The sequence below is a fragment of the Micrococcus sp. MS-ASIII-49 genome (assembly GCF_000946635.1).
GTDB lineage: Bacteria > Actinomycetota > Actinomycetes > Actinomycetales > Micrococcaceae > Micrococcus > Micrococcus luteus.
In genome coordinates this window covers 1-47,600 of the sequence record NZ_JXSP01000062.1, presented here as the reverse complement: position 1 = coordinate 47,600, position 47,600 = coordinate 1, and the positions used below count along the sequence as shown (strand labels likewise).

Sequence of the window (47,600 nt, the reverse complement as noted above, 5' to 3'; positions counted from 1 at the left end):
TCGGGAAACGGCGGCGTGTCGGCCTGCTTTCGTTCGGGAAACGGCGGCGTCTCGGCCCGTTCTCACCGGGGAGACGGGAGGGCGGAACGGACTGGGCTCAGCACGGAACCGCGAGCACGGCGGCCGCCGTTTCCCGAACGAAAATGCTCCGGGGGCCGCCGTTTCCCGAACGAAAGTGCTCCGGGGGCCGCCGTTTCGTCAACGATAGCGTCGGGGGTCAGGCCGCGCGCAGCCGCGGGGCCGCCTCGGCCAGGCGGCGCATCGCCTCGTCGATCGCATCCGGGGACTTGCAGAACGCCAGCCGCAGCCACGACCGCAGGTGGCCTCCGTCCGGGCGGCAGAGCGCGCCCACGGGGATGCCCGTGACGCCGGCCTCACGCGTCCACCGCACCGCGGCCTCGGCCGCGTCCGTCGCACCCCACGGGGCCAGGTCCACGACGACGAAGTAGCCCGCCGCCGGGACGACCGGGTCCAGGCCCGCCTCCCGCAGGCCCGCCACGAGCCGATCCCGGGCGTCGCGGTACCGCTCGCGCTGGCCGGCGAGGTGCCGTTCGGCGTCGTCGGTGGGCAGATAGGCACCCAGCGCGCGCTGGAAGGCGGGGCCGGAGGAGTAGGTGAGGAACTGCTTGACGGCGCGCGCGGCCCCGACGAGCTCGGCCGGGCCGGTCAGCCAGCCGACCTTCCACCCGGTGACGGCGAACGCCTTGCCCGCGCTGGAGACCGTCAGGGCGATGTCCTCGGCGCCCGCGACCGAGCGCAGGCTGACGTGCTCGCCCTCGTAGACGAGGTGGTCGTAGACCTCGTCCGAGAGGATCAGCACGCCCCGGGACCGGCACAGGGCCACGAGCTCCTCGAGCAGCTCCCGCGGATAGACCGCACCCGTGGGGTTGTGCGGCGTGTTCACGATGAGCAGGCGCGTGCGGTCGGTCATCGCCGCGGCCACCCGCGCCGGGTCCGGAAGGAAGTCCGGCGCCTCCACCGGCACGCTCACGTGCCGGGCGCCGGCCAGGGCGATCGTGGCGGCGTGCGAGTCGTAGAACGGCTCGACCGTGACGACCTCGTCGCCCGGGCGCACGAACGCCAGGACCGTCGCGGCGATGCCCTCGGTGGCACCCGTGGTGATCATGACCTGCGTGGCGGGGTCCTCCGTCACGCCCCAGTGGCGCCGGCGGTGCTCTGCAACGGCCCGCCGCAGCGCGGGGTCGCCCGTGCCGGGGGCGTACTGGTTGGGGCCCGCCAGCACGGCGTCGGCCGCCAGCCGCAGCAGCGCGTCGGGGCCGTCGGCGTCGGGGAAGCCCTGGCCGAGGTTCACGGCCCCGTGCTCGACGGCGAGGCCCGTCATCGTCTCGAACACGGTGGGCACGGGGCCGGCGTCACCGAGCAGGCCCGCGGCCGCCGCCGTGCGACGCCACGGCGCGTCCACGTCGACGTCGTGCGGTGCTGCCCCGGGGGTGGGCTGGGTTCCGTCCATGGCCGCACTGTACCCATCGCCGCGGACCGCACACGGCGGCGCACGCCGCGCCCGGCAGGACCGCGACGCGCCGGGGCCGGACCGGACGGGCGTCCGTCGCCGCCCGGCGCGGCCCCCGCTAGGCTGGCACCCATGCGTCGTGCCGTCTGCCCTGGTTCGTTCGATCCCCTCCACAAGGGGCACGTCGAGGTGATCGCGCGAGCCGCGAACCTCTTCGAGGAGGTGGTGGTCGCCGTGTCCTCCAACCCGGCCAAGACGTACCGCTTCAGCGTGGACGAGCGCATCGCCATGATCGAGGCGACGGTGTCCTCCCTCGCCGGTGTCGTGGTCCGGCCCATGGGCCCGGGCCTGCTGGCCGAGTTCTGCCGGCAGATCGGCGCGGACGCGATCGTCAAGGGGCTGCGCGGCGGCGCCGACCTCGAGTTCGAGGCCCCGATGGCCGCGATGAACCGCCACCTCACCGGGGTCGAGACGGTCTACCTCCCGGCCGACACCCGGTACACCCACGTGTCCTCCTCGCTCATCAAGGAGGTCCACGGACTCGGCGGCGACGTCGCCGAGTTCGTCCCGGCCGCGGTCCTGCGCGGCCTCGACGGCGGGGCCTGACCCCGCCCGGCCCACCCGCGGGCCACCCTTCCGCTCGTCCCACCGCATCCACCGCAGGAGAACCGCCGATGACCGTCCCGCCCCCCTCCCGCCCCCGCACCCGCAAGGCCGTCATCCCGGCCGCCGGCCTGGGCACCCGCTTCCTGCCGGCCACCAAGGCCATGCCGAAGGAGATGCTGCCGGTGGTGGACCGGCCGGCCATCGAGTATGTGGTGACGGAGGCCCGGCGTGCGGGCCTCGCCGACGTGCTGATGATCACGGGCCGGAACAAGCGGGCCCTCGAGGACCACTTCGACCGCCATCCCGCGCTGGAGGCCGCGTTGGAGCACAAGGGCGACACCACGCGGCTCGCGCAGATCCACGAGTCGGACCTGGTGGGGGACATCCACTACGTCCGTCAGGGCGAGGCCCTCGGGCTCGGCCACGCGGTGAACTGCGCACGCCGCCACGTCGGCGAGGAGCCGTTCGCGGTCCTGCTGGGCGATGACATCATCGGCGACGGCGAGGCGCTGCTCGAGCGCATGATCGACGTGCAGCAGCGCCTCGGCGGCTCCGTGATCGCCCTCATGGAGGTCCCGGAGGAGGCCGTCTCGGCCTACGGTGTGGCCGCGGTGGAGGCCGTGCCGGGGGAGGGCGACGACGTCGTCCGCGTCACCGACCTCGTGGAGAAGCCGGCCCGCGAGGACGCCCCCTCCACCCTCGCGATCATCGGCCGCTACGTGCTGGTCCCGCAGGTGTTCGACGTGCTGGACGAGACCCCGCCCGGCCGCGGCGGGGAGATCCAGCTCACCGACGCGCTGCAGAGGCTGGCCACGGAGGACGGCGAAGGCCGCGGCGTGCACGCCGTCGTCTTCGACGGCCGCCGCTACGACACGGGGGACAAGCTCGGCTACCTGCAGGCGGTCATCGAGTTCGGGACGCGGCATGAGGACCTCGGGGCCGACCTGCGGGCCTGGCTCCGGGAGTTCACCGCCGGGCTCTGAGCCGGGCCGGCGACGCGCGGGCCGCGGCCGGCTTTGGCCGAGGCGGACCCACCCGGTAGGATGGGCTGTCGGTCCGTCGTGGCTGGACCCGTGTCCAGGCCGCATCGCACCCCCGCAGAGGGCGTGCGGACGGGCCGTGTACCCCCGCCGTCCCACCCGCCGAGAGGAGCGACCATGGACAGCATCCAGCACCACGGCGCCGACTCGCCGTGGGTGATCCCCGTGCGCGATCTGACGCGCGGGGCCGGAGTCCAGCGCGAGCTGACGGCCGAGTGGCCCGCCCCTGCGGGCGTCTCCACGCCGCTGTTGGGGATCCCCGAGGGGGACCCCGTCGAACTGGACCTGCGTCTGGAGTCGGTGCACGAGGGCGTCCTCGTCACCGGCACCGCGGACGCGACCCTGAAGGGCGAGTGCGGCCGTTGCCTGCGCCCGCTGCACGAGGGGATCACCGTGGACCTGCAGGAGCTGTACCTCACCGGCACGTCCGAGGACGACGCCGGCGAGCAGCCGCTCGTGGTGCGCGAGACCGTGGACCTGGAACCCGTGTTCCGGGACGCCGTGGTCATCGCCCTCCCGTTCCAGCCGCTGTGCCGGCCGGACTGCGAGGGCCTGTGCGCCGACTGCGGCATCCGCCTCGAGGACGCGCCCGAGGGGCACGCCCACGAGCGCGTGGACCCGCGCTGGGCCGCCCTGGCCCACCTCGCGGGCACCTCAGAGACCTCCATCACCGAGACAGAAGAGAGATAGTCGTGGCAGTCCCGAAGCGGAAGATGTCCCGTGCCAACACCCGTGCCCGCCGGTCGCAGTGGAAGGCCACCGCGCCCGCCCTGGTGAAGTCCGTCGAGAACGGTCGCGTCTCCTACCGCCTGCCCCACCAGGCCGAGCTGAAGACCGACGCCGCCGGCACCCCCCTGTTCTTCGAGTACAAGGGCCGCAAGGTCGCCGACGCCTGAGATGGCGTCCCCGTCGGCTCGTCGCGGGCCTGAGCCCGCGCCCGAGCCAGAAGAGCTGTTCGAGCGTCTCGGCGTGCACATCACCGCCGGGACGCTCGAACGCGCTCTGACGCACCGCTCGTTCGCCTACGAGCAGGGCGGGCTGCCCACCAACGAGCGCCTCGAGTTCCTCGGGGACTCGGTGCTGGGCTACGTGGTCACCGACCACATCTTCACGGTGTACCCGGACCTGGCCGAGGGCGACCTCGCCCGCCGCCGGGCCGCCGTCGTGTCCACGCGTGCCCTGGCGAAGGTGGCGCGCCGGATCGGCATCGGCCCGTTCGTGCGCCTGGGCACGGGGGAGCGCCGCACCGGCGGGGCGGACAAGGACTCGATCCTCGCCGACACCCTCGAGGCGCTCATCGGCGCCGTCTACGTGGACCACGGGGCCGTGGCCGCGGCCGCACTCGTGCACCGCCACGTGGTGCCGCTGCTGGACGAGCCGGACCTGCTGCGCGAGAGCACCGACTGGAAGACGGTCGTGGCCGAGGCCGCCAGCCGCCACGGTCTCGGCGCCGTCCGCTACGCGATCGAGGGTCAGGGCCCCGCGCACGACCCCCGCTACCGGGCCACCCTCGTCGTCGGCGAGCGCGAGTACGGCTCCGCCGTCGCCAGCTCCAAGAAGCAGGCCGAGCGGGACGCCGCGGCCGCCTCCTGGCCCGCCCTCGAAGCGGGCCTGCCGGCCGCGGGGCGCTGAGCCCGTGCCGGAGCTGCCCGAGGCCGAGGTCGTCCGGCGCGGCCTGGCCCGGTGGGCCACGGACGCCGTCGCCGCGGAGCTCGAGGTCCTCGACCCCCGCTCGCTGCGTCGCAGCCCCGGTGGTGCGGACGCCCTCCGGGAGCGGCTGCGAGGCGCCCGACTGGCCGAGCCGGCTCGCCGCGGCAAGTTCCTCTGGCTGCCCCTGGCCGAGGGCGACGACGCCGTCGTCGTGCACCTGGGGATGAGCGGGCAGATCCTCGTGGACGGACCGGGGGCCGCCGACCAGCGACACCTGCGCCTGCGCCTGCCCGTCACCGCCGCGGACGGGTCCGCCCGCGAGCTGCGGTTCGTGGACCAGCGGATCTTCGGCGGCTGGTGGCTCGACGCGCTGCGGCCCGACGACGCCGCCGGCGGCGAGCGGATCCCCACCACGGCCGCCCACATCGCCCTGGACCCGCTGCACCCGCTGTTCGACCCCGTGGCCGTGCACGCGCGCCTGGCACGGCGCCGCTCCACCCTCAAGCGCGCGCTGCTGGACCAGTCGCTGGTCTCCGGGATCGGCAACATCTACGCGGACGAGGCCCTGTGGGGCGCCCGCCTGCACCCCGAGCGGCCGACCGAGCGCATGCGCCGGGCTGACACGCTGCGCCTCCTGGCGGCCGTCCAGGACGTGATGCGCCGGGCCCTGGAGGTGGGGGGCACGAGCTTCGACGCGCTCTACGTCAACGTGGACGGGCGATCGGGCTACTTCGCCCGCTCCCTGGCGGCCTACGGGCGCACCGGGCAGCCGTGTCGCCGCTGCGCCGCCGAGGGGGTCGACTCCCGCATCGTGCGCGAGCCGTTCATGAACCGTGCGAGCCACCTGTGCCCGCGCTGCCAGCCCAGGCCGCGCCGTCGCCGGGCCGCGGTGGCCGACGCCTGACGGGGCGTCCGTAGACTGGGCTGACCCCCGACCTCGAGCAGGAGACACGAGTGAGCCATCCCCCGGCCGCGTCCTGGACGCCCGAGCCCCTGCCGCGTCCCGAGTCCCCGCGCGACGACGCCTCGTCGGTCGCGCGGCGCCGCCGGCGCTGGCCGTGGGTCGTCGGCGTGCTCGCCGTCCTGCTCGCGGCGCTGCTCGGTCTGGGCGCCTGGTACGCGGGCTCGCTCGGGCGCACCTTCGACGACCACCGGCAGACGGTGGACGTGGGGGCGCTCGAGCAGGCGGCCGGCAACGGCCCGCTGAACGTGCTCGTCCTGGGCTCCGACTCCCGCGAGGGCGAGGGCGAGCAGGACATGGGCCAGCGCTCGGACACCATGATGCTCGTGCACATCCCCGCGGACCGACGCCAGGTCTACGTCATGTCCGTGCTGCGGGATTCGTGGGTCACCGTGCCCGGCCACGGTGAGGCGAAGATCAACTCGGCCTTCGACACGGGCGGCTACGCGCTCGCCGTGGACACGGTGGAGCTGCTGCTGGGAGTGCCGATCCACCACGTCCTCGAGGTCGACTTCCAGGGCTTCCGGGGCGTGACGAATGCGCTGGGCGGCGTCGAGGTCTGCAACCCGCAGGCCTTCTCCTCCGGTCAGGCCAACCCCTCGTACTACCCGCGCGGACACATCCTGCTGCAGGACACCGCCGCCCTGCGCTACGTGCGCGAACGGCACGCCTTCGACGACGGTGACGTCACCCGCGTGAAGAACCAGCAGCGTTACCTGGCCGGGGCGATGGACCGCTTCCTCAGCCCGCAGATCCTGGGCAATCCCGCCCGCACCACCGAGGTCGTCGCCACGTTCTCCGACCACCTCGGTGTGGACGAGGGGCTCACGTCGGGCGTGATCGCCTCGCTCGCGTGGCAGCTGCGCGACGTCCGCGGCGAGGACGTCGAGATGTTCACGGTGCCTCGCAAGGGCTTCGCGGAGGGGCCGAACGGCGACGCCATCGTCGAGCTCGACGAGGACAAGCTGGCGGACCTGCGCTCCGCCCTCGCGGACGACGACGTCCAGCGCTATGTCGACGAGCACGAGCCCCAGAAGGAGAAGAAGGCCCAGGCCGCCGGCGGGCCCGCCCCCGTGCTGACCCTGCTGACCGGCACCACGCCCGCACCCGCCCTCGGGGAGGACCCCTGTGACGACTGAGCCGCGCCGCCCCCGCCTCCTGCTGGTCTCCCACTCCTACCGGCCCGAGCGCACCCCGCCCGCGCGTCGCTGGGGTGCGGTCGTGGCGGCGCTGCGGTCGGCGGGCTGGGACGTCGACGTCGTCGCGCCCGGGGGTGTGCGCCCCTTCGCCGGGCCCGACGGCGAACACGTCCTGCCCACGCCTCGCCTGCCCCTGGGGGAGGCCGGTCGCAACGGTCGCTTCGCCGAGGCGGTGGTGCACGCCCTGCTCGCCATCCCCCGTGGGATGGCCACCCGACGCCCGGACGTGGTGGTGGCCACCGTGCCCGCCCTGCCCGTGGTGGTGCCCGGCGTCGTGCTCTCCCGCCTCTGGCGCCGCCCCCTCGTGCTGGAGATGCGCGACGCCTGGCCGGATCTCGCCCACGAGGCCGGGGTGCACCAGGGCCTGCTGGGCGCCGCGATGGAGCGTGTCGTGACCGGCGGTCAGCGCGCGGCCCGACTCGTGGTGACCGTCACGGACGGCTTCGCGGAGACGCTGCGCGGGCGGGGGGTCGAGCGTGCCGAGACCTTGTGCAACGGCGTCGAACTCGCAGGCCTGGCGTGGGCACCTGCTCGGAGGCGCGAGCCCGGGGACCTGCACGTCCTCTACCTCGGCAACATGGGTGAGAGCCAGGGGCTCGAACGGCTCGTGGAGGCGGCGGCCGAACTCCGCCAGAGCCGGCCAGGGGTGCGGGTCCGGCTCGTCGGCGCCGGCACTCGGCGCGGCGAGCTCGAGGCGCGTAACGCGGAGCTCGGCTCCCCGGCCGAGATCCTTCCTGCCTGCTACGGCGAGGATGCGGCGGCCCAGTACGCCTGGGCGGACACACTCGTCGTGGCGCTGCGGCCCGACTGGCCCAGCTTCCGCCACACGGTGCCGTCGAAGACCTACGAGGTGCTCGCCGTCGGCCGGCACGTCACCGGGATGGTCACCGGCGAGGCGGCCCGCACCCTCGAGGACGCCGGGGGAGCCGACGTCATCGGCCCACGGGTAGCTGACCTCGTCGCGCATCTGACCGCGCTCGCCGACGATCCGGCTCGCACTGACGTGGGGGAGGGCGGCCGCCCGTGGGTCCGACGGCACGCGGACCTGCCGAGCGTCGCCCGGCGTTACGTCCGGCTGCTGGGGCAGCTCGTCCCCGACTACAGGAGACACGCATGACCTCCATCCTCCTCGATTCCGTCCGCGCACTCGGCCACGCGCCACTCGTCCTGCGGACGGTGGTCGACCACCTGCGGGACGACCCGGCGGTCCTGGGCCTGCAGATCAGCCGTCGCCTGCCGCTCGCGGCACGCGTGGGCCTGGGGCGCCTGGCAGAGTCCCTGCCCGCACGCCCCGGCGTGGTCTTAGGCGCCGTGGGTCTCGCGGCCGCCGGCCGGCACGTGGACCTCCTCGAGCACGTCGAGGCGGTCCTGCCGTCCGCCGGCGCGCCAGATCGGGTGCGACTGGCGGACGTGCTCACGGCCGCGCAGGAGCCTGACCGGGCCCAAGCCGTCCTCGACGCCGTGCCCGTCGACACGCCGGGCTTGGCCGCCGCAAGGGCCCGCGTGGCCTGGCACCGCGGTGACGTCGAGGCGGCCATCTCCCTGCTCGGCGGCACCGGCCGGGACGGTGTCGTGCGAGCCCGGCTCGCCTCCGAGGTGCGTGCTCTGCGCGGGGGCGCCCTGCCGTTGCCGCGGGCAGACCGGGACCGGGCCGTTGGATATCGGCCCCGCCCGGGCTCGGCACTGTTCGTCCTGACCAACTCCCTGCCGCACACCGGTTCCGGATACGCGCAACGCAGCCACAGCCTCGCGTGCGCGCTGCGGGACGAGGGCTGGCACGTAGAGGCCGTCACCCGGCTCGGTTGGCCGGTCCAGACCGGCGTGCTCACCGCCGCCCGACGCGACATGGTGGACGGCATCGTGTACCACCGCCTCCTGCCCTCGAGCCTGGCCCGGGGATTCGACGGACGGCTGGCTCAGCACGCGCGGATGCTCCTCGATCTGGTCCTCGAGCGCCGCCCGGCGGTCCTGCACACCACCACCCACTGGGTCAACGCCGTGGTGACCCGCGCGGTTGCGGAGGCCGTGGGCGTCCCGTGGGTGTACGAGGTGCGCGGGCAGCTGGCGGACACCTGGGCCTCGACGCGCGGACCCGAGGCGCTGCGCTCCGACCGCTACGCCCTGTTCACGGCCCGCGAGGAGGACGCCGTGCGTTCTGCCGACGGCGTCGTGACGCTCGGTGAGCAGATGGCCCGCCGCATCGCCGCGGCCGGCATGGACCGGGACGCCATCGTGCTCAGCCCTAACGGGGTGGGGGGCGCCTTCCTGGAGGAGCCCGCCCCACGCGAGGATGCTCGCCGCCGTCTCGGGCTGTCCATGGACGACGAGATCGTCGGCACCGTCTCCTCCGTGGTGCCGTACGAGGGACTCGACGACCTTGTGCGTGCCGTCGCCGCGCTCGTCGACGAGAGGCCGCGCCTGCGGCTGGCCGTGGTGGGGGACGGCGTTGCCCTGCCGGCCCTGCGCCGGCTTGCGGCCGACCTGGGGATCGAGGATCGGCTGCTCGCGCCGGGACGGGTGGACCGTTCCCTGGCTCCCGTGTGGCACCAGGCCCTCGACGTCTTCTGCGTGCCTCGCAAGGACACGGGCGTGACCCGGGCGGTGACGCCCATGAAGCCGCTGGAGGCCATGGCCACGTCCCGGCCCGTCCTCGTCTCGGACCTGCCCGCGCTGAGCGAGATCGTCGAGGACGGCGTGACCGGACGGGTGCTGCCGGCCGAGGAACCGGAGGCGTGGGCCGCCGCCCTGGCGGCGCTACTCGACGACCCCGCCGCGGCCCGCGGCCTCGGAGCCAGGGCGCGGGAGTGGGTGCTCGGGCATCGGACCTGGGCGGCGAACGCCCGGCGCTATGACGCCCTCTACCGGCGCCTGGGCGTGACGGCGCCGTCTGCCTGAACTGATCCCTATACTCGACAGAGCATCACGGGGAGTCCGGCCCGCGCCGGATTCTGCCCTTGCCACCGCTTAGACGAACGAGGACCTCTAGATGACGACGCAGATCAAGGACGTGGCCGTGATCGGCCTGGGCTACATCGGGCTGCCGACAGCTGCCATCCTGGCCGAGAACGGCGTGCGTGTGCACGGCGTGGACGTCAGCCAGCGCACCGTGGACGCGGTCAACGCAGGCACCGTGCCCTTCGTGGAGCCGGACCTGGCGGACTTCGTGGAGCGCAACGTCAAGGCCGGTCGACTGTCCGCGTCCCTCAACACGCCGCAGGCCGACGCGTACATCGTCGCGGTCCCGACGCCCTTCAAGGACGGCCATTCGCCGGACCTCGGCTACATCGAGGCTGCGGCCCGCGGTCTCGCCCCGCAGCTGCGCGGCGGCGAGCTCGTGATCCTGGAGTCCACCTCGCCCCCCGGCGCCACCGAGCACATGGCCGCCGTCATCCGCGAGGCACGGCCGGACCTGGACGGCGTCACCCTGGACTTCGCCCACTGCCCGGAGCGGGTGCTGCCCGGCCGGGTCATGATCGAGCTCGTCACGAACGACCGCATCGTGGGCGGGTCCACGCCGGAGGCCGCGCAGCGCGCCAAGCAGCTGTATGAGGCGTTCTGTCAGGGGGAGATCCTCGTGACGGACTGCGTCACCGCGGAGATGGCCAAGCTGGTCGAGAATTCGTTCCGTGATGTGAACATCGCCTTCGCGAACGAGCTGTCCCTGATCTGCTCCGACCTGGGGATCGACGTGTGGGAGCTCATCGAGCTTGCCAACCACCACCCCCGTGTCAACATCCTCCAGCCGGGCCCCGGCGTGGGCGGCCACTGCATCGCTGTGGACCCGTGGTTCATCGTCGACGCCGCACCGCAGACGGCCCGCATCATCCGTGCGGCCCGCGAGATCAACGACGGCAAGCCGAAGTGGGTCGTGGACCAGGCCAAGGCCGCCGCGTTCGACGTGCAGCAGGCCACCGGCCGTGCCCCCGTGGTGGCCGTCCTCGGTCTGGCATTCAAGCCGAACATCGACGATCTGCGTGAATCGCCTGCCCTGAACATCGCGATCGAGGTGGCGCAGCAGTTCACCGGTTCGCGCATCCTCGTCGTGGAGCCGCACGTGGAGGAGCTGCCCGCTGCGCTGGCCGGCCGTGACAACGTGGAGTTGGTCCCGGCCGAGGACGGCATTCGGGAGGCGGACGTCGTCCTGCTACTGGTGGACCACGATGCGTTCGCCAGCCTCGGTGCCACCACCGAGGGCAAGAAGGTCATCGACACGCGCGGCCAGTGGCGCTGACACGAACTCGGCACCTGTGGCGGGGCGGTCGGTGACGGCTGCCCCGCCCCGTATGTCCCAGACGGGCAGTACCACGACCAAGGAGGACAACATGCGCCTGCTCGTGACCGGCGGCGCCGGATACATCGGGTCTCACTTCGTCTCCGTAGCACGGCAACAGGGCCGGGCCGACATCGTCGTCGTTGACGACTTCTCGACAGGCCTCAGACAGCGCGTTCCGGCCGATGTCCCCGTGTACACGATCGACCTCGCGAGCGACGCGGCCGTAGCTGCGCTGACCACTCTCCTTAAAGAAGAGTCGATTGACGTCGTCGTTCACTTCGCCGCGAAGAAGGTCGTCGCGGACTCCGTCGTGCAGCCGGAGGATTATTTTCGGTCGAACGTCGGTGCAACTGTAAACGTGCTGGCTGCCATGAGAGCTGCGGGAGCCGCGTCGATGATCTTCTCCTCGTCGGCAGCGGTCTATGGTGAGCCGGACTCGTCGATCGTGTTCGAGGACACCCCGACGGTGCCGATCAATCCGTACGGCCAGTCCAAGCTCGTGAGTGAGCTAGCTCTCGCGAACGCTTCCCGCGCCTGGGGTCTCCGGGCGGTGGCATTGCGCTACTTCAATGTCGCCGGCGCGGAAGACGCCATTCTGGCCGATACCACGACGACGAACCTCATGCCGGCGATCCGTGATGTCATCACTCGCGGCCAGCGTCTCTCGGTCTTCGGCGACGATTACCCCACCGTCGACGGCACATGTGTACGCGATTACGTCCACGTCGTCGACCTGGCCGAGGCGCACCTGGCGGCCCTGCCGGCGGTCCAGGGCAGCACCGACCCAGCGACCCGGATCTACAACGTGGGCACCGGAAGCGGAAGCAGCGTTCTCGAAGTCGTAGATGCCTTCCGCCGCCGCCCCGGCGTGGATCTTGATTACGACATCCAGCCCCGCCGCCCGGGTGACCCGGGGGCCTTGACAGCCAACGTCTCGCTCATTGAGAAGGAACTCGGATGGGTAGCACGTTATACGCGCGATGACATTGTCACGTCCGTCATCGACTTCCCGCCCCGGCTCGTCACCTGACTGCTCGTCGCAGAGACGCCAGACCTGCCCCGCCGATTACAGCACCCGAGGAATCGCACCCATGATCCAACTCTTTCTTCGCTTCTCACGACGCCAGCAACTCGTCATGGGGCTTTTTATTCTGCTCGCTGTCGTGGGTTCGGTACTCGCCTTCCTGGTGGACCACGCGATCCTCATCGTCGCGCTGTTCTGGATGTTGTGCGCTGCGGTGTTCGTAATGATCATGTATCACCGCCGTCTCAACGCAAAGATCACCGGCACCGCCCGTGCTGCACGCATGGGGTCTTCCGCTGTGGCGGGCCGCGGGGGTACGCGGCCCGCCACGGGGCGTCGAATATCGACGCAAGAGTCGCTCGACTCGCTCCAGGCCGCTTTCGCCCGCCGGAGGACCGTCGCCGCGGGCCTGCCGCTGGCGCGCAAACTCATCCAGGAACGCGGGGACCTCAGTGGCGCGCGGGAGGTGCTGGATCAGCTTCGTGGAAAGTCGGGCCTGACCGACTCTGAAGAGAACTTCGTTCGTCGCGTCGACTCTCTCAACCGCCTTCTTGAAGCGGACTACCCGCTTCCCGCACGTCACCGCACCTGCAATTACCTCCCCGTGCGAGGCCGGGTGCTCTACGCCGTGGGCATGTCACCCGTGTCTGTGACCAATGGCTACACGTCCCGGACCAAGGGCGTCGCCGCAGGGCTCGTGGCCCAAGGGCTGGACGTGGTCGTAGCGCCCCTGCCAGGCAAGCCTTGGGACAAGAAGTCGGTCGTCCCCGGGCGGCGAGTGCCTGTCAAGCAGCGTCGTGATGTGTCGGAGATCGACGGCGTACGCCACGTGCACAACCCTGGTCTCCCTGCATGGGAGGGCGATCTCGACGTCTTCTTCCAGGTGGCTGCCGATGCGTACGTCCGCGAAGCCATGATCGAGAAGCCCGAGTTCATCCTGGCCGCCTCGAACTATCTGTCCGCTCTGCCCGCCCTGATCGCAGCCCGTCGGCTCGGGGTGCCGTTCGTGTATGAGATGCGCGGATTCTGGGAAGTGTCTGCGGCATCCGTCCGGCCGGGCTGGGAGCAGTCGGACCAGTATCGGCTTGACCGCCGCTATGAAGACCTCGTCGCCCGCGAAGCCGACCGAGTGGTCGTCATCACGGATGAGATGCGTGAAGACCTTGCTGCCCGCGGCATCGATGCGGACAAGGTCACCGTCGCGCCCAACTGCGTTGACCCAGAGGTGTTCGCCCCTCTTGGCAAGGATCACGCGCTCTTGCGCGGCCTGGGATTCACCGATACGGAGGCTCCGGTCGTGGGTTTCGCGGGCAGCGTCATCGATTACGAAGGCCTCGATCTCGTCACCGACGCGCTCGCGACACTCAAGGCAGAGGGAGTCCGGTTCAACTTCCTCATCATCGGCGGGGGCGCATATCTCGATACGTTGAAGGCGAGGATCGCCACACGCGGTCTTGATCCTGAGACGCGGTTCGTCACGAACGTTCCGAACGCAGACATGCCAGCGTACCTCTCGAGCATCGATGTGTTCCCCCTGGCCCGGAAGTCCTTGCCGGTGACCGAGCTCGTTTCGCCATTGAAGCCGCTGGAGGCGATGGCGGTCGGCGGGGCGGTGGTCCTCTCCGATGTCTCGCCGCACAAGGTGTTCTGCGGGCCTGATGGAGACACTGCGGTCAGTTTCCAGAAGGACGACCTGGCGAGCCTCGTCGAGCGTCTGCGCGAAACTCTCGCCGCCCCAGATGCTGCTCGCGCCATGGGGGTTCGTGCTCGACGCTGGGTCAAGGAGAATCGGCGCTGGCCAGTCACGGGCGAGCGCATCGCCGCTTCACTAATGGCCTTGGCCGAGGAGTTCCGGGCCTCACTGGACGACGCAGAACGCCCGCTCACCGATTACACAGTCGCCTTCATCGGCGACGAATTCACGACGGACACCTTCGTCCCCGAGTTGACCGCCTTGCGTGTGCGGCCTGAGGACTGGCGCGAGACCTTCGAAGACCACCGCGTGGATGCGCTGTTCATTGAGTCCGCTTGGCGAGGCAACGACAGCGCCTGGACCGGGATCATTGGGTATTACGATGACGAGACTCACGCGCCGGTGGTCGAGCTGATCGCGCATTGCAGGCTTCACGGAATCCCCGTGATGTTCTGGAACAAGGAGGATCCGGTCCATTTCAACCGGTTCAAGCGCACCGCAGCCCTGTGCGACTACGTGTTCACGACGGACGCGCGCACCATTGTTGATTACAACGCGCTTCCGGACAACCAGATCACGACCGTCGCCTCGGCCCCGTTCGCGGCGCAGCCTCTGTTGCACAACCCGCTACCCAGCACCCGGGCACAAGACGAAGCTATCGCGTATGGCGGGACCTACTACGGGGACAAGTATGCGACCCGTAAACAGGGGCTGGATTTCCTGTTCTATGAGTCTGCCCCACACGGCTTGGCGATCTACGAGCGGGTGCACAACGATCCCAACTCGCCGTACCGCCTGCCGGACCGTTTCCGCCGGTACGCCCGAGGAAGCCTGAGCTATCCCGAGATGTGCCAGGCCTATAAGGCCCACCCGATCCACCTGAACGGCAATTCGGTGGTGGACTCGCCGAGCATGTTCTCTCGCCGGGTCGTGGAGATCACCGCGTCTGGGTCGACGGTACTCAGCTCTGCGGGCCGTGGCGTAGACGAGACGTTGGCGGGCACCGTCCCGACCGTGACCACCCCCGATGAGGCTGCGGCCTATCTGGAGGGCTGGAAGTCGTCTGAGCAGCGTCGGCACGCCGGCCTTTGGGAGGCGTTCCGCCACGTCTACGAGACGCATACGTGTGCTCACCGTTTGGTGTACATGATGCGCGTCGCTGGGTTCCGAGTCCGCAGTCCGCAGGCCGCGCCGATCGCAGTCGAGTGCGCCGCCGCAGACGTACCGTTGTTCGAGGCCCAGACCATGCGTCCTGCCTTGTACCTGGTGACCGACACAACCGAGGGCGTTGATGCCGCCAGTCCCGTCGTCCTCGCCGCTCTTCCGGAGAGGGTGGCAAAGCTGCAAGAGGCCGGCATCCGGAACGTCGTCATCCACCGTGAGGGCGCCCCTGTTCTGGACGAGCACCTCGTGGAGGACTTCTCGCTCGCTCTGCATTTCGGACCTTGGAAGGCCGTGGGCACTCGCACCGTCGAATGGTCGCCGGGCGACGCACACGTGCGAATCGCTGCCCTGACGGCGGACATCGATGAGGGCACTGTACTGGTGGACGCCGACGTCTACGCCGGCTCAGTTCTCGGGGAGCGACCTGCCCTAGCCGATGACGAGGTCTTTGCCTGGCAGCACGTCGTCGAACACGTCGGCAAGGTGACCTACACGGACTCGACGGCTGTCCCGATCGACACCGCGGTCGTCCACGAGGAGGCAGACCCCCTTCCGCCCGTTGCGTCTGGAGAGGCGGGGCCACCCGTAGGGGAGACTCAGACGGTGCCTCTCAACGTCCTCGTCGCTGGCCATGACCTGAAGTTCCTGCCGCAGATCATGGCGCAGCTCGAAGCCGCGGGTCACCGTGTCATCGTCGACCAGTGGGACGGGCACGATATCCACGACGAGGAACGCAGCCTCCGACTCCTCGCCGAAGCGGATGTCATCTTCTGTGAGTGGGCGCTCGGGAACGTGAAGTGGTACAGCCACCACAAGCAGGACGACCAGCGGCTTGTGGTGCGCCTCCACGCCCAGGAACTTCGCACTCGCTACCTCAAGGACGCCGACCTGTCCGCCGTGGACACCTTCGTGTTCGTGTCACCCGTCGGCATGCGGCGGGCGCAGTTGCTCTTCGGAGTGCCGGTGGATCGGTCCGTGGTCATCGGCAACACCTTCGACTTCGAGCGATTTGCGGCGCCTCGGAACGCACCGGATCCGCATGCCCTCGGTCTTGTTGGCTCCGTGCCACATTCGAAGCGTCTGGACCTCGCGCTCGACGTGACCGAACTGCTGGCGTCGCACGACCCGACTTACCGTCTCGACGTCATGGGTAAGGAGTACCACGAGTACGCGTGGCTCATGAAGCGAGCTGCTGAGCGGAGTTATTTTGAGGCGCAGTATTTGCGGATTGAATCGTCTGCGGTGCTCCGCGAAGCCGTCCGGTTCGGCGGACACTCCTATGACATCGCGGAGTGGTACCGCGCCAAGCCAGGCATCATCTTGTCCACGAGCGACCACGAAGGAACGCATCAGGCGATCGCGGAAGGTGGTGCAGCGGGCTGTGTGCCGGTGATCTTCCCGTGGGCGGGGGCTGAGGCCGTTTACGACGATCGATGGGTCGTCGAGGGCGTCCGCGACGCGGCCGACCGGATCCGCAGGTACTCTTCAGACCCGGCCCTCTTCCTCGAGGAGTCTGAGCGGGCCCAAGCATTCATGCGGGAGCGTTTCTCGCCCGAGGAGATCGGTGCCCAGATCCTGGCCGTGGTAGAGGGTCGGCGGTGACGTAGCGCCGGAGAAAGAAGGGGACCGTCTCTCGTGTGAGACGGTCCCCTTCTTTTAATGACCCGTGGTGCCCTTGAGAGCAACGATGCGTTCTGCCTCGGTCGTCTCGTACCGTGCCCGGACTTCGAGCGCTTTCTCTTCCCCGTGCTTGCGTAGGGCGCTCATGAAATAGCTGTAATGCTGCATGACATCGAGGGTGTCTCCGTCTTCGATGATTGCGCCCTCATCCATCCAGACGACGCGGGTGCACATCTCTCGGATCACTCCGGCGGAATGGTTGACGAGGAAGCCTGTGCCAGACCGGGCGATCAGGTCTCGCATTGCTTGATTGGACCGCTCCCGGAAAGCGTCGTCGCCGGTCGCAAGTGCTTCGTCAATCATGATGATGTCGGGTTGCGACGCTACTGAGATCGCGAAGCGCAGGCGGGCCCGCATGCCGGAGGAGTATGTACGCATGGGCATGCGAATGGATTTTCCGATGTCGGCCAACTCAGCGACTTGTGGGATTCGGTCGTGGACCTCGGCTGGGGTCAAGCCCATCGCGAGTAGACCGATACGAATGTTGTCTAGACCGGTGAGGTTGGGCATGAGCGCTGCCCCCACACCCATCAATTGGGGCGCAGAAGCGGCAAAGACCTCCCCAGATGTTGGCGCCTCAACGCCTGCCAGGACGCGGAGCAGGGCACTCTTGCCGGACCCATTGCGTCCGACGAGTCCGATGAATTCGCCCTTCCGTGCGGCCAAGGACACCCCCCTCACAGCATGGACGACGTCCAGTTCACCGCCCCGAGAAAAGAGCCCGCGAGATTTCTCGTCCCGAGCGATCCTCACGGGGTAATCGAGGATGATGTCCGTAGCGAGCAGGTTGAGGCCGCCAGACGAAGCTAGGTGCCCCCCCTCGAACGCTTCCGGCGGCTGCGCATGGTCCTGGTTAGCGGTACTGGTCACGGCCGTACGACTCCTCTCCGAGCCAGAAGACAATGCCGCCGACAATCGTCAGGCACACTGCATACGCGGCGAGCATCGCCCAGCTCGACGCCGGCGGCGTCACCCCCTCGATGATGACCTGACGGTACATCGTGATCAGTACATACAACGGGTTGAGTTGGATGATCGCATGGAGGGCGGGGTGGTTGTCCGTGAAACGCGTTATCGGGAAGATGACTCCGGAGCCGTACATCAGGAGACGGGACACGAACGGCACCATGCGGCTCACATCCGGAAGGAGGGTGCTGAGCCGCGCCAGCAGGAGCATGATGCCGAAGTTTAGGATCACGTGCAGCCCCAGGACACCCGGGAAGACCAGCCAGGACCACTCAGGTGTCTCATGCGGGGGGATCGCTATGACGAGGATGAACATCACTGCGATCGCCGGTAGTCGCTGGAGCACGTCGTACACGAGATCGGCCAAGGGCAGCGCCATGCGTGGGAACCGGAAGGCGCGGGTCAAGGACAGGTTCGACGCGATGGTCCGCGTGCCAGATGTCAATGCGGCGCTGGTCATCTGGAACATGAACACACCCACGATGACGAAGGCGACGAAATTGTCCATTCCGTGGTCGAAACGCAAAAGCAAACCGAAGATCAGCCAGTAGAAGATCGCGTCGAGCATTGGGCGAAGGATGAGCCATACCGACCCGAGACGACTGTCGTCGTTTCCTGTGACGAGCCGTCCTCGGGACTGCCACCAGATGAAGTGTCGGCGTTGCCAGAGCTCCACCAGATAGCGGCGAGGGGCAGGGCGACCTGTGACAGGTGAGAGGTGCGAAGCGTCACCATAAGCCTGGACGGCCGCGGCGCGGAACGCGCTGGCGACGGGTTCGGAGGGTCGTCTTGGTCGCCGTGTGGTCATCGGTTCGCGCCTGCCTTTCTGAGCGTGGGCCACCCGAGTGGGGGACCGGCCGTCGATGCGGGACTTCTCTTGACGGTGCCCCACGACGGCGATGCCGCGCGCGGGAGGCGCGTCGACCGCCTCCTTAGTGTAGGAGACGGCGGCGCGGGAACGCGGCTGCTGAGGGGGTCGGATTGTTGGCTTCGACTATGGTGAAGCCGTCTGGAGGTCCCGCCGCTTGGACTTGATCTCCTCCCCTTTGAGCCGTCGTCGATGCAGCGAGGAACACCGTGAAGAAAATCATGCCCATCTACGGAACCCGCCCGGAGGCGATCAAGGTGGCCCCCATCGTCAAGGCGCTGCAGGCCGACGAGCGGTTCGAGTGCGTGGTGACCGTCACGGGGCAACACCGCGAGATGCTGGACCAGGTCAACGAGCTGTTCGGTATCGTCCCGGACCACGACCTCAACATCATCCAGCCCCGGCAGACCCTCAACGGCGTGTTTGCCCGCACCCTGGACGGGCTCGACGCCGTCCTGGAGCAGGAGCGGCCGGACGCCGTCGTGGTCCAGGGCGACACCACGACCTCGACGGCGGGCGCCGTCGCCGCCTTCAACCGCGGCATCCCCGTGGTCCACGCCGAGGCGGGCCTGCGCAGCTTCGACATCCTCTCCCCGTTCCCGGAGGAGGCCAACCGCAAGATCACCAGCCAGATTTCGGCGCTGCACCTGCCCCCGACCACCGTGAGCCGGGACAACCTGCTGCGTGAGGCCGTGGCCGCGGAGGATATCTACGTCACGGGCAACACCGTGATCGACGCGCTGCTGGAGGCCGTCAGCCACCAGGTGCCGTTCGAGGACGAGCGTCTGGCCGAGCTGGAGGCGTCCGGCCGTCGCGTCGTCCTGGTGACGACCCACCGGCGCGAGAACCAGGGCGACGCGATGCGCGGCGTCGGGCGCGCCCTGGCCCGCCTGGCCGCGGACCACCCGGAGGTCACCTTCGTGCTGCCGGCGCATCGCAACCCGGTGGTTCGCGAAGCGATCCTTCCCGAGATCGAGGGCCGCGAGAACGTGCTCGTGACCGAGCCCCTGGCCTACGGCGAGTTCACCCACCTGCTGTCCGTGGCCACCGTCGTGCTGACGGATTCCGGTGGCGTCCAGGAGGAGGCTCCGTCGCTGGGCAAGCCCGTCCTCGTGATGCGCGAGAACACCGAGCGTCCCGAGGCCGTGACCGCCGGCACCGTGCGCCTGATCGGCACGGACGAGGAGGTCGTGGTCACCGAGGTCACCCGCCTGCTGACGGACGAGGCCGCGTACACTGCGATGTCCCAGGCGGTGAACCCTTATGGCGACGGCCGCGCGGCCGAGCGCACGGTCTCGGCGATCGCCGAGCTGCTCGGCGTGGGCGAGCGGCTGCCGGCCTTCGACGGCGCCTGAGCAGCATCGCACTCCCGGACGGGGACACCCCCGTCCACGCACGAGGCCGCCGTCCCCGCGGGGACGGCGGCCTCGTGCGTGCCCCGACTTCACCCGTCCTCGCGCGGGGCCGGCTGGACGTCCTCGGGACGGGCCAGCGGCAGGGACCCGGTGCGGGGACCGCCGGGCACGATCGGCAGGTTGGTCTCCGGGGCGCGCCACCACGCGAGGGCGCCGAGCAGGATGACGCCGCCGGTGAGCACGAACGCCCACCCGTAGCCGGCGGTGTCCACCACGAGGCCGGCCAGCAGCGGGCCGGAGATGGCGCCCAGGTCGGCGGACATCTGGGCGGTGGACATCACAGCGCCGGAGCGCCGCCCCTGGCCCACGACGTCGGCGATGGCCGCCTGCTGCGGGGCATTGAGGGTGCCCGTGCCGGCACCGGCCAGCAGGCACGCGAGCAGGAAGAGCGCGGGCGAGCTCATCCAGCCGATCACCCCGGTGGTGACGGCCATGACGAGCAGGCCCGTCAGGATCAACGGCCGGCGCCCGTGCACGTCGGACAGCCGCGAGCTGAACGTCACGGCGGTGACGTTGCCGAGCGCGAACACGGACAGGGCCAGGCCCGCCATGAGCGCGCCGTCCACCTGCCAGCCCAGCAGCCCCGTGCCGGCGAACGCGCTCGCCGCGAACAGGGGCATCACCGAGTTGCGCACACCGAACGTCGCCCAGCCGTTGGCGAAGAAGGAGACCAGCGCGGCCCGGTAGGACGGGTTGGCCAGGGCCTCCCGGACCGGCATGGCGGGGCGGACGTCGCGGACGGCGCGGTCCGCGAGCCGGGTGTCCTTGAGCAGGAAGAACACGAGGGCCGCCGCCACCACCAGGGAGCTGCCGTAGATGAGGAACGGGGCCCGGTACCCGAACACGGCCAGGGCGGAGCCCACGATCGGCCCCACGATGTTGCCGATCAGAAAGGCGGACGCGTAGGCGCCTGAGATCCTGCCGCGCATCGTGGGCGGGGACTTCCGGGCCAGGAACGCCATCGCGGACACGGTGAACAGGGTGGAGCCGATGCCGCCGATCGCGCGGAAGAGGATCAGCTGCGGGAAGGTCTGCGCGAAGGCGATCAGGAACATGGACGCGGCCACGATCAGCACGCCCGTCATGTACACGGGCGTCTCGCCGAGCCGGTTCGTCAGCTTGCCGGAGACCGGGGCGAACAGGAGGCGGGTCAGCCCGAACGCGGACACGACGGCGGCCACCCCGACGGCGGACGCGTCGAACGTCGCCGCGTACTGCGGCAGCAGCGGGGCGATGATGCCGAAGCCGATCGCGATGATGAACGCGGCGGCGACGAGGACCTTGATCTCACGGGGCAGGGGGACCCGCGAGGAGCGGGCGGACGACGACGGCATGACGGCCATCTTCGCACGGCGCCCGGTGTGCGACCCGGGGCGGGCGAGGACCCGTGTGACAGACTGGGCCCGTGGAAATCGTGCTCATAGTCTCAGTCGTGGCCGCCCTGCTGCTGGGCGGCGTGCTCGTCGGCCTGCTGGACCGGCGCCCCGCCCCGCCGAAGGGCTCGTACCAGGGAGTGCGGGACGCGGACGACCCGCGCCCGAGTCCGCGGCACGCGGCCCCGTCGGGCTCCACCGCCGTCCTGGAGCGCCCCGAGGTCGACGAGGCACCGGCCGTCGTCGCCGAGCCGGAGCCCGCCGTCGTCGAGGAGGCGGAGACCGCCCCGGCGAAGCCCGAGTACGAGCGGCCCGAGGCCGCCGGCTCGCGCCTGGCCCGCCTGCGGGCTCGCCTGCTCAAGTCCAACAACGTCTTCGGCAAGGGCCTGCTGGCGCTGCTGTCCCAGGACCGCATCGACGACGACGTGTGGGACGAGATCGAGGAGACGCTGCTGATGGCGGACCTCGGCACCGAGCCCACCCTGGAGCTCGTCGACCGCCTCAAGGCCCGCGTCACGGTCGAGGGCACGCGTGACCCCGAGCAGGTGCGCACCCTGCTGCGCGAGGAGCTCGTGGCGATGGTGGACCCCTCGATGGATCGCCGTCTCGCCGCGACCCGCAGGGGCGACCGCCCCGCCGTGACCATGGTCGTGGGCGTCAACGGCGTCGGCAAGACCACCACCGTGGGCAAGCTCGCCCGTGTGCTCGTGGCGGAGGACCGCACCGTCATGCTCGGCGCCGCGGACACCTTCCGCGCCGCCGCCGCCGAGCAGCTCGCCACGTGGGGTGCCCGCGTGGGCGTCGAGACCGTCCGCTCCGAGAAGGAGGGCGCCGACCCGGCGTCCGTCGCCTTCGAGGCCGTGGAGCACGGCATCGCCGAGGGCGTCGACGTCGTGCTCGTGGACACCGCGGGCCGTCTGCAGAACAAGGCCAACCTCATGGACGAGCTCGGCAAGATCAAGCGCGTCATCGAGAAGCAGGCCGAGGTGGACGAGGTCCTGCTCGTCCTCGACGCCACCACCGGCCAGAACGGCCTGACCCAGGCGAAGGTGTTCGCCGAGGTCGTGGACGTCACCGGCATCGTGCTGACCAAGCTGGACGGCACCGCCAAGGGCGGCATCGTGATCGCCATCCAGCGCCAGCTCGGCGTGCCCGTCAAGCTGATCGGCCTCGGCGAGGGCCCCGATGACCTCGCGCCGTTCACCGCCGAGGGCTTCGTGGACGCGCTGCTGGCCGACTGACCCGCCGCGCCGCGCACCGGGCCCCTTCCGACGTCGTCGGGAGGGGCCCGCTGCGTCCCCGGTCACCCCCGGCGGCGCGGCGCGTCACATTGCGTCCGATTCCGTGCGCGCCACCGTGCCGCGCCTCACGCTCCGCTACGCTCCTTGAGCAACGGTCCGATCCTGGACCGGGCGACGACGCCGGACGAACGGCGTCGACGCGGCGGGCGTCCGGCTCAGACCGAGGAGACGCCCATGAACGAGATGACCCTGGACGCCGGAACCGTGTGGATGGTGGTGAGCGCAGGCCTCGTCCTCTTGATGACACCGGGGCTCGCCTTGTTCTACGGCGGGATGACCCGCTCGAAGTCCGCGCTGAACATGATGATGATGTCCTTCGTCTCGATGGGCCTGGTCGGCGTCGTGTGGATCCTCTGGGTCTCCGGCATGACCGGCGGCGAGGGCTGGCTCGGCCTCGTCGGCAGCCCGCTGGCCGACCCCGGCCTCACCACCGCGATGGAGGAGGGCGGTCTGATCGCCGCCGGCTTCGGCGCCACCTTCGCCATCATCACGGTGGCCCTCATCTCGGGCGCGGTCGCGGACCGCGCCCGCTTCCTCACCTGGTGCGTGTTCGTGCCGGTGTGGGTGACCCTGGTCTACGCGCCGCTGGCCTACATGGTGTGGGGCGGCGGCCTGCTCGCCGAGGAGGGCGCCATCGGCTCGCGCCTCGGCGAGGCCCTGGACTTCGCCGGCGGCCTCGTGGTGCACATCAGCGCCGGCGTGGCGGCGCTCGTCCTGGCCCTGATGATGGGCAAGCGCAAGGGCTTCGGCGTGGACCCCGGCCACAAGCCGCACAACGTGCCCTTCACCATGCTGGGCGCCGCCCTGCTGTGGTTCGGCTGGTTCGGCTTCAACGGCGGCGCCGCCGGCGACACGGGCCAGCTCGGCCTGATCTGGATCAACACCCTGGCCGCCGCCGCGGCCGGCATGCTCGGCTGGGTCGTGGTGGAGTGGGTGCGCCGCGGCCGCCCGACCTCGATCGGCACCGCCTCCGGCATCGTGGCCGGCCTCGTCGGCATCACTCCGGCGTGCGCCTTCGTCAGCCCGCTCGGCGCCCTGGTGATCGGCGTGGCCTCCGGCGCGGCCAGCGCCCTGGCCGTGAACCTCAAGTACCGCCTCGGCTTCGACGACTCCCTCGACGTGGTGGGCGTGCACCTGACCGCCGGCATCCTGGGCACCGTGCTCATCGGCTTCTTCGCCCTGCCCTCCGAGGGCCCCGCGGGCCTGTTCTACGGCGGGGACGGCCGTCTGCTGCTGGCCCAGACGGTGGCCGTCGTCGTGGCCGTGGTGTTCACCGCGGTGCTCACCTTCCTCATCGCGCTCGTGCTCAAGGCCACCCTGGGCCTGCGCGTGAGCGAGGAGGACGAGGAGCGCGGCGTGGACCTCACCCTGCACGACGAGTCGGCCTACCACTACGACGTCGGCTTCGGCGGGGTGCCCGTCCCCGCCGAGGCGCGGTGAGCCGCCGCGGACGGGTGAGGCCGGTCGGTTGCTAGGCTTGGCGGGCGCCGCGGTGGATGCCGCGGCGCCCGCGACCGACCGCGTCCGGCTCAGTCGACCCCGCTTCGAAGGATCACACCCGCCGTGTTCAACTCCCTGTCCGACCGCCTCACAGCCACCTTCCGCAGCCTCAAGGGCAAGGGGCGGCTGAGCGAGGCGGACATCGACGCCACCGCACGCGAGATCCGCCGCGCCCTCCTGGACGCCGACGTCGCCGTGCCCGTGGTCCGCCAGTTCATCGCGCAGATCAAGGAGCGCGCCCTCAGCGCCGAGGTGGCCCAGGCCCTGAACCCGGGCCAGCAGGTCGTGAAGATCGTCAACGAGGAGCTCGTGGGCATCCTCGGCGGTGAGACCCGGCGCATCCAGCACGCCAAGACGGGCACCACCGTCATCATGCTCGTGGGCCTGCAGGGCGCCGGCAAGACGACCCTCGCCGGCAAGCTCGCCCACCTGCTCAAGTCCCAGGGCCACACCCCGCTGCTCGTGGCCTGCGACCTCCAGCGCCCGAACGCCGTGAAGCAGCTGCAGGTCGGCGGCGAGCGCGCCGGCGTCCCGGTCTACGCGCCGCACCCCGGCGTCTCCTCCGAGTTCGAGGCCGCCTCCGGCGACCCGGTGCAGGTGGCCCGCGACGGCGTCGCCGAGGCCAACACGAAGTACCACGACGTGGTCATCATCGACACCGCGGGCCGCCTCGGCGTGGACGCCGAGCTCATGCAGCAGGCCGCGGACATCCGCGCCGCCGTGGACCCGGACGAGGTGCTCTTCGTCATCGACGCGATGATCGGCCAGGACGCCGTGGCCACGGCCCAGGCGTTCAACGAGGGCGTCGGCTTCACCGGCGTCGTGCTCACCAAGCTCGACGGCGACGCGCGCGGCGGCGCCGCGCTGTCCGTCCGCCACGTGACCGGCAAGCCGATCATGTTCGCCTCCACGGGCGAGGGCCTGAAGGACTTCGAGGTCTTCCACCCGGACCGCATGGCATCGCGCATCCTCGACATGGGCGATGTGCTCTCCCTGATCGAGCAGGCCGAGCAGAACTGGGACCGCACCGAGGCCGAGAAGATGGCCCGCAAGTTCGCGGACCAGGAGGACTTCACCCTCGACGACTTCCTCGCCCAGATGCAGCAGCTCAAGAAGATGGGCTCGCTGAAGAAGATGCTCATGATGATGCCGGGCGCCCAGGGCATGCGGCAGCAGCTCGAGCAGTTCGACGAGTCGTCGATCGGCCGCGTCGAGGCGATCATCCACTCGATGACCCCGCACGAGCGCGTGGCCCCCAAGATCATCAACGGCTCCCGCCGTGCCCGCATCGCCCGCGGCTCGGGCGTGAGCGTGTCCGAGGTCAACGGCCTGCTCGAGCGCTTCGCCGAGGCACAGAAGATGATGAAGCGCATGGCCGCCGGCGGCGGCATCCCGGGCATGCCCGGCACGCCGGGCGGCGCCTCCCGCAAGGCGAAGGGGAAGGGCAAGAACGCCAAGCGCGATCGCGTGAAGTCCGGCAACCCGGCCAAGGCCGCGGCCGAGCGCAAGGCGATCGAGGAGCGGCGCGCCCGCGCCGCCCAGGCGCAGGCCGGGGCCGTGTTCGGCCGCGACGGCGCGGGCATGGAGGGCTTCGACCCGTCCACCCTCAACCTGCCGGCGGGCTTCGAGAAGTACCTCAAGGACCGCTGAGTCGCCCGCTGCCCGGTCGCGGCGCGCCGGGTGTGCACCGGCCCGCCCGATCTGGCAGAATGGCACGGTACTGAGCGTGAGCCCGGACGACCCTCTATCCTCCGCTGCGCTCCGTTCCGTGTGCCAGGTCGTCGACGCCCGCTGCCCCCACGCGGCGTCGTGCCCCGGCCCCCCAGATCCACTGAAGGAGAACCACACTCGTGGCTGTCAAGATTCGTCTGAAGCGGTTCGGCAAGATCCGCGCCCCGTTCTACCGCGTCGTCGTCATGGACTCGCGCACCCGCCGCGATGGCCGTGCCATCGAGGAGATCGGCAAGTACCACCCCACCGAGGAGCCCTCGTTCATCGAGATCGACTCGGAGCGCGCCCAGTACTGGCTCTCCGTCGGCGCCCAGCCGACCGAGCAGGTCGCCGCGCTGCTGAAGGTCACCGGTGACTGGCAGAAGTTCAAGGGCGAGTCGGGCGCCGAGGGCACCCTGAAGTCCAAGTCCGAGAAGGAGGCCTTCGTGGCCCCCGAGAAGGGCTCGGTCATCCTGCCGGAGGAGCCGAAGCAGGAGGAGGCCCCGGCCGAGTCCGAGCAGGCCGACGAGGCCCCGGCCGAGGAGGCCGCTGAGGCGCCGGCCGAGGACGCCGAGAAGTCCGAGTGACCATGCTGACCGAGGCCCTCGAGCACCTGGTGCGCGGCATCGTGGACACGCCCGAGGCGGTCCGCGTGGACGCCCGCTCCCAGCGGCGCGGCGACATGCTGGAGGTCCGCGTGGCCCCCGAGGACCTGGGTCGCGTGATCGGCCGCCAGGGTCGCACCGCCACCGCGCTGCGCACCGTGCTGGACGGCCTGGCCGGCCACCCCGTCCGCGTGGACGTGGTGGAGACCGACCGCCGCTCCTGACGGCCCGTGACGCACGGCCCGCCCGCCCCTCACCGGGCCGGCGGGCCGTCGTCGTCTGCGGCCCCGCCCCCTCCCGCCACCGACCGTCCCACCCAGGAGAGCCCATGAGTCCCGCAGCCCAGGACGACCTCGTCCGCGTCGCCCGCATCGGCAAGCCGCACGGCATCCGCGGCGAGGTGACCGTGCAGGTCTTCACCGACGACCCGGACGCCCGCTTCGCCCCCGGCGAGCGCCTCGTGGTGCGCGACGGCGCCCCGGGCCTGCCGGCGGAGCTCACCGTCACCCGGGCCCGGTGGAACAAGCAGATCCTCGTGGTCGGCTTCGCCGAGTCGCCGGACCGCAACGTCGCCGAGACCCTGCGCGGCGCCCAGCTGTTCGCCGTTCCCGCCGCGCCCGAGGAGTCCGACGAGTGGTACGAGGAGGACCTCGTGGACCTCGAGGTGCGGGTCGAGGGCGAGCGCGTCGGCGTCGTCACGGCCCTGACCACCGGGGCGGTCCAGGATCTGCTGCACGTCGCGTTGGACGGCGTCGAGGAGGAGGCCCTGGTGCCCTTCGTCGACGAGATCGTCCCGGAGATCGACTCCGAGGCCGGCGTGCTCGTGCTGACCCCGCCGCCGGGGCTGCTCGAGCTCGCCACCGGCGAGGACGAGGACGCCGCGGACGGGCCCGCCGATGCGGATGCGGAGGACTGAGCGGTGCGCTTCGACGTCGTCACGATCTTCCCCGAGTACCTCGCGGTGCTCGACGTCTCGCTGCTGGGCCGTGCCCGCCGCGAGGGCCTCGTGGACGTGCACGTCCACGACCTGCGCGACTTCACCTTCGACCGGCACCGCACCGTGGACGACACCCCCTACGGCGGCGGCGCCGGCATGGTGATGAAACCCGAGCCGTGGGCGCTCGCGCTCGAGCACGTGGCGGCCCAGGGGCCCGCGGCGCCGGCCCCCGCCGATCCGGCCTCGGTCGAGCCGGGGGACCGCCCCGTGCTGCTCGTGCCGACGCCCTCGGGGGAGCGCTTCACCCAGCGGTTCGCCCGGGAACTGGCGGGCCGGGAGCACGTGGCGATCGCGTGCGGCCGCTACGAGGGCATCGACGAGCGCGTCTTCGGCTGGGCCGAGGAGCTCTTCGAGGTGCGGCTGGTCTCACTGGGCGACTACGTGCTCAACGGCGGCGAGGTCGCGGCGCTGGCGATGATCGAGGCCGTCGGCCGCCTCGTGCCGGGCGTCGTGGGCAACCCGGCCTCGCTCGTCGAGGAGTCCCACGAGGACGGCCTGCTGGAGTACCCGGTCTACACCAAGCCCGCGGACTGGCGGGGCCGTGCGGTGCCGCCCGTGCTGCTCTCGGGCGACCACGGCAAGGTCGCGGCCTGGCGTCGGGCCCAGCAGAAGGAGCGCACGCGCGAGCGGCGACCGGACCTGTGGGCGGCGTACGACTCCGAGGCCTGACCCGCCGCGCCCGACGGGCCGGAGGGGCGTCGCGACGTCATCGGCTGTGGCATAATGGATCCTCGCGTCCGCCGGACGCCCGACCTGCCACAGGGGGCGCGCGTCAACGGATCGGACCCCGGGACCGCACCCCACGTGCGGAGCCCGGCCCTCGGCTCGGGACCCGGCCCCCTCGTCATGCGGACGTGGACGGACCGTGCGCCCGCATACCACGCGGTTGACCTGTGGCATCCGCCAGGAGAGACGACATGCACATTCTCGACTCGTTCGACAAGAAGACGCTGCGCGACGACATCCCGGAGTTCGCCCCCGGCGACACCGTCAAGGTGCACGTGAACATCATCGAGGGCAAGACCGCCCGCGTCCAGGTGTTCCAGGGCTACGTCATGGGCCGTCAGGGCTACGGCGTGCGCGAGACCTTCCGCGTCCGCAAGGTGTCCTTCGGCATCGGCGTGGAGCGCGTGTTCCCGGTGCACTCCCCGGTCATCGACAAGATCGAGGTCGTCACCAAGGGCGACGTGCGCCGCGCGAAGCTGTACTACATGCGCGACCGCCACGGCAAGGCCGCCCGCATCCGCGAGAAGCGCGCCGACGCCAAGTGATCATCCCGGTCGGCCCCGCCGACCGGTGATCGACCCATGCGCACCTCGGAGCCCCGTGACCCCCGCCGGTCACGGGGCTCCGTCGCGTCCGGGGCCGGCTCCTCCTCGAGCACGACGGCGGCCCCCGCCTCCGGCACGAGCCGCTGGTGGGCGTGGCTCGGCCTGACCGTGGTGGCCGCCGTCGTGGTGGCCGCGGTGCTGCGAGCCCTCACCGGCCCCGTCTACCTCATCCCCTCCGGGTCGATGGAGCCGACCCTGCAGCCCGGCGACCGCGTGCGGGTGGACGCCGCCGCGGCCGGCGGGCAGGGCCTGCACCACGGCGACGTGGTGGTGTTCGACGGCGCCGGCAGCCTGGCGCCGTACCGTTCGGCCGGATCGCTCGAGCGCGGCCTCGAGGACGTCGCCCGGTGGTGGGGTGTCGGCGCGGCCGAGGACGTCTTCGTCAAGCGCGTGCTGGCCCTGCCGGGGGACCGCCTCGAATGCTGTGCCCCGGACGGCCGGCTGCTGCGCAACGGCGAGCCGCTGAACGAGCCGTATCTCGGCAGGCCCGTGACCGCAGACGAGCCGGCCGCGGCAGGGACCTGGTCCTTCGAGGTGCCCGACGGGCGCATGGTCGTCCTGGGCGACCACCGCGCCGCCTCCCGGGACTCCCGCGCACTGCTGGGCGCCCCCGGCGGCGGGCTCATCCCGCTCGAGCGGGTCGAGGGCCGGGCCGCGGAGATCGTGTGGCCCCTGGCCCGCCGCGGGACCGTGGACGCCCCCTCCGGGGACACGCCGTGACCGGGCGCCGCACCGCGCTGATCGCCGCCGCCGTGACCGTACTCGCCTGCGTGCTGGCGTGGGCCTTCCTGGCGCGCATGTACGCCATCCCGTCCTCGTCCATGGAGCCCGGGCTGCAGGCCGGCGACCGCGTGGTCGCCACGCTGCTCACCCCGGACCCGTTCCCGGTGCGCCGCGGTGACGTGGTGGTGTTCGAAGACACGAAGGGCTGGCTGCCCGGGGGCGGCCACGTGATCAAGCGGGCCGTCGGGCTGCCGGGGGACACCGTCTCCTGGACGCCCGGCGAGGAGACGCTGCGCGTGAACGGGGTGCCCGTGGATGAGCCGTACCTCGCGCCGGGGGAGACGCCCGCGCAGGAGGCGTTCGAGGTGACCGTCCCCGCGGGGCGACTGTGGGTGCTCGGCGACCATCGCTCGGCGTCGGCGGACTCCCGCGCGCACCGCGCCGGGCCCGGGGGCGGGTTCGTGGCCCTCGACGACGTGGTGGGCCGCGCCCGGCTCGTGGTCTGGCCGCTGGACCGGATCGGCGGCGCCGGCGCCGACCCCGACGCGTTCGCCGCCGTGCCGGACGCGCCCGCGCCGGAGGCCCGCACGTGACCGCGAGCCGGGGCGGTGGCCGGCCGACGGTGCGCGCCGGCCTGGACGTCGAGGCGGGGCTGGCCGCGCCGGTCCTCGCCGCGCGGGGAGTGGACCGGGTGCTCGTGGCGGGCATGGACGAGGTGGGCCGTGGCGCGCTGGCCGGGCCCGTCGTCGTCGGGGTGTGCGCCGCGTGGCTGCCCGCCGCCGGGCAGATCCCTCCGGTGCGTGACTCCAAGGCGCTCACGGACCGACGCCGGCGCGCCCTGGTCCCGCAGATCGAGGCCTGGGCGGCCGGGGTGGCGCTGGGCGAGGCCGGCCCCGCGGAGATCGACGCGCTCGGGATCTCGGCGGCCCTCGGCCTCGCCGGGCGCCGGGCGTGGGCGGCGCTGTACGCCGCGGTGGGGCAGGAGCCGGTCGCCCTCGTGCTCGACGGCCGGGACGACTGGCTGAGCCGCTCCGATCCCGACGCCGGCCCCGCGCCCGCGCCGCGCCCGCTGCCGCCCGTGCCCACGATGCTGGTGCGGGCCGAGGACCGGTGCGCGACGGTGGCGGCCGCGTCGATCGCCGCGAAGGTGGCCCGCGACGACGTCATGATCGCCCTCGACGCGGCGCACCCGGGGTACGGGTGGGCCGGGAACAAGGGGTACGGCTCAGCCGCGCACCGGGCCGCCCTGGCCGAGCGCGGGGCGAGCGAGCAGCACCGGCGCAGCTGGAACCTCGGGCTGCCGGACGCGCCCGCGCAGGCGCCGCCCACGCTGTTCGACTGAGCCCCCGGGGCCGGGCGCGGCCGCCCGTTCGACGTGCGACCCCCGGACGGGGGAGGATGGAGGCCGTGCGTGCCCGGACTGTCGCGGGTGCGCGGCGAACACTGAGGAGGCATGTCATGAGCGCAGACGACGTCGAGGACTTCGAGGCCGAGGCCGAGCTGCTGCTCTACCGCGAGTACCGGGACGTGGTGGGCCTGTTCCGCTACGTCGTGGAGACCGAGCGGCGCTTCTACCTCGCCAACGACGTGCAGCTGACGCCCCGCCAGGCGGACGGGGACGTGTTCTTCGAGATCCTGCTCGAGGACGCCTGGGTGTGGGACGTGTACCGCACGCAGCGGTTCATCAAGCGCGTGAAGGTGCTGACCTTCAAGGACGTGAACATCGAGGAGCTGCCCACCGAGGACCTGACGGTCCCGCCGGACGGCCAGCTGCCGAGCTGACCCACGCCTGATCGGCCCCGAGGGCGGGACGCCGACGTCCACTCCTGCACAGGCGTCCGGCCCCGCACAATCCCCGCCGTCGCCGACCCGGCGACCCTGCTCGGGACCACCCTGGTGCCCAGGAGGTGGTCGGGATGACGGGGACCGCGGAACGGATCGGGGCGCAGCCGCCCGGAGACAGGCGCGCCAGCCGCGCGCACACGGCGCTGGGCCGGTTCGGCGAGGACGCCGCCGCACGCTGGCTCGCCGAGCGCGGCTACGTGATCGCCGACCGCAACTGGCGGGGTGAGGCCGGAGAGCTGGACATCGTGGCCCAGCACGCCGGCTGGTGGGTGGGCGTCGAGGTGAAGACCCGCTCGGGCCTGGCCTTCGGCGACCCGTTCGAGTCGATCGACCGGCGCAAGCTCACCCGGCTGCACCGCCTCACCGCGGCATGGGTGCGGACCCACGCCGGAGAGCGCCGGGGAACGCCCTGGCGCGTCGACGCCGTCGCCGTGCTGGTGCCGCGCACGGGCGGGATCCGCTTCGATCTGCTGCAGGACGTGCGGCCGTGAGCGGCATCGGACGCACCCGCTCCATCACGCTGGCGGGTCTGCGCGGGGAGGTCGTGCACGTCGAGGCGGACATCGCCCAGTCCCTGCCCGGGTTCACCCTCCTCGGCCTGCCGGACCAGGCGCTGCAGGAGAGCCGGGACCGCATCCGCTCCGCCGCGCGCAACGCCGGACTGCCCCTGACCCGGCGGCACCTGACCGTGAACCTGCTGCCGGCGGGGGTGCACAAGCGGGGCGCCTGCCACGACCTGGCGATCGTCCTGGCGGCCTACGCCGCGGACGGGCGGGTGCGGAACGTCGAGGGGCCCGTGTTCCTGGCCGAGCTCGGCCTCGACGGCGCCCTGCACCGCTCGCCGGAGACCGTGGCGATGGTGATGGCCGCCGTCGACGCGGGGTGCTCCGAGATCGTCGTCGCCGAGGACGCGGAGGCCGAGGCCCGACTGGTCCCCGGCGCCGAGGTCCGCGGCTTCGCCCATCTGCACGACGTCATCCGCGCCTTCGGCGGGGAACCGGACGGAGAGGCGCCCCGCCGCCCGGCCCGACGGCAGGTGACAGCCCCGGAACCGGAGCCGGCCCGTGCGGTGCCCGACCTCGCCGAGGTCGCCGGGCAGGCCGAGGCCCGGTTCGCCCTCGAGGTCGCAGCCGCCGGCGCCCACCACCTGCTGCTCATGGGCGCCCCGGGGGCGGGCAAGACCATGCTGGCCGAGCGCCTGCCCGGAATCCTGCCGCCCCTGGACCGGCGCACCGCGCTCGAGTGCGCCGCCCTGCGCTCCCTCCGCGGCGGCGCCGCCCGTGTCCGGCGCAGGGGCGGGACGGCCCAGGGGTTCGACGGTGACATCGACCGGACCCCGCCGTTCGAGGCACCCCACCACTCGGCGTCCCGCTCGGCCCTCGTGGGCGGCGGCAGCGGCCTCGCCCGGCCGGGAGCGGCCTCCCTCGCCCACGGCGGCGTGCTGTTCCTGGACGAGGCCCCCGAGTTCGAACGACGCACCCTCGAGGCGCTGCGCCAGCCCCTCGAGTCCGGGGAGGTGCTGCTGCACCGGGCCCTCGGCGCCGTCGTCTACCCGGCCCGGTTCCAGCTCGTGCTGGCCGCCAACCCCTGCCCGTGCGGCAAGGGCGGCGGCACGGGCGTCGAGTGCCGGTGCAGCGTGCCCGAACGCCGCCGCTACGCCCAGCGGCTCTCCGGACCGCTGCTGGACCGTGTCGACCTGCAGGTCACCGTGCGGCCCGTCGACGCGCGGCAGCTCACGGGGGCGCCCGCCTCCGAGACCACCTCGCAGGTGGCCGCCCGGGTCGCCGCGGCCGCCGACCGCCAGGCCCAACGCTGGGCCACCGCCGCAGAGCGCGGGCTCGTCCCGTCCGGGCTGCGCCGCAACGCGCACGTCCCCGCCGCGGTGCTGCGGCACGGCCCGTACGCCGTGCCCCGGGCGGCCCGCCGGCCCGCGGACGACGCCGTCGACCAGGGCCTGCTGAGCGCGCGCGGCCACGCCCGTGTCCTGCGCCTCGCCTGGACCCTGGCGGACCTGCGCGGCGCCGAACGGCCCGCACCCGAGGACACCGACGTGGCACTCACGCTGCGCCACCAGAACGAGGAGGACGCATGACCACCCACGTCACCCCGGCGGCAGACCACGCCCCCGTCGCCGGGCCGCGCCGGCCGGACGCCGCCCGGCTCGCCCGCGCCGCCCTGACCCGGCTGGTCGAGCCCGGGGACGCGCTCGCGGTGCAGACCGTCACGGCGCTGGGGCCGGAGCGGGCGCTCACCCTGCTCACGGGCCGGGAGACGATCCAGCCCGCCGAACACGATCTGCTCGCCGATCACGCCGGCACGCCCGACACGCTGCCCCGGCGCTGGGCCGCGGGCCTGGCCCGCTGGGCGCCCCGGGCCGCCCGACTGGAGCCGGAGCGCGACCTCGTGACTCTGCACCGGCTCGGGGGAGGCCTGCTGATCCCCGAGGACGACGCCTGGCCCGCCGCCCTGGCGGACCTGGGCGAGGAGGCACCCCTGGGCCTGTGGTTCCGCGGCACCGGAACGCTGCCTCCCGCGGACCGGATGCTCGCCGTCGTCGGCAGCCGGGAGGCGACCGCGTACGGGCGGACCGTGACCGCCCGCTGTGCCGCCCACGCCGTCCAGCAGGGCGCGTGCGTGATCTCCGGCGGCGCCTACGGCATCGACGGCGCCGCCCACCGGGCCGCGCTGCAGGCGCCCGCCGCACCGGAGAACGCGGCGGATCGCGACGGCGTCCCGCCCACGGTGGCGGTGCTGGCCGGCGGCCTCGACCGGTTCTACCCGGCCGGCCACGAGGACCTGCTCCGCGCGGTGATGGCCGCCGGGCTGCTCGTGTCCGAGATGCCGCCCGGGGCGAGCCCCACGCGCTACCGGTTCCTGCAGCGCAACCGAGTCATCGCCGCGCTCGCGGGGGCCGTGCTGGTGGTCGAGGCGCGCTGGCGGTCGGGAGCGCAGAACACGGCGGGCCACGCGTTCGGGCTCGGCCGCGAGGTGGGCGTCGTCCCCGGCCCCGTGACCTCGCCCAGCTCCGCCGGCTGCCACCGTCTGCTGCAGGAGAGCCCCGCCCGTCTCGTCACCACCGAGCAGGAGGCCCTTGCCCTGCTCGGTCAGGGGCCCGCCCGGAGCGGCGGCGCGGGTGGGCCGTCGTCCACCCGGGCAGCTCCCGAGCCTGCCGCGCGGCCCACCGACGGGCTCACGATGGAGGAGGCCCTCGTCCACGAGGCGCTGCCCCTGCGCCAGGCGGTGCCCGTCGACCGGATCACCGTCAGCGCCGGGCTCGCGCTGCCCACCGTCCTGGCCTGTCTGTCCCGGCTGCAGCGGGCGGGCCTGGCCGAACGGGTCGAGGACCGGTGGCGGCGCGCATGACCTCCGGCCGCGTCGCCCGGGGCGCGGATGGCAGAGTGGGGGGATGGCCCCGTCGTCCTCCGTCCGTCCCGCCCCGGCCCCGCGCGCCCCCTCGCCCCGGGACACGGCCTGGCTCGAGGCGTTCGAGGAGCACCTGCGCCACGAGCGGAACCGCAGCCCCCAGACCGTGCGCGCGTACCTCGCCGATCTGCATTCCCTCATCGACTACGTCGCCGGCACAGCCGCCACCGCGGGGACGCCCCCCGTGGACGACGATGCTCCCGCTCGCCACGGGCCCAGCGCACCGGACGTCCTCCCCGAGCTGGACATCGAGGACCTGCGCGGCTGGTTGGCGGACATGAGCGGGTCCGGCCTCGCCCGCGCGACCCTGGCCCGCCGGGTGGCCGCCGTCCGCACCTTCACGGCCTGGCTGCGCCGCGAGGGCCTGCGCTCCGACGACCCCGCCCTGCGGCTGCGCTCGCCCCGGCCCGAGGGGACGCTGCCCCACGTGCTCCAGGAGCAGCAGGCGACCCGGCTCCTCGCGGCCGCCCAGGAGCGTGTGGACGCGGCCGCCGCGGGCGACGACCCCGCCGCCCACGCGCTGGCCCTGCGGGACGCCGCCCTGCTCGAGCTGCTCTACGCCACGGGCGCCCGGGTGGCCGAACTCTCCGCCCTGGACGTGGACGACCTCGAGGCCGGCCGCGGCGTCGTCCGGCTGACCGGCAAGGGAGACCGGCAGCGCACCGTCCCCTACGGCACACCCGCGGGCCGCGCCCTCCAGGCGTGGCAGCGGCTCGGTCGCCCCCGCCTGGCCCGGCCGGACTCCGGCCCCGCCCTCTTCCTCGGCGCACGCGGCGGCCGGCTGGGGGTGCGCCAGGCGCGCACCGTCGTCGACCGGGCGCTCGAGGGCCTGGGGGACACCGCGGCCCGCGGGCCGCACGCGCTGCGCCACACGGCCGCGACCCACCTCCTCGACGGCGGCGCCGACCTGCGCAGCGTGCAGGAGCTGCTGGGCCATGCATCCCTGCGCACCACGCAGGTCTACACGCACGTCTCGATCGATCGCCTCCGCGAGGGCTACCGGCAGGCCCACCCACGCGCCTGACGCCTCCCCGGAGCGCCCCCGGCCCCTCCACTGCGCCACCGCGACACGCGCGGCGGCGCACCGCCTCGTTGCCGGCCCGGCATCCCTGGTGCACAATGGCCCCAGGATCCACCGGAGCCGCGACGTGGTCGTAGGGGAAGACGCACCGCATCGCACCCCCGGAGGCATCCATGACCAGCACCCAAACCCGCGGCGTGGTCCACATCCTCTCCGCCCCCACCGCCCTCTGCCCCCACGTGGAGTGGGCGCTGAGCTCCGTGCTCGGCCCCGCGACCTCGGTGGAGTGGGAGGGTCAGCCGGTCGCGCCCGGCCAGCACCGCGCCGAGGTGCACTGGACGGCGCCCGCCGGCACTGGCGCGCGTCTGGCCTCCGCCCTGCGTGGCTGGCCGCACCTGCGCTTCGAGATCACGGAGGAGCCGTCCGCCGGGGTCGACGGCTCGCGCTGGTCCCACACCCCGGACCTCGGCATCTTCCATGCCACCACGGACGTCTCCGGCAACATCATGGTCTCCGAGGACCGCATCCGGTACGCCTACGAGGCCGGCGCGGGCGACCCCAGCGTGCTGATGCACGAACTCTCCCTCGCGCTCGGCGAGGCCTGGGACGACGAGCTCGAGCCGTTCCGGCTGGCCGCCGCCCACGCCAACGTGCGCTGGCTGCACCGCGCTGTCTGAGCCTTCGCCCGGCCGGCGGCGCTCCGGCTCAGACGCTGCGGAACACGGCCACCGCGTTGTGGCCGCCGAACCCGAACGAGTTCTTCACGGCCACGCGCGGCCCCTCGGGCAGGCGGGCGGGGGAGCCGGTGACCACGTTCAGCGGGATCTCCGGGTCCTGGTGGTCCAGGTTGATGGTCACGGGCGCCTGGCCGTGGTGCACGGCGAGCACGGACAGGATCGACTCGATCGCGCCTGAGGCGCCCAGCAGGTGGCCGGTCTGGGACTTCGTGGCCGAGACCTGCACCTGGTCCAGGTGGTCGCCGAACACGGCCCGCATGGCCAGGTACTCCGGGGCGTCGCCCTTGGGCGTGGACGTCGCGTGGGCGTTCACGTGGCACACGTCCTCGGGGGTGATGTCGGCCGACCTCAGGGCGGCGCGCATCGCACGGGTCGCGCCCAGGCCCTCGGGCTCGGGCGCGGTGATGTGGTGGGAGTCGGAGCTGACGCCCGCGCCGGCCAGCTCGGCGTACACGCGGGCGCCGCGGGTCTTCGCGTGCTCCTCCGACTCGATCACCATGACGCCGGCGCCCTCGCCGAGAACGAAGCCGTCGCGGTCCACGTCGTAGGGGCGGGACGCGGCCTGCGGGTCGTCGTTGCGCTTGGACAGCGCCTGCATCGCGGCGAACGCGGCCATCGGCAGCGGGTGCACGGCGGCCTCGGCGGCGCCGCAGATCACGACGTCGGCCTGGCCGGAGCGGATGAGCAGCAGCGCGGTCTCGAGCGCCTCGGTGCCGGCGGCGCACGCGGACACCACGGTGCGGGCGCCGGCGCGGGCGCCGAACTCGAGGGAGAGCGCGCCGGCGGCGCCGTTGGGCATGAGCATCGGAACGGTCATGGGCAGCACGCGGCGCGGGCCGCGCTCGCGCAGGGTGTCCCAGCCGTCCAGGAGGGTCCACACGCCGCCGATGCCGGTGCCGAAGGCCACGGCGAGCCGGTCGCCGTCGACCTCCGCGCCCTCGAGGCCGGCGTCCTTCCAGGCCTCGCGCGCGGCGACGGTCGCCATCTGGGTGGCCGGGTCCTGGCGCTTCTGCTCCACCTTGGAGAGGACCTCGGAGGTGGGCACGGTCAGCTCGGCCGCGAAGGTGACGGGCAGCTCGTACTTCTCCACCCAGTCGTGCTCCATGGTGCGCGCACCGGAGACGCCCTGCAGGGCGTGGGACCAGAAGGTGGGCACGTCGCCGCCGATGGGCGTGGTGGCGCCGAGGCCGGTGATCACTGCGGTGCGGGTCATGGGTCTGCTGCCTCTGGGTCTCGAGTGGGGATCGGGCGGAGGGGTGTCGTCGGCACGACGCGCGGCGCGCGCCGGGGTGCCGGAAGTCGAGGGTGTCGGGCGCCGGGGGCGCTCACGCGCCCCCGGCGCTCACCGAGGGGACGGGGCGGGCCGGGCCCGCCGCCGTCGTGGGCCGATCAGGCCTGGGCGCCGTCGATGAAGTCGACGGCGTCCTGGACGGTCTTGAGGTTCTTGACCTCCTCGTCCGGGATCTTCACGCCGAACTTGTCCTCGGCGTTGACCACGATGGTCATCATCGAGATCGAGTCGATGTCCAGATCGTCCGTGAAGGACTTCTCCGGTTGCACCTCGGCGGTGTCGAGGCCGGTCTCCTCGTTCACGATCTCGGCGAGGCCGGCGAGGATCTCTTCCTTGGAAGCCATGGGGCGTCTCCTTCGGTAGGGGTGTGGGGTGTACGTGATCAGTGAATCAGACGGCGCCGCCTCAGGGGAGGCGGACCACCTGGGCGCCGTAGACCAGCCCGGCGCCGAAGCCGATCTGCAGGGCCAGGCCGCCGGTGAGCTCGGGGTTCTCCTCCAGCAGACGGTGCATGGCCAGCGGGATGGACGCGGCCGACGTGTTGCCGGCGTCCGCGATGTCCCGGGCCACGACGACGGACTCCGGCAGCTTCAGCTGCTTGGCGAACTCGTCGATGATCCGCATGTTGGCCTGGTGCGGGATGAACGCGGCGAGGTCCTCGGGCTCCACGCCCGCGGCGTCGAGGGCCTCGCGGGCCACCTTCGCCATCGACCACACGGCCCAGCGGAAGACGGAGGGCCCGTCCTGGCGCAGCGTGGGCCAGAGCATCCCCTCCGCGCCGGTGATCGCCGAGGCGTCGCCCGTGGTGCGGGCGTGCTCCACGGCGTCGCGCAGCTCCAGCTGCGAGTGCGTCATGGAGATCGTGGACCAGCGCTCCCCGTCCGAACCCCACACCGAGGGGGCGATGCCCGGCTCGTCCGAGGCCGACACGATCACGGCGCCCGCGCCGTCGCCCAGCAGGAAGGAGATGGAGCGGTCCGTGGGGTCCACGACGTCGGACAGGCGCTCGACGCCGACCACGAGCACGTGCCGCGCGGTACCGGAGCGCACGAGCGCGTCCGCCTGGGCGACGCCGTAGCAGTAGCCGGCGCACGCGGCGGAGACGTCGTAGGCGGGCGCCGGGGCGGCCCCGATCTCGTGCGCCACGAGGGCCGCGGCCGAGGGGGTGGCGTGCGGGAAGGTGACGGTCGAGACGATCACGGCGTCCAGGTCCGAGCCCTGCAGGCCGGCCCGCTCGAGGGCCTCCCGGGCGGCGCCCACGGCCATGACGGGCACGGTCTCCTCCGCCGTGGCGCGCTGGCGCGTGACGATGCCGGTGCGCTGGCGGATCCACTCGTCCGACGAGTCGATGGGGCCGACGAGGTCCTCGTTGGGGACCAGGTTCGCCGGGCGGTAGGCGCCCACGGCCACGATGCGGCTGGCCGCGGGGCGCTCGTGCTGCTTCAGGGTGACGGTCATGGTGCTTCTCTCTGCCGGGCGGTGCGCGGGGTTCAGGCCGAGTGCTCGGCCAGGAACGCCCGCGCGGCGTCCAGGTCCTCGGGGGTCTTCACGGCGAGCTGCGCGGTGCCCTTGAGACCGCGCTTGGCCAGTCCGGTCAGTGTGCCACCGGGCAGCAGCTCCAGGACGCCCGTGACCTGCCGCGCGGCCATGGCCGCCATGCACAGGTCCCAGCGGACCGGGCGGGTGACCTGGTCCACGATCCGGGCGAGCACGTCCGTGCCGGACTCGACGGCCTCGCCGTCTCGGTTGGACAGCAGGGGCAGGCGCGGGTCCGAGGGGGAGAGGTCGGCGACGTGGGCCGCGAGGTCGTCCACGGCGGGGCGCATGTGCTCCGTGTGGAACGCGCCGGCCACCTTGAGCGGGATCACGCGGGCGCGGGCGGGGGCGGACTCGGCGAGCGCGCCGAGGGCCTCCGCGGTGCCGGCGGCGACGATCTGGCCGGCGCCGTTGACATTGGCGGGCGTCAGGCCCGCCGCGTCCATGGCCGCGAGGACCTCGTCCTGGTCCCCGCCCACGACGGCGGCCATGCCCGTGGGCGTGGCCGCGGCGGCCCGGGCCATGCCGGTGGCGCGCACGCGCACCAGGGAGAGGGCCTCGGCGGGGGACAGCACGCCGGTGACGGCGGCCGCGGTGACCTCGCCCACGGAGTGGCCGGCCACGACGGTCGACTTCGGTGCGGCGGCGTCCGCCTCGAGGGCCGCGGCGGCCACGAGGCCGGCCGCCACGATCAGCGGCTGGGCGACGGCGGTGTCCTTGATGGTCTCCTCGTCCGACTCAGTGCCGTGGCGGATCAGGTCCACGCCCGCGGCGTCGGAGAGGGATGCGAGCAGGTCGCGGGTCCCGTCCAGCTCGAGCCAGGGGGCGAGGAAGCCGGGCGTCTGGGACCCCTGTCCGGGGCACACGATGGCAAGCATTCCTCCATCGTGTCAGGATCGGCCGCCATCCCGGGCAGATCGCGCCACGAAGCACGGCGAGTCGGTTTGGAGGGTTTCTACAAGCGGGGGTGTGCGCCGCCCCGGCTCAGTCCGACCCGTCCCCGGTCGTCTGCCGCGCCCCCGCGAGCCGGCCCAGGGTGATCGCGGTCTGCAGGACGTACGCGTCGCGGGGGACCAGCGGGTCCCAGCCGGTCACCTCAGCCACCCGCTTGAGGCGGTACCGCACGGTGTTCGCGTGGACGAACAGCTCGCGGGCCGTGCCCTCGAGCGAGTGGCCCAGCGCGCCGTACGCGTCCACGGTCTCCAGCAGGGAGGTGCCGGCGTCGGCCAGGGGCGTGAACACCCCGTCCACGAGGGCCTCCCGGGCCGTGGGGTCGCCCAGCAGCGCCCGCTCGGGCAGCAGGTCCTCCGCCGGGGTGGGCCGGCTCGCCCGGGGGTGGGCGGCCGCGGCGCTGAGCCCGGCGAGGGTGTGCCGCGCCGAGACGTGCGCCGAGACCAGCGAGTCCACGACGGGTCCCACGATCACCGGTCCCGGCGCGAACCAGGGCGCGAGCGCCTCGCCCACCGCCCGCGCGTCCCGCACCGAGCCGACCACGAGGACGAGCCGTTCGGACTGCACGCCCACGAGCAGGTCGCAGTCGAGCCTCGCCGCGGCCCGCCGCAGGTCCGGGATGAACGCGGGCTTGTCCTGCCCCGGGGCGAGACCCGCCATGACCATCACGTCGTGGTCCCCACGCCAGCCCAGCGCGGTGGCCCGGTGCCGGATCTCGTCCGGGTCCTGCCCGCGCAGCACCGCGTCCAGCAGGACCGACTCGAGCCGCGAGTCCATCGCTCCGCGCATCTCCGCGGCCCGGGCGTACACGTCTGCGAGCGCGAACGCGACCTCGCGCGAGTAGTGGAGGATGTGCTCGCGGACGGGCGCCTGGTCGCGCTCGGCCAGCAGCTCCGGCACCCGCGTCTCGACGACGTCCACCATCGTCCGGATGAGCTGGAGGGCCCGCTGCAGCGAGATCGCCCCGGTGAGATCGGTGGGCGCGGGCCCGAAGACGTCCTGCAGGACGTGGCCCGTGGAGGTGGGCCGCTCGAACCACGTGAGGAAGCCCTGCAGGGCGCGCTGGGCCACGAGCCCGAGGGCGCTGCGCTCGTCCGGGGTGAGTCGGCGGTACCAGGGCAGGGTGGCGTCCAGCCGCTGCAGCACCGCCGTGTTCAGGGCCCCCAGGTGGCTCCTGAGGCGGGCCAGCCCGTCGGTGCTCACGGGGCGAGGGGCGGCGGGGCGGGGCTCGGGCATGCGCTTCATCCTAGGCGCGTGTTGTGGGGTTCCTACAGCGACGACGCCGGCCGCTCGCCTCCCTGGCGGAGGCGAGCGGCCGGCGTCGGGACGGGAGGGCGTCGGCCTCCCCGCGGCATGCGGGTCAGGCGTCGCCGCCCGCGATGCCGGTGGTGCCGGCGTTGACGTCGTCCAGGCGGTACTTCTCGTGCGCCTTCGCGGCCGTGCCCCGCTCGACCTCGCCCTCCTCCTCGAGGAGCTGCAGCGCGCGGACCACCATCGAGTGGGTGTCGATGAGGAAGTACCGACGGGCGGCGGCGCGGGTGTCCGCGAAGCCGAACTCGTCGGCGCCGAGCGCCGAGAAGCGGTTCGGCACGAACGGGCGGATCTGGTTCGTCCACGAGGTGGAGTAGTCCGAGGTGGCCACGATCGGGCCCTCGGCCCCCTGCAGCGCCTGCGTCACGTAGGGCACGCGCGGGGTGGCGGACGGGTCCTTCAGGGCGTCCTTCTCCGCCGCGACGGCGTCGCGGTACAGCTCGTTGTAGGAGGTCACCGACCACACGGAGGCGTTCACGCCCCACTCCTCGGAGAGGATCCGCTGGGCGTCGAGCGCCCACGGCACGGAGACGCCGGAGCCCAGGAGCTGGACCTTCGGGCCGTCGCCCTGGCCCTCGGAGAGGCGGTAGATGCCCTTGAGCAGGCCCTCCACGTCGAGGCCCTCGGGCTCCTCGATGTGGGTGATCGGCTCGTTGTACACCGTGAGGTAGTAGATGACGTTGCGGACGTCGTCCCCGCGGTCGTGGTCGCCGTACATGTCCTCCAGGCCCTGGCGCACGATGTGGGCGATCTCGTACGAGTACGCCGGGTCGTAGTGCTTCACGGCCGGGTTCGTGGACGCCAGGACGGGGGAGTGACCGTCCATGTGCTGGGTGCCCTCGCCGGCGAGGGTGGTGCGCCCGGCGGTGGCGCCGATCATGAAGCCGCGCGCGAGCTGGTCGCCTGCGGCCCAGATGTTGTCCGCGGTCCGCTGGAAGCCGAACATCGAGTAGAAGATGTACACCGGGATCATCGGCTCGCCGTGCGTGGAGTACGCCGTGCCGATCGCGTTGAACGCCGCGGTGGCGCCGTCCTCGTTGATGCCGACGTGGTAGATCTTCCCCTGCGGGGACTCCTTGTAGGACAGGAACAGGTCCCGGTCCACGGACAGGTAGTTCTGGCCCTTGGGGTTGTAGATCTTCGCGGTCGGGAAGAACGAGTCCATGCCGAAGGTGCGGGCCTCGTCCGGGATGATCGGCACGAAGCGCGGTCCCATGTTCTTGTCCCGCATCAGGTCCTTGAGCAGGCGCACGAACGCCATGGTCGTGGCGGCCTGCTGCTTGCCCGATCCCTTGCGGGCCTGCTTGTACGCGGACTCCGGGGGCAGCGGGATCGCGTGGTAGTCGCTGCGCCGCTCCGGCACGAAGCCGCCCAGCTCCTTGCGCCGCTCCATCATGTACGTGATCTCCGGAGCGTCGGCGCCCGGGTGGTAGTACGGGATGTCGTACGGGTCCTTCTCGATCTGCTCGTCCGAGATCGGGATGCGGTGGCGGTCCCGGAACACCTTGAGGTCGTCCACCGTCAGCTTCTTCATCTGGTGCGTGGCGTTGCGACCCTCGAAGGACTTGCCCAGGCCGTAGCCCTTGATGGTGTGGGCCAGGATCACGGTGGGCTGGCCCTTGTGCTCCATGGCGGCCTTGTAGGCGGCGTACACCTTCTTGTAGTCGTGGCCGCCACGCTTGAGGCCCCAGATCTCGTCGTCGGTCATGTCCGCCACCATCTCCTTGGTGACGGAGGACCGGCCGAAGAAGTGGTCGCGCACGAAGCCGCCGGACTCGGCCTTGTAGGTCTGGTAGTCGCCGTCGAGCGTCTCGTTCATGATGCGCACGAGCTCGCCCTCGTCGTCGGCCTCGAGCAGCGGATCCCACTCGCGGCCCCACAGGACCTTGATGACGTTCCAGCCGGCGCCCCGGAAGTAGGACTCCAGCTCCTGGACGATCTTGCCGTTGCCGCGCACCGGCCCGTCGAGACGCTGCAGGTTGCAGTTGATGACGAAGGTGAGGTTGTCGAGCTTGTCGTTGGCCGCGATGTGCAGCTGGCCGCGCGACTCGGGCTCGTCCATCTCGCCGTCGCCGAGGAAGGCCCACACGTGCTGGTCGGAGGTGTCCTTGATGCCGTTGTTGTGCAGGTACCGGTTGGTCTGCGCCTGGAAGATGGCGTTCATCGGCCCCAGGCCCATGGACACGGTGGGGTACTGCCAGAAGTGCGGCATCATCCGCGGGTGCGGGTAGGAGGGCAGGCCGTGGCCCTGGCGGGACTTCTCCTGGCGGAAGCCGTCGAGGTCCTCCTCGGTCAGGCGGCCCTCGAGGAAGGCTCGGGCGTAGTTGCCCGGCGAGGAGTGGCCCTGGAAGAAGATGTGGTCGCCGCCGCCCGGGTGGTCCTGGCCGCGGAAGAAGTGGTTCAGGCCCACCTCGTAGAGGGTCGCCTGGCCTGCGTAGGAGGAGATGTGACCGCCGACGCCGACGCCGTCGCGCTGGGCGCGCTGCACGAGGGCCATGGCGTTCCACCGCAGGTAGTTGCGGTAGCGGCGCTCGAGCTCCTCGTCGCCCGGGTACTCCGGCTCCTGGTCCGCCGGGATCGTGTTCACGTAGTCCGTGGTGGTCACGTAGGGCAGGGCGACGGACTGGGCGCTCGCGCGCTGCATGAGGGAGCGCATGATGTACTGCGCCCGCTCCGTGCCGCGCTCCTCGATGAGTCCGTCGAGGGACTCGATCCACTCCGACGTCTCCTGGGGATCCTTGTCCGGGAGCTGGTCGGTCAGACCGCTGCGGATCTGCGAGCTCTCTTCGGCTGCGCTCACGGTGCCTCCTGGTTCTCGTGCGGAGGGGTGCTCCGCGGTGGGCTGCGGGCAGACGATCCGGTCCGGGCCCGCGACGCCGAGCCGGGCGCGTCGCCCGGAGAGTGCGTCTGTTCCTCCCCAGAGTAGACCGGAGCCGCCGCGTCCGCCCGGCCGGAGGCCCCGGAACGGCGGCGTCCACGGCGTATGGTGGTCATCATCACCCGCTCGACGGCGCGGGCCGCAGTGCCCGCCACCATCAAGGAGGACCGGACACTATGCAGGCTGGGTCGACGCCGACCTCGACGGACAGCGCCCTGCTGGCGGAGCTCGCCCTCTCGAGGGGCGACCTGGTGCAGGAGTGGGGGTACGACGACGACGTCGACGTCACCTTCCGTGACGCGCTCGAGGACGCGCTCGGCGAGGAGCTGCTGACCGAGGAGGATCAGGAGCCGGCGGACGCCGTCCTCTTCTGGTGGCGCGCGGACGACGGCGACGTCATGGATCTCGCGGACGCCCTCGTGGACGCCCAGCGCTCCCTCGATGCCGGCCCCGTCTGGATCATGACCCCCCGCAAGGGTCGCGCCGGCCACGTCAGCCCGGCGGACGTCGCCGAGGCCGCCTCCACCGCGGGCCTGCACGCCACCACCGGGGCCGGCGCCTCCGAGGACTGGGCCGCTCAGAAGCTCGTCCAGAAGCGCGGTGGCTGAGGCTCCGTCCGGCGGGACGCGGGGCGCCGACGACGTCCCCGCGCTGCGCGACGACCACGGCCAGACGTGGCCGTGGCCGCCGACGCGCGGGCCCGAGGACGCCGCCGGGCCGCGGGGCACGTGGCTCGTCTTCCTGCCCGGGGCGTTCACGCCGGTGTGCACGGACGAGCTCGGCTGGATCGGGGCGCTCGCCGAGGACGTGGCGGTCCACGAGGTGACTGTCCGCGTGGTCTCCTGTGACGCCGCCCCCGTGCTGCGCCGCGTCCGCGAGGAGCTGGCACTGCCGGAGCCGCTCACCCTGCTCTCCGATTTCTGGCCCCACGGCGCGGCCTGCCGTGCCCTCGACGTCTTCGACGCGGAGACCGGGCGGCCCCGCCGCGTCTCCGTGCTGCTCAACGCGGACGGGGTCGAGGCCGCGCGCGTGGTCGCCGCCCCGGGACAGGCACGCACCCGGAGCGAGCACGAGGCGGCGACGCGCGACCTGCTCGCGGACCGGTAGCCTGGACGGACACCGGCACCTGTAGCTCAGTTGGTCAGAGCATCTCGTTTACACCGAGAGGGTCGGGGGTTCGAGTCCCTCCGGGTGCACCGATCGCGGGGCCATGGCACGGCGTGACGCCGCGGCTCCGTCATGCCGACCGCCCGTCAGGCGCCTATGAGAGCATGCTCACCATCATGGGCTCCTCGTCAGCGTCCTCGCGCGCCTCCGCTCCGCCCTCGCGGTGGGCCGAGGTGCGCTCCGGCGTCGCCGTGACGCTGGGCGCCGGCCTCGGCCTGTTCCCCCTGGGCGTGGCCTTCGGGATGCTCGTGGTCCAGGCCGGGCTGCCCGCGTGGGTCGCACCCCTGTTCTCCGTGGTCGTGTTCGCCGGGTCCGTCGAGCTGCTGCTCGTCTCGCTGGTGGTGGCGGGCACGCCGCTGCTCACGATCGCCGTGACGGTGTTCCTCGTGAACTTCCGCCACGTGTTCTATGCGTTCAGCTTCCCGCTGCGCGTGGTCCGGGGGCGCCTCGCGCGGATCTACTCGATGGGCGCCCTGATCGACGAGGCCTACGCCATCGCCGCCGCCCAGCCCCGCGGTTGGACGGCGCCCCGGCTGCTGGCCATGCAGATCGCGCTGCATGCGTATTGGGTGCTCGGGGGCCTCGCCGGGGTGGCCGTCGCGTGGCTGCTGCCCGCGCCGGTCGAGGGCCTCGAGTTCGCGCTCGTCGCCCTCTTCATCGTGCTCGCCATGGACGCCGCCCGCACGCGGGCCCAGCTGCCCCTCGTGCTGGCGGCCACGGTCGCCGTCGGGGTGGCTCTGCTGCTCGCGCCCGCGCAGGTGCTCGTCGTCGCCTTCGCCCTCTACGCCGCGGTGCTGATCGCGTTCCACGTGCTCGCCGCGCGCGGGACCGCCCTGCCGCTGCCCGAGCCCGTGCCCGTCACCGGGCCGGTGCCCGTCGTCGCCGCGGCGGGGGAGCGGGCCGTCACGGATGCCGAGCCCGGCGTCGAGGAGGACCCCCGATGACCGGCGCCGCGTACCTGGTGGCCGCGGCCGTCGTCGCGGGCCTCGTGACCTTCTGCCTGCGCGCGTTGCCGTTCGCACTGCTGCAGCCGCTGCGGGAGTCCGTGCTCGCCGCGCGGCTGGCGGTGTGGATGCCTGCCGGCGTGCTGACCATCCTGGCCCTCGTGATGCTGCTCGACGCCGCGGCGCTGGCCCCTGGAGAGCCCGTGGACGGGACGCGGGTGGCCCACGCGCTGATCGCGGCGGCGGTGACAGTCGTCGTGCATCTGCTGGCCGGGCGGCGGACCCTGGTCTCGATCGCCGCCGGCACGCTGGCGTACGTGCTGTTGGTCAACCTGGCCTGACCGGCGGCGGGGCGGATTCGCCCAGGCGTTCGGCCCATGCGCGGGTCGCCGCGGCGAGGCGCCGGCCGTAGGCGGTGACCCCGTCTGACAGCGTCCCGGCGTTGTAGAGCGTCCCCGCCCGGGCGATCCCCTCCGCGGAGAGGTCGCCGCGCAGGTGACCGCGCAGGATCTCCAGCCCCAAGGCCAGGTTGTCCTCCGGCTCCCACAGGTGGAGGCCGTGCTCCGCCGCCTGCGCGAAGTACGGCGGCCACGTGATCTGCGCGGGCCCCACGCCGTTGGACTTCTCACCCTGCGCCACCCGGGCCACGAGCTCCTCGTAGCGTTCCCGGGTTACGGGGACGTCCGTCCCGCGCGGGGCGCTGTGCACACCGCCGGCGTCGTGCCCGAAGACGTTCCGGCCGCCGGACTCGAGCTCGGCCAGGGCCGCCGCCACCGCGAGGGGAACGTCCGCCCGGCGTGCGGCGGCCACGATCGCCGCGGCGTTGTCGAGGTGTCGGCCGAGCGTCGCCGTCGGGTCGGAGGAGCGGTCGCGGGCGGAGCGGCGGGTGAGGAGGTCGCGGAGCAGGCCCATCGGCCCACCCTCCCGCATCCCGGGTTGAGTTGTC

General features: G+C 72.4%; 45 protein-coding genes and 1 tRNA gene. 35 read left to right on the top strand and 11 right to left on the bottom strand.

The annotated features are described in order from the left end of the window. Window positions 1-217: 217 nt before the first annotated feature. Entirely contained in the window at window positions 218-1,471 is a 1,254-nt protein-coding gene (locus SJ20_RS05075) for an aminotransferase class I/II-fold pyridoxal phosphate-dependent enzyme (protein ID WP_044659155.1), read from the bottom strand. A 132-nt stretch (window positions 1,472-1,603) separates the two neighbouring features. Between SJ20_RS05075 and coaD the strand changes: the two genes are divergently transcribed. The 12 genes from coaD to SJ20_RS11580 all read left to right on the top strand — a co-directional run bounded on the left by coaD (window position 1,604) and on the right by SJ20_RS11580 (window position 16,683). Then, window positions 1,604-2,077: a pantetheine-phosphate adenylyltransferase gene (coaD, locus tag SJ20_RS05070; protein WP_044659154.1), complete on the top strand. Its 474-nt coding sequence runs from the start codon at window positions 1,604-1,606 to the stop codon at window positions 2,075-2,077. 68 nt (window positions 2,078-2,145) lie between these two features. After that, window positions 2,146-3,060 carry a UTP--glucose-1-phosphate uridylyltransferase GalU gene (gene galU / locus SJ20_RS05065; protein WP_044659153.1) on the top strand — a complete coding sequence of 305 codons (915 nt, stop codon included), beginning with the start codon at window positions 2,146-2,148 and terminating at the stop codon, window positions 3,058-3,060. A 174-nt stretch (window positions 3,061-3,234) separates the two neighbouring features. Then, entirely contained in the window at window positions 3,235-3,807 is a 573-nt protein-coding gene (locus tag SJ20_RS05060; RefSeq protein WP_002856392.1) for a DUF177 domain-containing protein, read from the top strand. 2 nt (window positions 3,808-3,809) lie between these two features. Next, a complete protein-coding gene (gene rpmF, locus SJ20_RS05055) occupies window positions 3,810-4,013 on the top strand; it encodes a 50S ribosomal protein L32 (protein ID WP_002856390.1) in 204 nt (67 codons plus the stop codon). Window positions 4,014-4,086: 73 nt separating this feature from the next. Next, window positions 4,087-4,749, top strand: coding sequence for a ribonuclease III (gene rnc, locus SJ20_RS05050; RefSeq protein ID WP_020621711.1), 663 nt, complete (start codon window positions 4,087-4,089; stop codon window positions 4,747-4,749). 4 nt (window positions 4,750-4,753) lie between these two features. After that, entirely contained in the window at window positions 4,754-5,671 is a 918-nt protein-coding gene (gene mutM / locus SJ20_RS05045; RefSeq protein ID WP_044659151.1) for a bifunctional DNA-formamidopyrimidine glycosylase/DNA-(apurinic or apyrimidinic site) lyase, read from the top strand. 50 nt (window positions 5,672-5,721) lie between these two features. Further along, window positions 5,722-6,867 (top strand): LCP family protein, encoded by a 1,146-nt coding sequence (locus tag SJ20_RS05040; protein ID WP_044659150.1) that lies wholly within the window; start codon window positions 5,722-5,724, stop codon window positions 6,865-6,867. Beyond that, on the top strand, window positions 6,857-8,044 hold the full coding sequence (locus SJ20_RS05035; RefSeq protein WP_041103158.1) for a glycosyltransferase family 4 protein: 1,188 nt from the start codon (window positions 6,857-6,859) through the stop codon (window positions 8,042-8,044). Before SJ20_RS05040 ends, SJ20_RS05035 begins: the two co-directional genes overlap by 11 nt. After that, window positions 8,041-9,822, top strand: coding sequence for a glycosyltransferase (locus SJ20_RS05030; protein ID WP_044659149.1), 1,782 nt, complete (start codon window positions 8,041-8,043; stop codon window positions 9,820-9,822). Before SJ20_RS05035 ends, SJ20_RS05030 begins: the two co-directional genes overlap by 4 nt. 91 nt (window positions 9,823-9,913) lie before the next feature. Further along, window positions 9,914-11,158 (top strand): UDP-N-acetyl-D-mannosamine dehydrogenase, encoded by a 1,245-nt coding sequence (gene wecC, locus SJ20_RS05025; protein ID WP_044659148.1) that lies wholly within the window; start codon window positions 9,914-9,916, stop codon window positions 11,156-11,158. Between the two features lie 91 nt (window positions 11,159-11,249). Continuing rightward, the gene (gene galE, locus SJ20_RS05020; RefSeq protein ID WP_041103153.1) at window positions 11,250-12,230 is read left to right on the top strand and encodes a UDP-glucose 4-epimerase GalE; all 981 of its coding nucleotides are present in this window, start codon (window positions 11,250-11,252) and stop codon (window positions 12,228-12,230) included. Window positions 12,231-12,291: 61 nt separating this feature from the next. Continuing rightward, window positions 12,292-16,683 carry a glycosyltransferase gene (locus SJ20_RS11580; RefSeq protein ID WP_052520026.1) on the top strand — a complete coding sequence of 1,464 codons (4,392 nt, stop codon included), beginning with the start codon at window positions 12,292-12,294 and terminating at the stop codon, window positions 16,681-16,683. A 54-nt stretch (window positions 16,684-16,737) separates the two neighbouring features. Here the strand turns inward: SJ20_RS11580 and SJ20_RS05010 are convergent, their stop codons facing one another. Together SJ20_RS05010 and SJ20_RS05005 are read right to left on the bottom strand one after the other, a co-directional pair. Then, window positions 16,738-17,631 (bottom strand): ABC transporter ATP-binding protein, encoded by an 894-nt coding sequence (locus SJ20_RS05010; protein WP_052520025.1) that lies wholly within the window; start codon window positions 17,629-17,631, stop codon window positions 16,738-16,740. Continuing rightward, window positions 17,615-18,535, bottom strand: coding sequence for an ABC transporter permease (locus tag SJ20_RS05005; RefSeq protein ID WP_044659147.1), 921 nt, complete (start codon window positions 18,533-18,535; stop codon window positions 17,615-17,617). The genes SJ20_RS05010 and SJ20_RS05005 overlap by 17 nt, the downstream gene beginning before the upstream one ends. A 269-nt stretch (window positions 18,536-18,804) precedes the next feature. On the opposite strand from SJ20_RS05005, the gene wecB reads away from it, so the two are divergent. After that, window positions 18,805-19,950, top strand: a complete 1,146-nt coding sequence (gene wecB / locus SJ20_RS05000) for a non-hydrolyzing UDP-N-acetylglucosamine 2-epimerase (RefSeq protein ID WP_044659146.1) — start codon at window positions 18,805-18,807, stop codon at window positions 19,948-19,950. 89 nt (window positions 19,951-20,039) lie between these two features. On the opposite strand, the gene SJ20_RS04995 is transcribed toward wecB, so the two are convergent. Continuing rightward, on the bottom strand, window positions 20,040-21,344 hold the full coding sequence (locus tag SJ20_RS04995) for an MFS transporter (protein ID WP_044659145.1): 1,305 nt from the start codon (window positions 21,342-21,344) through the stop codon (window positions 20,040-20,042). Between the two features lie 71 nt (window positions 21,345-21,415). Between SJ20_RS04995 and ftsY the strand changes: the two genes are divergently transcribed. The 17 genes from ftsY to SJ20_RS04910 all read left to right on the top strand — a co-directional run bounded on the left by ftsY (window position 21,416) and on the right by SJ20_RS04910 (window position 36,516). Further along, the gene (gene ftsY / locus SJ20_RS04990; RefSeq protein WP_180949549.1) at window positions 21,416-22,624 is read left to right on the top strand and encodes a signal recognition particle-docking protein FtsY; all 1,209 of its coding nucleotides are present in this window, start codon (window positions 21,416-21,418) and stop codon (window positions 22,622-22,624) included. 234 nt (window positions 22,625-22,858) lie between these two features. After that, window positions 22,859-24,124: an ammonium transporter gene (locus SJ20_RS04985; protein WP_044659143.1), complete on the top strand. Its 1,266-nt coding sequence runs from the start codon at window positions 22,859-22,861 to the stop codon at window positions 24,122-24,124. Between the two features lie 123 nt (window positions 24,125-24,247). Next, complete coding sequence (gene ffh, locus SJ20_RS04980; protein ID WP_044659142.1) at window positions 24,248-25,834, top strand: signal recognition particle protein; 1,587 nt, start codon at window positions 24,248-24,250, stop codon at window positions 25,832-25,834. Between the two features lie 200 nt (window positions 25,835-26,034). After that, a complete protein-coding gene (rpsP, locus tag SJ20_RS04975) occupies window positions 26,035-26,481 on the top strand; it encodes a 30S ribosomal protein S16 (protein ID WP_044659141.1) in 447 nt (148 codons plus the stop codon). Between the two features lie 2 nt (window positions 26,482-26,483). After that, window positions 26,484-26,723, top strand: a complete 240-nt coding sequence (locus SJ20_RS04970; RefSeq protein WP_029248213.1) for an RNA-binding protein — start codon at window positions 26,484-26,486, stop codon at window positions 26,721-26,723. Between the two features lie 104 nt (window positions 26,724-26,827). Beyond that, a complete protein-coding gene (rimM, locus tag SJ20_RS04965) occupies window positions 26,828-27,415 on the top strand; it encodes a ribosome maturation factor RimM (RefSeq protein WP_044659140.1) in 588 nt (195 codons plus the stop codon). A gap of 3 nt (window positions 27,416-27,418) precedes the next feature. Then, window positions 27,419-28,165 (top strand): tRNA (guanosine(37)-N1)-methyltransferase TrmD, encoded by a 747-nt coding sequence (gene trmD / locus SJ20_RS04960; RefSeq protein WP_044659139.1) that lies wholly within the window; start codon window positions 27,419-27,421, stop codon window positions 28,163-28,165. Window positions 28,166-28,413: 248 nt separating this feature from the next. Beyond that, window positions 28,414-28,767: a 50S ribosomal protein L19 gene (rplS, locus tag SJ20_RS04955; protein ID WP_002853821.1), complete on the top strand. Its 354-nt coding sequence runs from the start codon at window positions 28,414-28,416 to the stop codon at window positions 28,765-28,767. 36 nt (window positions 28,768-28,803) lie between these two features. Continuing rightward, window positions 28,804-29,547, top strand: a complete 744-nt coding sequence (lepB, locus tag SJ20_RS04950) for a signal peptidase I (RefSeq protein ID WP_044659138.1) — start codon at window positions 28,804-28,806, stop codon at window positions 29,545-29,547. Next, complete coding sequence (gene lepB / locus SJ20_RS04945; RefSeq protein ID WP_020625065.1) at window positions 29,544-30,143, top strand: signal peptidase I; 600 nt, start codon at window positions 29,544-29,546, stop codon at window positions 30,141-30,143. The genes lepB (SJ20_RS04950) and lepB (SJ20_RS04945) overlap by 4 nt, the downstream gene beginning before the upstream one ends. Continuing rightward, window positions 30,140-30,892: a ribonuclease HII gene (locus SJ20_RS04940; protein ID WP_044659137.1), complete on the top strand. Its 753-nt coding sequence runs from the start codon at window positions 30,140-30,142 to the stop codon at window positions 30,890-30,892. The genes lepB (SJ20_RS04945) and SJ20_RS04940 overlap by 4 nt, the downstream gene beginning before the upstream one ends. Before the next feature lie 116 nt (window positions 30,893-31,008). Continuing rightward, complete coding sequence (locus tag SJ20_RS04935) at window positions 31,009-31,332, top strand: DUF2469 domain-containing protein (RefSeq protein WP_041103130.1); 324 nt, start codon at window positions 31,009-31,011, stop codon at window positions 31,330-31,332. A 134-nt stretch (window positions 31,333-31,466) separates the two neighbouring features. Continuing rightward, entirely contained in the window at window positions 31,467-31,886 is a 420-nt protein-coding gene (locus SJ20_RS04930; protein ID WP_041103128.1) for a YraN family protein, read from the top strand. Further along, window positions 31,883-33,487 (top strand): YifB family Mg chelatase-like AAA ATPase, encoded by a 1,605-nt coding sequence (locus SJ20_RS04925; RefSeq protein WP_041103126.1) that lies wholly within the window; start codon window positions 31,883-31,885, stop codon window positions 33,485-33,487. The genes SJ20_RS04930 and SJ20_RS04925 overlap by 4 nt, the downstream gene beginning before the upstream one ends. Next, window positions 33,484-34,758: a DNA-processing protein DprA gene (locus SJ20_RS04920; protein ID WP_082067585.1), complete on the top strand. Its 1,275-nt coding sequence runs from the start codon at window positions 33,484-33,486 to the stop codon at window positions 34,756-34,758. The genes SJ20_RS04925 and SJ20_RS04920 overlap by 4 nt, the downstream gene beginning before the upstream one ends. 43 nt (window positions 34,759-34,801) lie before the next feature. Beyond that, window positions 34,802-35,842 carry a tyrosine recombinase XerC gene (locus SJ20_RS04915; protein WP_020624514.1) on the top strand — a complete coding sequence of 347 codons (1,041 nt, stop codon included), beginning with the start codon at window positions 34,802-34,804 and terminating at the stop codon, window positions 35,840-35,842. Between the two features lie 170 nt (window positions 35,843-36,012). After that, window positions 36,013-36,516, top strand: a complete 504-nt coding sequence (locus SJ20_RS04910) for a DUF3145 domain-containing protein (protein ID WP_020624513.1) — start codon at window positions 36,013-36,015, stop codon at window positions 36,514-36,516. 28 nt (window positions 36,517-36,544) lie between these two features. Here SJ20_RS04910 and fabF read toward each other — a convergent pair whose 3' ends face one another. The 6 genes from fabF to aceE form a co-directional block, all read right to left on the bottom strand. After that, on the bottom strand, window positions 36,545-37,789 hold the full coding sequence (fabF, locus tag SJ20_RS04905) for a beta-ketoacyl-ACP synthase II (RefSeq protein ID WP_020624512.1): 1,245 nt from the start codon (window positions 37,787-37,789) through the stop codon (window positions 36,545-36,547). A 176-nt stretch (window positions 37,790-37,965) separates the two neighbouring features. Next, the gene (locus SJ20_RS04900) at window positions 37,966-38,211 is read right to left on the bottom strand and encodes an acyl carrier protein (protein WP_010078906.1); all 246 of its coding nucleotides are present in this window, start codon (window positions 38,209-38,211) and stop codon (window positions 37,966-37,968) included. Window positions 38,212-38,272: 61 nt separating this feature from the next. Next, entirely contained in the window at window positions 38,273-39,325 is a 1,053-nt protein-coding gene (locus tag SJ20_RS04895) for a beta-ketoacyl-ACP synthase III (RefSeq protein WP_044659136.1), read from the bottom strand. A 32-nt stretch (window positions 39,326-39,357) separates the two neighbouring features. Beyond that, entirely contained in the window at window positions 39,358-40,281 is a 924-nt protein-coding gene (locus SJ20_RS04890; RefSeq protein WP_044659135.1) for an ACP S-malonyltransferase, read from the bottom strand. A 106-nt stretch (window positions 40,282-40,387) separates the two neighbouring features. After that, window positions 40,388-41,590: a CdaR family transcriptional regulator gene (locus SJ20_RS04885; RefSeq protein WP_044659134.1), complete on the bottom strand. Its 1,203-nt coding sequence runs from the start codon at window positions 41,588-41,590 to the stop codon at window positions 40,388-40,390. 124 nt (window positions 41,591-41,714) lie between these two features. Next, the gene (aceE, locus tag SJ20_RS04880; RefSeq protein WP_044659133.1) at window positions 41,715-44,465 is read right to left on the bottom strand and encodes a pyruvate dehydrogenase (acetyl-transferring), homodimeric type; all 2,751 of its coding nucleotides are present in this window, start codon (window positions 44,463-44,465) and stop codon (window positions 41,715-41,717) included. Between the two features lie 254 nt (window positions 44,466-44,719). On the opposite strand from aceE, the gene SJ20_RS04875 reads away from it, so the two are divergent. From SJ20_RS04875 to SJ20_RS04855, 5 genes are all read left to right on the top strand, one after another. After that, a complete protein-coding gene (locus SJ20_RS04875; protein ID WP_044659132.1) occupies window positions 44,720-45,151 on the top strand; it encodes a DUF3052 domain-containing protein in 432 nt (143 codons plus the stop codon). After that, on the top strand, window positions 45,144-45,650 hold the full coding sequence (locus SJ20_RS04870) for a redoxin domain-containing protein (protein WP_044659131.1): 507 nt from the start codon (window positions 45,144-45,146) through the stop codon (window positions 45,648-45,650). Before SJ20_RS04875 ends, SJ20_RS04870 begins: the two co-directional genes overlap by 8 nt. Before the next feature lie 15 nt (window positions 45,651-45,665). After that, window positions 45,666-45,739 (top strand) — tRNA-Val (locus SJ20_RS04865). Window positions 45,740-45,814: 75 nt separating this feature from the next. Then, window positions 45,815-46,654 (top strand): AzlC family ABC transporter permease, encoded by an 840-nt coding sequence (locus tag SJ20_RS04860; RefSeq protein WP_044659130.1) that lies wholly within the window; start codon window positions 45,815-45,817, stop codon window positions 46,652-46,654. Continuing rightward, on the top strand, window positions 46,651-46,995 hold the full coding sequence (locus SJ20_RS04855) for an AzlD domain-containing protein (RefSeq protein ID WP_010078898.1): 345 nt from the start codon (window positions 46,651-46,653) through the stop codon (window positions 46,993-46,995). The genes SJ20_RS04860 and SJ20_RS04855 overlap by 4 nt, the downstream gene beginning before the upstream one ends. Here the strand turns inward: SJ20_RS04855 and SJ20_RS04850 are convergent. Continuing rightward, the coding region (locus SJ20_RS04850; RefSeq protein ID WP_235281259.1) for a hypothetical protein at window positions 46,982-47,600 on the bottom strand (619 nt) is incomplete at its 5' end. The genes SJ20_RS04855 and SJ20_RS04850 overlap by 14 nt on opposite strands.

Coding starts and splice junctions, on each gene's coding strand:
- SJ20_RS05075 (WP_044659155.1), bottom strand. CDS start 1,471: ATGGACGGAACCCAGCCCACCCCCGGGGCAGCACCGCACGACGTCGAC.
- coaD (WP_044659154.1), top strand. CDS start 1,604: ATGCGTCGTGCCGTCTGCCCTGGTTCGTTCGATCCCCTCCACAAGGGG.
- galU (WP_044659153.1), top strand. CDS start 2,146: ATGACCGTCCCGCCCCCCTCCCGCCCCCGCACCCGCAAGGCCGTCATC.
- SJ20_RS05060 (WP_002856392.1), top strand. CDS start 3,235: ATGGACAGCATCCAGCACCACGGCGCCGACTCGCCGTGGGTGATCCCC.
- SJ20_RS05030 (WP_044659149.1), top strand. CDS start 8,041: ATGACCTCCATCCTCCTCGATTCCGTCCGCGCACTCGGCCACGCGCCA.
- wecC (WP_044659148.1), top strand. CDS start 9,914: ATGACGACGCAGATCAAGGACGTGGCCGTGATCGGCCTGGGCTACATC.
- galE (WP_041103153.1), top strand. CDS start 11,250: ATGCGCCTGCTCGTGACCGGCGGCGCCGGATACATCGGGTCTCACTTC.
- SJ20_RS11580 (WP_052520026.1), top strand. CDS start 12,292: ATGATCCAACTCTTTCTTCGCTTCTCACGACGCCAGCAACTCGTCATG.
- SJ20_RS05005 (WP_044659147.1), bottom strand. CDS start 18,535: ATGACCACACGGCGACCAAGACGACCCTCCGAACCCGTCGCCAGCGCG.
- SJ20_RS04995 (WP_044659145.1), bottom strand. CDS start 21,344: ATGCCGTCGTCGTCCGCCCGCTCCTCGCGGGTCCCCCTGCCCCGTGAG.
- SJ20_RS04985 (WP_044659143.1), top strand. CDS start 22,859: ATGAACGAGATGACCCTGGACGCCGGAACCGTGTGGATGGTGGTGAGC.
- SJ20_RS04970 (WP_029248213.1), top strand. CDS start 26,484: ATGCTGACCGAGGCCCTCGAGCACCTGGTGCGCGGCATCGTGGACACG.
- rimM (WP_044659140.1), top strand. CDS start 26,828: ATGAGTCCCGCAGCCCAGGACGACCTCGTCCGCGTCGCCCGCATCGGC.
- rplS (WP_002853821.1), top strand. CDS start 28,414: ATGCACATTCTCGACTCGTTCGACAAGAAGACGCTGCGCGACGACATC.
- lepB (WP_044659138.1), top strand. CDS start 28,804: ATGCGCACCTCGGAGCCCCGTGACCCCCGCCGGTCACGGGGCTCCGTC.
- SJ20_RS04935 (WP_041103130.1), top strand. CDS start 31,009: ATGAGCGCAGACGACGTCGAGGACTTCGAGGCCGAGGCCGAGCTGCTG.
- SJ20_RS04930 (WP_041103128.1), top strand. CDS start 31,467: ATGACGGGGACCGCGGAACGGATCGGGGCGCAGCCGCCCGGAGACAGG.
- SJ20_RS04920 (WP_082067585.1), top strand. CDS start 33,484: ATGACCACCCACGTCACCCCGGCGGCAGACCACGCCCCCGTCGCCGGG.
- SJ20_RS04915 (WP_020624514.1), top strand. CDS start 34,802: ATGGCCCCGTCGTCCTCCGTCCGTCCCGCCCCGGCCCCGCGCGCCCCC.
- SJ20_RS04910 (WP_020624513.1), top strand. CDS start 36,013: ATGACCAGCACCCAAACCCGCGGCGTGGTCCACATCCTCTCCGCCCCC.
- fabF (WP_020624512.1), bottom strand. CDS start 37,789: ATGACCCGCACCGCAGTGATCACCGGCCTCGGCGCCACCACGCCCATC.
- SJ20_RS04900 (WP_010078906.1), bottom strand. CDS start 38,211: ATGGCTTCCAAGGAAGAGATCCTCGCCGGCCTCGCCGAGATCGTGAAC.
- SJ20_RS04895 (WP_044659136.1), bottom strand. CDS start 39,325: ATGACCGTCACCCTGAAGCAGCACGAGCGCCCCGCGGCCAGCCGCATC.
- SJ20_RS04890 (WP_044659135.1), bottom strand. CDS start 40,281: ATGCTTGCCATCGTGTGCCCCGGACAGGGGTCCCAGACGCCCGGCTTC.
- SJ20_RS04885 (WP_044659134.1), bottom strand. CDS start 41,590: ATGCCCGAGCCCCGCCCCGCCGCCCCTCGCCCCGTGAGCACCGACGGG.
- SJ20_RS04875 (WP_044659132.1), top strand. CDS start 44,720: ATGCAGGCTGGGTCGACGCCGACCTCGACGGACAGCGCCCTGCTGGCG.
- SJ20_RS04860 (WP_044659130.1), top strand. CDS start 45,815: ATGCTCACCATCATGGGCTCCTCGTCAGCGTCCTCGCGCGCCTCCGCT.
- SJ20_RS04855 (WP_010078898.1), top strand. CDS start 46,651: ATGACCGGCGCCGCGTACCTGGTGGCCGCGGCCGTCGTCGCGGGCCTC.